Annotated in this window: 46 protein-coding genes, 1 tRNA gene and 1 pseudogene (1 of these 48 only partly in view); 37 read left to right on the forward strand and 11 right to left on the reverse strand. The window is 71.5% G+C overall.

From position 1 onward, the window contains the following. The 3 genes from HNR16_RS03275 to metE all read left to right on the forward strand — a co-directional run. Positions 1-3,190, forward strand: partial view of a thiamine pyrophosphate-dependent enzyme gene (locus HNR16_RS03275; RefSeq protein ID WP_179558080.1) — the 3' portion only. The gene continues 194 nt to the left of window position 1, outside the view; only the last 3,190 of its 3,384 coding nucleotides appear in the window; its start codon lies off the left edge, out of view; the stop codon is at positions 3,188-3,190. A 332-nt stretch (positions 3,191-3,522) separates the two neighbouring features. Beyond that, positions 3,523-4,545, forward strand: a complete 1,023-nt coding sequence (locus HNR16_RS03280; protein ID WP_158040123.1) for a methylenetetrahydrofolate reductase — start codon at positions 3,523-3,525, stop codon at positions 4,543-4,545. Between the two features lie 100 nt (positions 4,546-4,645). Beyond that, entirely contained in the window at positions 4,646-6,979 is a 2,334-nt protein-coding gene (gene metE / locus HNR16_RS03285) for a 5-methyltetrahydropteroyltriglutamate--homocysteine S-methyltransferase (protein ID WP_158040122.1), read from the forward strand. An 82-nt stretch (positions 6,980-7,061) separates the two neighbouring features. Here metE and gndA read toward each other — a convergent pair whose 3' ends face one another. Beyond that, a complete protein-coding gene (gene gndA, locus HNR16_RS03290) occupies positions 7,062-8,510 on the reverse strand; it encodes an NADP-dependent phosphogluconate dehydrogenase (protein ID WP_158040121.1) in 1,449 nt (482 codons plus the stop codon). A gap of 210 nt (positions 8,511-8,720) precedes the next feature. Between gndA and HNR16_RS03295 the strand changes: the two genes are divergently transcribed. The 13 genes from HNR16_RS03295 to HNR16_RS03355 all read left to right on the forward strand — a co-directional run bounded on the left by HNR16_RS03295 (position 8,721) and on the right by HNR16_RS03355 (position 21,551). After that, positions 8,721-9,605, forward strand: coding sequence for a hypothetical protein (locus tag HNR16_RS03295; RefSeq protein ID WP_158040120.1), 885 nt, complete (start codon positions 8,721-8,723; stop codon positions 9,603-9,605). A gap of 230 nt (positions 9,606-9,835) precedes the next feature. Next, the gene (locus tag HNR16_RS03300) at positions 9,836-10,438 is read left to right on the forward strand and encodes a 50S ribosomal protein L25/general stress protein Ctc (RefSeq protein ID WP_158040119.1); all 603 of its coding nucleotides are present in this window, start codon (positions 9,836-9,838) and stop codon (positions 10,436-10,438) included. Positions 10,439-10,543: 105 nt separating this feature from the next. Beyond that, positions 10,544-11,131, forward strand: a complete 588-nt coding sequence (gene pth / locus HNR16_RS03305) for an aminoacyl-tRNA hydrolase (protein ID WP_158040118.1) — start codon at positions 10,544-10,546, stop codon at positions 11,129-11,131. After that, complete coding sequence (gene dtd, locus HNR16_RS03310) at positions 11,131-11,568, forward strand: D-aminoacyl-tRNA deacylase (RefSeq protein ID WP_158040117.1); 438 nt, start codon at positions 11,131-11,133, stop codon at positions 11,566-11,568. The genes pth and dtd overlap by 1 nt, the downstream gene beginning before the upstream one ends. A 267-nt stretch (positions 11,569-11,835) precedes the next feature. Beyond that, the gene (locus HNR16_RS03315) at positions 11,836-13,209 is read left to right on the forward strand and encodes an MmgE/PrpD family protein (RefSeq protein WP_158040116.1); all 1,374 of its coding nucleotides are present in this window, start codon (positions 11,836-11,838) and stop codon (positions 13,207-13,209) included. A gap of 53 nt (positions 13,210-13,262) precedes the next feature. Beyond that, the gene (locus HNR16_RS03320; protein WP_158040115.1) at positions 13,263-14,099 is read left to right on the forward strand and encodes a phosphosulfolactate synthase; all 837 of its coding nucleotides are present in this window, start codon (positions 13,263-13,265) and stop codon (positions 14,097-14,099) included. A gap of 194 nt (positions 14,100-14,293) precedes the next feature. After that, positions 14,294-15,265: a mevalonate kinase gene (mvk, locus tag HNR16_RS03325; protein ID WP_158040114.1), complete on the forward strand. Its 972-nt coding sequence runs from the start codon at positions 14,294-14,296 to the stop codon at positions 15,263-15,265. Continuing rightward, entirely contained in the window at positions 15,262-16,230 is a 969-nt protein-coding gene (mvaD, locus tag HNR16_RS03330; RefSeq protein WP_158040113.1) for a diphosphomevalonate decarboxylase, read from the forward strand. The genes mvk and mvaD overlap by 4 nt, the downstream gene beginning before the upstream one ends. Beyond that, complete coding sequence (locus tag HNR16_RS03335; protein WP_158040112.1) at positions 16,227-17,318, forward strand: phosphomevalonate kinase; 1,092 nt, start codon at positions 16,227-16,229, stop codon at positions 17,316-17,318. Before mvaD ends, HNR16_RS03335 begins: the two co-directional genes overlap by 4 nt. Further along, positions 17,308-18,426: a type 2 isopentenyl-diphosphate Delta-isomerase gene (fni, locus tag HNR16_RS03340; RefSeq protein ID WP_158040111.1), complete on the forward strand. Its 1,119-nt coding sequence runs from the start codon at positions 17,308-17,310 to the stop codon at positions 18,424-18,426. The genes HNR16_RS03335 and fni overlap by 11 nt, the downstream gene beginning before the upstream one ends. After that, positions 18,423-19,481, forward strand: coding sequence for a hydroxymethylglutaryl-CoA reductase (locus tag HNR16_RS03345; protein ID WP_158040110.1), 1,059 nt, complete (start codon positions 18,423-18,425; stop codon positions 19,479-19,481). The genes fni and HNR16_RS03345 overlap by 4 nt, the downstream gene beginning before the upstream one ends. Further along, positions 19,478-20,683, forward strand: a complete 1,206-nt coding sequence (locus tag HNR16_RS03350; protein WP_158040109.1) for a hydroxymethylglutaryl-CoA synthase — start codon at positions 19,478-19,480, stop codon at positions 20,681-20,683. The genes HNR16_RS03345 and HNR16_RS03350 overlap by 4 nt, the downstream gene beginning before the upstream one ends. 94 nt (positions 20,684-20,777) lie before the next feature. Continuing rightward, positions 20,778-21,551, forward strand: a complete 774-nt coding sequence (locus HNR16_RS03355) for an L-threonylcarbamoyladenylate synthase (RefSeq protein ID WP_158040108.1) — start codon at positions 20,778-20,780, stop codon at positions 21,549-21,551. Positions 21,552-21,647: 96 nt separating this feature from the next. Here HNR16_RS03355 and HNR16_RS03360 read toward each other — a convergent pair whose 3' ends face one another. Beyond that, positions 21,648-24,575: an aminotransferase gene (locus tag HNR16_RS03360; protein ID WP_158040107.1), complete on the reverse strand. Its 2,928-nt coding sequence runs from the start codon at positions 24,573-24,575 to the stop codon at positions 21,648-21,650. A 557-nt stretch (positions 24,576-25,132) separates the two neighbouring features. Between HNR16_RS03360 and HNR16_RS03365 the strand changes: the two genes are divergently transcribed. The 4 genes from HNR16_RS03365 (at position 25,133) to HNR16_RS03380 (ending at position 32,743) form a co-directional block, all read left to right on the forward strand. Next, positions 25,133-27,154, forward strand: a complete 2,022-nt coding sequence (locus HNR16_RS03365; protein WP_158040106.1) for an ATP-dependent helicase — start codon at positions 25,133-25,135, stop codon at positions 27,152-27,154. A gap of 335 nt (positions 27,155-27,489) precedes the next feature. Next, positions 27,490-27,726: an addiction module protein gene (locus HNR16_RS03370; RefSeq protein WP_158040105.1), complete on the forward strand. Its 237-nt coding sequence runs from the start codon at positions 27,490-27,492 to the stop codon at positions 27,724-27,726. Positions 27,727-28,188: 462 nt separating this feature from the next. Continuing rightward, a complete protein-coding gene (gene mfd / locus HNR16_RS03375; protein ID WP_377700624.1) occupies positions 28,189-31,815 on the forward strand; it encodes a transcription-repair coupling factor in 3,627 nt (1,208 codons plus the stop codon). A gap of 202 nt (positions 31,816-32,017) precedes the next feature. Next, positions 32,018-32,743 (forward strand): MazG family protein, encoded by a 726-nt coding sequence (locus HNR16_RS03380; RefSeq protein WP_158040104.1) that lies wholly within the window; start codon positions 32,018-32,020, stop codon positions 32,741-32,743. 33 nt (positions 32,744-32,776) lie between these two features. Here HNR16_RS03380 and HNR16_RS03385 read toward each other — a convergent pair whose 3' ends face one another. Together HNR16_RS03385 and HNR16_RS03390 are read right to left on the reverse strand one after the other, a co-directional pair. Continuing rightward, positions 32,777-33,841 (reverse strand): ABC transporter permease, encoded by a 1,065-nt coding sequence (locus tag HNR16_RS03385; protein ID WP_158040103.1) that lies wholly within the window; start codon positions 33,839-33,841, stop codon positions 32,777-32,779. Beyond that, the gene (locus HNR16_RS03390; protein WP_158040102.1) at positions 33,838-35,031 is read right to left on the reverse strand and encodes an ABC transporter ATP-binding protein; all 1,194 of its coding nucleotides are present in this window, start codon (positions 35,029-35,031) and stop codon (positions 33,838-33,840) included. The genes HNR16_RS03385 and HNR16_RS03390 overlap by 4 nt, the downstream gene beginning before the upstream one ends. Before the next feature lie 227 nt (positions 35,032-35,258). Between HNR16_RS03390 and hisS the strand changes: the two genes are divergently transcribed. The 7 genes from hisS (at position 35,259) to HNR16_RS03425 (ending at position 41,541) form a co-directional block, all read left to right on the forward strand. Next, positions 35,259-36,587, forward strand: coding sequence for a histidine--tRNA ligase (gene hisS / locus HNR16_RS03395; protein WP_158040101.1), 1,329 nt, complete (start codon positions 35,259-35,261; stop codon positions 36,585-36,587). Then, positions 36,584-37,222 (forward strand): maltose acetyltransferase domain-containing protein, encoded by a 639-nt coding sequence (locus tag HNR16_RS03400; protein ID WP_225737817.1) that lies wholly within the window; start codon positions 36,584-36,586, stop codon positions 37,220-37,222. Before hisS ends, HNR16_RS03400 begins: the two co-directional genes overlap by 4 nt. 134 nt (positions 37,223-37,356) lie before the next feature. Beyond that, positions 37,357-38,643: a phosphopyruvate hydratase gene (gene eno, locus HNR16_RS03405; protein ID WP_158040100.1), complete on the forward strand. Its 1,287-nt coding sequence runs from the start codon at positions 37,357-37,359 to the stop codon at positions 38,641-38,643. A gap of 204 nt (positions 38,644-38,847) precedes the next feature. Beyond that, positions 38,848-39,333 (forward strand): FtsB family cell division protein, encoded by a 486-nt coding sequence (locus HNR16_RS03410; RefSeq protein WP_158040099.1) that lies wholly within the window; start codon positions 38,848-38,850, stop codon positions 39,331-39,333. Further along, on the forward strand, positions 39,330-39,845 hold the full coding sequence (locus HNR16_RS03415; RefSeq protein ID WP_158040098.1) for a DUF501 domain-containing protein: 516 nt from the start codon (positions 39,330-39,332) through the stop codon (positions 39,843-39,845). Before HNR16_RS03410 ends, HNR16_RS03415 begins: the two co-directional genes overlap by 4 nt. A 110-nt stretch (positions 39,846-39,955) precedes the next feature. Next, positions 39,956-41,404, forward strand: coding sequence for an NAD(P)/FAD-dependent oxidoreductase (locus tag HNR16_RS03420; RefSeq protein WP_158040097.1), 1,449 nt, complete (start codon positions 39,956-39,958; stop codon positions 41,402-41,404). A gap of 62 nt (positions 41,405-41,466) precedes the next feature. After that, positions 41,467-41,541: transfer RNA gene (locus tag HNR16_RS03425), tRNA-Leu, on the forward strand. Positions 41,542-41,608: 67 nt separating this feature from the next. On the opposite strand, the gene HNR16_RS03430 is transcribed toward HNR16_RS03425, so the two are convergent. Both HNR16_RS03430 and HNR16_RS03435 read right to left on the reverse strand, forming a co-directional pair. After that, positions 41,609-42,160, reverse strand: coding sequence for a tyrosine-type recombinase/integrase (locus HNR16_RS03430; RefSeq protein ID WP_158040096.1), 552 nt, complete (start codon positions 42,158-42,160; stop codon positions 41,609-41,611). Between the two features lie 105 nt (positions 42,161-42,265). Then, positions 42,266-42,904 (reverse strand): hypothetical protein, encoded by a 639-nt coding sequence (locus HNR16_RS03435; protein WP_158040095.1) that lies wholly within the window; start codon positions 42,902-42,904, stop codon positions 42,266-42,268. A 326-nt stretch (positions 42,905-43,230) separates the two neighbouring features. Here HNR16_RS03435 and HNR16_RS03440 point away from each other — a divergent pair, with 326 nt between their 5' ends. Next, a complete protein-coding gene (locus tag HNR16_RS03440) occupies positions 43,231-44,154 on the forward strand; it encodes an SDR family oxidoreductase (protein WP_158040094.1) in 924 nt (307 codons plus the stop codon). A 5-nt stretch (positions 44,155-44,159) separates the two neighbouring features. Continuing rightward, positions 44,160-44,684, forward strand: a complete 525-nt coding sequence (locus HNR16_RS03445; RefSeq protein WP_158040093.1) for a MerR family transcriptional regulator — start codon at positions 44,160-44,162, stop codon at positions 44,682-44,684. Positions 44,685-44,819: 135 nt separating this feature from the next. On the opposite strand, the gene HNR16_RS03450 is transcribed toward HNR16_RS03445, so the two are convergent. Both HNR16_RS03450 and HNR16_RS17775 read right to left on the reverse strand, forming a co-directional pair. Beyond that, entirely contained in the window at positions 44,820-45,974 is a 1,155-nt protein-coding gene (locus HNR16_RS03450; protein ID WP_158040092.1) for a pyridoxal-phosphate dependent enzyme, read from the reverse strand. Then, a pseudogene (locus HNR16_RS17775) lies at positions 45,971-47,422 on the reverse strand (M20 family metallo-hydrolase). Before HNR16_RS17775 ends, HNR16_RS03450 begins: the two are co-directional and overlap by 4 nt. Here HNR16_RS17775 and HNR16_RS03460 point away from each other — a divergent pair. The 4 genes from HNR16_RS03460 to ilvA all read left to right on the forward strand — a co-directional run bounded on the left by HNR16_RS03460 (position 47,379) and on the right by ilvA (position 51,552). Then, positions 47,379-48,320, forward strand: a complete 942-nt coding sequence (locus HNR16_RS03460; protein ID WP_218868372.1) for a LysR family transcriptional regulator — start codon at positions 47,379-47,381, stop codon at positions 48,318-48,320. The pseudogene HNR16_RS17775 and the gene HNR16_RS03460 overlap by 44 nt on opposite strands. Positions 48,321-48,401: 81 nt before the next feature. Then, positions 48,402-48,977 carry a LemA family protein gene (locus HNR16_RS03465; RefSeq protein WP_158040091.1) on the forward strand — a complete coding sequence of 192 codons (576 nt, stop codon included), beginning with the start codon at positions 48,402-48,404 and terminating at the stop codon, positions 48,975-48,977. Between the two features lie 87 nt (positions 48,978-49,064). Further along, entirely contained in the window at positions 49,065-50,324 is a 1,260-nt protein-coding gene (locus HNR16_RS03470; RefSeq protein WP_158040090.1) for an AI-2E family transporter, read from the forward strand. Next, entirely contained in the window at positions 50,305-51,552 is a 1,248-nt protein-coding gene (gene ilvA / locus HNR16_RS03475) for a threonine ammonia-lyase (RefSeq protein WP_158040089.1), read from the forward strand. The genes HNR16_RS03470 and ilvA overlap by 20 nt, the downstream gene beginning before the upstream one ends. 96 nt (positions 51,553-51,648) lie before the next feature. On the opposite strand, the gene greA is transcribed toward ilvA, so the two are convergent. After that, positions 51,649-52,137, reverse strand: a complete 489-nt coding sequence (gene greA, locus HNR16_RS03480; RefSeq protein ID WP_158040088.1) for a transcription elongation factor GreA — start codon at positions 52,135-52,137, stop codon at positions 51,649-51,651. Between the two features lie 119 nt (positions 52,138-52,256). Further along, positions 52,257-52,652: a DUF4307 domain-containing protein gene (locus HNR16_RS03485; RefSeq protein WP_158040087.1), complete on the reverse strand. Its 396-nt coding sequence runs from the start codon at positions 52,650-52,652 to the stop codon at positions 52,257-52,259. A gap of 74 nt (positions 52,653-52,726) precedes the next feature. Between HNR16_RS03485 and mca the strand changes: the two genes are divergently transcribed. Next, positions 52,727-53,602: a mycothiol conjugate amidase Mca gene (mca, locus tag HNR16_RS03490; protein WP_225737816.1), complete on the forward strand. Its 876-nt coding sequence runs from the start codon at positions 52,727-52,729 to the stop codon at positions 53,600-53,602. Beyond that, positions 53,599-53,934, forward strand: a complete 336-nt coding sequence (locus tag HNR16_RS03495; RefSeq protein ID WP_158040086.1) for a hypothetical protein — start codon at positions 53,599-53,601, stop codon at positions 53,932-53,934. Before mca ends, HNR16_RS03495 begins: the two co-directional genes overlap by 4 nt. A 100-nt stretch (positions 53,935-54,034) precedes the next feature. On the opposite strand, the gene trhA is transcribed toward HNR16_RS03495, so the two are convergent. Further along, positions 54,035-54,715, reverse strand: coding sequence for a PAQR family membrane homeostasis protein TrhA (gene trhA, locus HNR16_RS03500; RefSeq protein WP_158040209.1), 681 nt, complete (start codon positions 54,713-54,715; stop codon positions 54,035-54,037). 298 nt (positions 54,716-55,013) lie between these two features. Here trhA and HNR16_RS03505 point away from each other — a divergent pair, with 298 nt between their 5' ends. Both HNR16_RS03505 and HNR16_RS03510 read left to right on the forward strand, forming a co-directional pair. Further along, on the forward strand, positions 55,014-55,790 hold the full coding sequence (locus HNR16_RS03505) for an isoprenyl transferase (protein WP_158040208.1): 777 nt from the start codon (positions 55,014-55,016) through the stop codon (positions 55,788-55,790). Between the two features lie 445 nt (positions 55,791-56,235). Then, positions 56,236-57,600 carry a PhoH family protein gene (locus tag HNR16_RS03510; RefSeq protein WP_158040085.1) on the forward strand — a complete coding sequence of 455 codons (1,365 nt, stop codon included), beginning with the start codon at positions 56,236-56,238 and terminating at the stop codon, positions 57,598-57,600. Positions 57,601-57,671: the final 71 nt, after the last annotated feature.

The following is a 57,671-nucleotide window of genomic DNA, read 5'->3' on the forward strand; positions in this document are numbered from 1 at the left end:
CACCGCCGTCGGGGCCGAACCCCCGGAGCGCGTCCGGCCCGCCGCAGCGAGGCGGACGGTCGACGCGCACCACGACACCGCACCGCTCGGCGAACACCTCGTGGCGGCGGGCCGTGAACGCGTCGGCGGGCGCGACGAACCCGTCGCCGTCGGTGCCGCCGTCGCGCACGACGACGCCCGGCTGCAGACCGAGGCGGGGACGAATACCGGTACGCCGCCGGGAGGCCGTCGGGTCGCGGCTCCCGCGGAATCGTCGGGCGTCCCGCACACGTGGCAGGCTCCGTCGCGTCCGCGCTTCGGTGCGCCGGCGAGACGGCCCGATGCCGACACGGCGGCCCTCCCCACGTCGAGCGGCGTCGGCTTCCGGCCCGTCGATCCGCGTCACCGCACGGCTCCGGCGCCGTCGATCTGGGACGTCATGTCCGGGACGCGCCATGCGGGTCCGTCCGCGCCGCGCGGCGACGACCCGTTCGCTCGCGACGCCGCGTTCGCGCAGGACGACATCGATCGCCAGTGGTCGAGCGCGGAGGACGTCTGGCCCTCGATGCCGCCGTCGCCCGAGGCGGCCACGGATTCCGCGGAGGAGGAGCGCGGCGCGCCGGTCGACGTCGTCGAGGCCGATGTCGTCGAGGCCGAGTTCGTCGAGGACGAGTTCGTCGACGCAGAGCTCGTCGAGGTCGGGACGGTCGAGGTCGGGACGGTCGATGTGCCGCCGCCCGCGGCCGATGCGCTCGAGCGTGACGTCCGCTCCGCGTTCGCGGCCGGTGACCCGGCCGTCACGCAGCGCGGGGACACGTCACCGGTGGACGCACACCGGCCGTCCTCGTCCGCCGCACCCCGCCCGGACGCCGCGTCCGCCGTGGACACCGGCGCGGACGCGACGAGGGTGACCGACGACGTCTCGATCGATGCGGACACCGCCCCGATCGCGGTGAATCGCAGCGGCGTCGCATTCGTCGACGGCGCCGGGGTCGTCGGCGATCGCGCCCGCGCGGCCGTCATGCCCGAGCCGGACGTCGCGGACACGACCGAGGCGGAGACCGCCGCCCCGAAGCTCGAGTCCCGGACGCCCCACGAGTCGGCCGCTCTCGACCACGTGCCCGATGGGGGTCAGGCGGCCGACGGGGACGCGGTGACCGATGGCTCGGCGGACGTCGAGCCGGTGCCGACCGCGTTCGCCGCGGTCGAGCCGACGGCCCTCGAGCCGACGGCCCTCGAGCCGACGGCCCTCGAACCGACCAGGGACGAGCCGACGGCCGTCGAGCCGACCAGGGACGAGTCGACGATCGTCGAGCCGACGGCCGTGGATGGTGCCGACGACGAGCCGACGGCCTCCGGCGAGGCGGCCGATCCCCACGCGGAACCGGGCGCGTACGCGACGTCGGACGACCATCGCCCGGGACGGGCCGACGAGCGCCTCGCGGCGGCATTCGTGCGCCTCGGCATCGGTCAGGTCGTCACGACGGGCGGAGCGGGGGCGACCGAGCACGCGCTCTCGACGCGCGGCGTCGTCGTGACCTCGATCGAGCGCCCCGGCGCGGCGGTCGCCGCGGCCGACGTGGGGGTCCGCGTCTCCGGTCGGCTCGGCGTCGTGCTGCTCGACGACGCCGCCGCCGCTGCCGCGTCGATCGCGGAGGCGGCCGACGCGGGCAGTGGCCTCGTGGTGCTCGTCCGGCCAGGACGGACCACTCGCGACGCGGACGCGGACCTCGTCCGCGCGACGGGCGCGATCGTCCTCGCCGACGAGACCGATCGGCCGATCGACGAGCATCTCGAGCGCGCACTCCGGACCGCCGCGCTCGACGGCCGTCCCGTCGTGCTCCGCGTCCCCGAATCGGCGCCCGCCGGCGCGAGCGAGCACACGCCGCATCCGACGACGCGACGTTCGATCGTCGCCCACCCCGGGGACAGCCGCCGCATCCGCCCCGCGCCCGGGCAACTCGAAGGGTTGCAGTCCGCGCTGCTCGGTGCCGAACGCCCCGTCTTCGTGGCGGGCCCGGGCGCCTCGGACGCCGCTGGGGCGATCCTCGCGCTCGCCGACGAGTGCGGCGCCCTGCTCGCGACGGGGGACGCGAGTGTGGGCACCTTCCGGGAGTCCGGCGTGCGGTCACCCGCCGACATCGGCTCCGTCGGCGCGCACGCGACGCCGCTCGCACGGGAACTGTGCGAGGGGGCCGATCTCGTCGTCGCCTGGGGCGGCGCGGTGGCCGGGCCCACCACCCAGCTCGTCCGGATCGACGACGATCCGTCGGCGCTCGGCGCGCTCGATGTCGGGCAGATCGGCATCGTCGGCGATTGCACGCTCACCGCGGTCGACGCGCTCCAGGTGCTGCAGCGCGAACGGCTCCTGCGAGAGGCCGCCGAGGCGGGCCCCCGGCGCACGGGCCGCCGCGCCGCCCCGGCCGACGACCGGACCGTCGAACGCGAGGCGGCGGCACTGCTCGCCGACGACGGACAGGCGATCTTCGAGGAGCTCGACCCGCTCCCGCCGCTGACCGACGCGCCGCCCGCGCCCATGCGCGCCCGCTCCTCGTTCACACCCGCGACGGCGCGAGCCGCGACGGGGCCCGCCGCCGCGTCCGAGGAGGCGGCGCCACCACGGACCGGTTACCGCTCGCCCGACGTGCTCGCGCGGATCGCGGGGCAACGCGATTGGCGCGACGTGCCCTTCGAGGACGCGTCCGGCGCGACCGGCACGGGGTGGCGCATCGACGCCCGGCGCCTCGTCACCGAGCTCGGTGAGGCGCTGCCCGACGACCGGATCGTCGTCGTCGGTGCCGGGCGGCGAGCGACGGTGGCCGCGCGACGGCTGGCCGTGCGCGATGCGGCCGGGCACGTGCCCGCCGTCTCGCGCGACGCCGACGCGATCGCGAGCGCGATCGGTGCGGCGCGGTCGGCACCCGCGCGGCTCCCCGTGCTCGTGACGGACGACTCGGGGTTCCGCGGCGGGCTCGCCGAACTCGGGACGGCCGTGCGATCAGGGATCCCGCTCGTCGTGGTCGTGCTCGACGCGTCGCCCGCCGGAGCCGAGGACCTCGCCGCGGTCGCCGGTGCCCTGGGGGCACAGGAGATGCGCGTCCGCGAACCGGGCGATCTCGGTGCCGTGACACGTCAGCTCGCCGAGCGCTCGCCGGGCGCCTCGGCGCGGCCGCTCGTGATCGTCGCGAACGTGGTCGAACAGGCCGACTGACCACGGCCGGGCGGGTCGGCGGGCCCGGTCCGCGCCGAGGACGACACACCGGCATCACGACGCCGCGTTCGGTCGCGTCCCGGGCATCGAGCTGCCGCGACGACGGCACGCACTCGTCACAAAGCGCAACGTCGAACGCACGCATCTTGGAGCGACGGCCCGCACGCCGGTATGGTGAACCCACGTTCCACCGGTTCGATCGGTGGAGTTCGAGCTCACCGGGAAGCCTCCCGAGCACCGCCGCCGGTTCACGCCGTGCGACGGACCGCCCTTCGCCACACACGCGAATCCGGTCGAGGCGATGCCCGGCCGGATCGACTCCGGAGCCCGACATGACCCCGCCGTACGCAGGTGCAGCCGCACGCGTCGACCCCGACGGTGCGCAGCGCATTCCGTTCTCGTTCGAGTTGTTCCCGCCACGGAACGCCGACGTGGCGGCGCGCATGCCCGACATCGTCGCGCGGCTCGCGGCACTCCGGCCCGAGTTCATCTCCGTCACCTTCGGTGCCGGCGGCTCGTCCCGTTCGACCTCGCTCGATCTGCTGCGCCGCATCCGCACGACGACCGACATCACACCGCTCGCGCACCTCACGTGCGTCGGGTCGTCGTACGCCGAGGCGACCGGCATCATCCGCGAGTTCCTCGACGAGGGCATCACGAACTTCCTCGCGCTCCGCGGCGACCCGCCCGCGGGTCTCGGCGAGGACGACGAGTTCCTCGGCGACCTGCGGACGGGCGCCGAACTCGTCCAGCTCATCCACCGCGTCCGCCGTGAGCACGTGTCGGTCACGCCGAGCCTCGCGGCAGGCCACGAGGAACCCCGCTGGCGCGTGGGCGGCCGCCCCGGCGCGACGGTCTGCGTCGCCGCCTACCCGAACGGGCACCCGCGCTCGCGGAGCATCCGGCAGGACTACGACGCACTGCTCGCGAAGGAGGCCGCGGGCGCGAACCTCGCGTTCACGCAGCTCTTCTTCCACGCCGACGACTACCTGCGCTTCGTCGAGGGGGCGCGCACCGCGGGCGTCACGATGCCCATCGTGCCGGGCCTGCTCGCCGTCACGTCCACGGCGAGACTGCGACGCATGGCCGAGCTCGCGGGCGAGCCGATCCCCGTCGGCCTGTACCGCTCGCTCGAGCGCGCCCGATCGGTCGGTGCACGACGCGAGGTCGGCATCGCGCACGCGACCGCGCTCGCCCTCGACCTGCTCGACGGCGGCGCACCCGGCATCCACCTCTACACGCAGAACCGCATCGACGAACCCACCGAACTGCTCGCCCGTATCGGGGCGATCGAGCGAGGTGGTGCCGGCCTCCACGCCGACCGAATGCCCGCGGGGACGCTCAGCCGAGCCTGAGCGGACTCCGCCCCGACGACCCACGATCACCCGACCGCGACGGGAACCCCCGGTCCCCGTCGACCGCCCGACCGAACGATCCATCCCGCAAGGAGACACGATGACGACAACGACCTTCCCGACCGGCACCATCCTCGGCTACCCGCGCATCGGCCGCCGCCGCGAGCTCAAGCAGGCGCTCGAGTCGTACTGGCGCGGCGCGAGCGAGCGGGCCGCGTTCGAGGAGGCCGCCGCGGGCGTGCGCCGCGCGACCCGCGAGCGACTCGCGGCGCTCGGACTCGGCCGCGACGACTCGTCGATCCCCGAATCGAGTGCGCACTACGACCAGGTGCTCGACACGGCGCTCGCGGTCGGTGCGGTCCCCGCCCGGTTCGCGGACGTGCTCGACGCCGACGGCCGCGTCGACCTCGACGGCGAGTTCACGCTCGCCCGCGGTGACGCCGAGCGCGCGCCGCTCGAGATGACGAAGTGGTTCGACACGAACTACCACTACCTCGTGCCCGAGATCGGTCCCGAAACGGCGTTCCACGTGGCCGACTCCCGCATCGCCGCTCGCGTCGCCGAGGCGCGCGCCGAGGGCTTCACGACGCGTCCCGTGCTCGTCGGCCCCGTCACGCTCCTGCTGCTCTCGAAGGCCGAGGACGGCGCGCCCGCCGAGTTCTCGCCGCTCGACCGCCTCGCTGACCTCGTGCCCGTGTACGTCGAGGTGCTTCGCGAGCTGCGTGAGGCCGGCGCCGAGTGGGTGCAGCTCGACGAGTCGGGCCTCGTGTCGGAGACGCTCGGCGTCGACGCCGACACGGTGCTCGAGGCGACGCGCGCCGCGTACGCGCAGCTCCACTCGGCCACCGACCGCCCCGAGCTGTTCGTCGCGACCGCCTACGCCGACCTCGGCGACGAGGCGTTCCGCACGCTCGCCGACTCGGGCGTCGCCGCGATCGGTGTCGACCTCGTGCGCGGCTCGGCCCCCTCGGCCGAGGCCGTCGCCGCCGCGGGCGACGTGACGATCGCCGCGGGCGTCATCGACGGCCACAACATCTGGCGCGGTGACCTCGCCGCCGCGTTCGCGACGCTCGAGGAACTACGCGCCCAGGGCGCGACCGTCGCCGCGTCGACCTCCACGTCGCTCCAGCACGTGCCCCACGACGTCGCCGACGAGCCGCAGCTCGACGCGCGCCTCGCCTCGTGGCTCGCGTTCGCCGACCAGAAGGTCGGCCAGATCGTGACCCTCGCGCGCGGCCTCACGGAGGGCCGCGACGCGATCGCGGCCGAGCTCGACGCGGCGACCGCCGCGGCCGAGGACCGCGCGGGCGCCCCCGGCGTCCGCGACGAGAAGGTCCGCGCCCGGACCGCGGCGCTCGGCGAGAAGGACTTCTCGCGCGAGGACGCCGAGGTGCGCGAGGCGGCGCAGCAGACGGCGCTCGGTCTGCCCGTGCTCCCGACGACGACGATCGGCTCGTTCCCGCAGACGCGCGAGATCCGCGTGGAGCGTCAGCGCTTCGCGAAGGGCGAGATCGACCGCGAGACCTACGACGGCTTCCTGCGCGAGGAGATCGCACGCGTCGTCGCGCTCCAGGAGGAGCTCGGCCTCGACGTCATCGTGCACGGCGAGCCCGAGCGCAACGACATGGTGCAGTACTTCGCCGAGAACTTCGACGGCTTCGACGTGACCGTCAACGGCTGGGTGCAGTCGTACGGCTCGCGCTGCACGCGCCCGTCGATCCTCTGGGGCGACGTCTCGCGCCCCGAGGCGTTCACGGTGCCCTGGTCGTCGTACGCCCAGTCGCTCACCTCGAAGCCCGTCAAGGGCATGCTGACCGGCCCCGTCACGATCCTCGCGTGGTCGTTCGTGCGCGACGACCAGCCGCTCGGTGAGACCGCGAACCAGGTCGCGCTCGCGCTGCGCGACGAGATCGAGGACCTCGAGACCGCCGGCATCGGCATCATCCAGGTCGACGAGCCCGCCCTGCGCGAGCTGCTGCCGCTCAAGCAGGCGGACCAGGCCGACTACCTCGACTGGTCGGTCGCCTCGTTCCGTCTCGCGACGTCGGGCGCCGCCGAGCGCACCCAGATCCACACGCACCTCTGCTACTCGGAGTTCGGGCAGATCATCGACGCGATCGACGGCCTCGACGCCGACGTGACCTCGATCGAGGCGGCGCGTTCGCGCATGGAGGTCGTCGAGGACCTGGAGAAGCACCACTACGCGCGCGGCATCGGCCCCGGCGTGTACGACATCCACTCGCCGCGCGTGCCGAGCACCGAGGAGATCGAGCAGCTGCTCGAGACGGCCCTCGAGGGCATCGACTCGCGCCTGCTGTGGGTGAACCCCGACTGCGGCCTCAAGACCCGCGGCTACGAGGAGACCGAGGCGTCACTGCGGAACCTCGTCGAGGCGGCGAAGACCGCGCGTGAGCAGCTCGCACAGAACGCGTAGCGCGCACGTCGCACGAAACGGGTCGGCCCTCCGGAATCACTCCGGAGGGCCGACCCGTTTCGTGTCGCCGCGCGACGTGGGCTCAGTCGGAGACCTTCGTCTCGGAGCGGTCGCCCGACCACTCGGTGTGGAAGACGCCCGGCAGGTCGACGCGACGGTACGTGTGCGCACCGAAGAAGTCGCGCTGGCCCTGGATGAGGGCCGCAGGCAGCCGGTCGACCGAGAGCGAGTCGTAGTAGGCGAGCGACGCCGAGAACGCGGGTGCGGGAACGCCCGAGAGCGCGGCGGTCGCGACGACCCGGCGCCACGCGTCGGACCCCTCGGCGACGGCCTTCGCGAAGAAGTCGTCCGCGAGGAGCGACACGAGGTCGGGCTGCCGCTCGTAGGCGTCCGCGATGAGGTTGAGGAAGCGCGCGCGGATGATGCAGCCCGCCCGCCAGATCTTCGCGATCGCACCCGGGTCGAGCTGCCAGCCGTACTCGCGGCCGCCCGCGAGGATCTCGTCGAAGCCCTGCGCGTAGGCGACCACCTTCGACGAGTAGAGCGCGCGGCGCACGTCCTCGACGAACGTGTCGGGCACGACCTGCGGCTGGGGGCGCGAGGTGATCGTCGCGCCGACCGCCGAGCGCTGCTCGGGGTGGCTCGAGACACCGCGCGCGAAGACGGCCTCGGCGATGCCCGAGACGGGTGTGCCGAGCGCGAGCGCCTGCTGCACCGTCCACGTGCCCGTGCCCTTCTGGCCCGCCTGGTCGACGACGACGTCGACGAACGGTGCACCGGTGACGGGATCGACGTGGCGGAGCACCTCGGCCGTGATCTCGATGAGGTACGACTCGAGCTCGCCCGTGTTCCACTCGGCGAAGATGTCGGCGATCTGCGCGGGCGTGTAGCCGCCCACGTTGCGCAGCAGGTCGTAGGCCTCGGCGATGAGCTGCATGTCGGCGTACTCGATGCCGTTGTGCACCATCTTCACGAAGTGCCCGGCACCGTCGGTGCCGATGTGCGTGACGCACGGCGCGCCGTCCTCGGGGGCGCGGGCCGCGATGGACTCGAGGATCGGGCCCAGCGTCTCGTACGACTCGGCCGTCCCGCCGGGCATGATGCTCGGGCCGTTGAGCGCCCCCTCCTCACCACCGGAGATGCCGGTGCCGACGAAGTGGATGCCCGTGGGGCGGATGTCCGCCTCGCGCCGGATCGTGTCGGTGAACAGTGCGTTGCCGCCGTCGACGATGATGTCGCCCGGCTCGAACGCCTCGACGAGCTGCGAGATGACGGCGTCCGTCGCCGCGCCGGCCTGCACCATGATGATGGCGGTGCGTGGGCGGCTGAGCGACGCGGCGAAGTCGGCGACCGATTCCGACGGCACGAAGCCGGCCTCGGGGTGCTCGGCGACGAGATCGCGCGTGCGGCCGGGGGAGCGGTTGTAGACGGCGACGGTGTTGCCCTCGCGGCTCGCGAGGTTGCGCGCGAGGTTCGACCCCATGACGGCGAGTCCGACGACGCCGATGTTCGCGGTGGGAGTGTCAGGCATATCCGGTTGGCCCTTTCGACGATGACGGCGAGTCCGACGACGCACCGCTCACAACCGTAGGGCACGGGGCCAGGATACGACGGGGTCGCACCTGTGCTCCGGGTTCGTGTGACGCTCGGCGGTTACGCTGTCGCGACCGGGCCACGGCAGGATCGGCCGGACGGGACGCCGCGCCGGTCATCGAGAGCGGACGAGAGCATTGGACGGGGCATGGACCAGGACGAGCCGACTCGCGCATACGACTTCGGGGCGCGCGACGCGCAGCAACGCGACACCGACGAACTCGACCTGGGGGCGCGCGGTGGGAACAGCCCGACCGTCGCGTTCCCGGCGGTGGGGCCGACCACGTCGACCACCGACCGGCCACGGGACGACGTGTCGTCGTGGGGGAGCGGTGTCGAGGACGATCGCACGGCCGTGTTCGACGCGCCGCGCTCGACGACGGGCGACGCATGGAACGCGCCCGCCGCGACGCGACCCGCCCACACCGAGGCGCGCGCCACGCACGGCTCCTCGGGTGCGGACGCCGTCATGTTCCGCCCGGCGCCGGAGCCGGCCCGCGAGCTCCACGGGGCGCAGCCGCGGCCGCCGGGGCCCCACGCGGGGCTGCGCGTCCTCGCCGTCGTGCTCGCGCTGCCGCTCACGGCGCTCGGCGTCGCCGGCTTCGTCAGCGTCACGACCGTCGCGATCGCGAGTGCCGTGGGCACGTTCACGGGCGACGACGCCGTGCCGGCGTGGTTGCTCCCGGTGGTGGCGTTCGCCGCGGCACTCCTGCTGTTCCTGACGGGCCTCACCGCACGACTTTCGGGCACGGGTGTGGTGGTCGCGGGGGTCGTCTCGTTCGTCGTCGGCGGCATCGCGCTCGCGGCGCCCGATCCCGTCGTCACGTTCCTGCGCGACTCCTCGGTCGTCGACGCTCTGCTGCAGACCGACGGCGTCGGGGCCGCACTCGCGCTCGCCGTCGATCCCGTGCTCCGACTGACGGCCGGCACGATCGGCGGGGTCTCGCTCGCGGTCGGCACGCTGCTCGTCGCGGTCGGCGTCGCCGTCCACGGCGCACGACGCGCGGGATGGGAGCGCGGCGCGGGGCGCTGACGCCGCCGGATCGGTGCGCACCCGCGCGCACCGGTGCGGGCGTCGAGTGTGTGCGGCGCGCACCGGATGCGGTAGAGTCGTCGATTGGACTTCGGCGAGGGGCCGCTCCGATCGACGAGATCGGATCGCCCGTTATCGACGCGGTGGATGTGCGATCGCACGTTTCCTCACGCTTCCGGCGTTCGAGACGACAACACGATGCGGGCACATCGCTCGCCAAGGAGAGACTCATGGTTGACCAGAACACGCTGTCCGTCGAGGTGCGCGAGCACTTCGGCAAGGGCGCCGCACGCAAGATCCGCGCGCTCGACAAGATCCCCGCGGTGCTCTACGGGCACGGCACCGACCCCCGTCACCTGACCCTCCCGGGGCACGAGACGATGCTCATCCTCCGCAAGGCGAACGCGGTCATCACGCTCGACATCGCGGGCGACGAGCAGCTCGCGCTCGTCAAGGACGTGCAGCGCGACCCGGTGCGTCGCATCATCGAGCACGTCGACCTCGTCGTCGTCCGCAAGGGCGAGCGCGTCGAGGTCGAGGTGCCCGTGCACCTCGAGGGCGAGTCGTTCGCCGGCACGATCGCGGTGCAGGACGCGACGAGCATCCTCGTCTCGGCCGAGGCGACGAACATCCCCGAGTCGGTCGTCGTGTCGATCGAGGGCCTCGAGGAGGGCACGAGCATCCACGCCACGCAGGTCGAGCTGCCCGCGGGCGTCGAGCTCGTCGGCGACGAGACCGAGATCATCATCGTCTCGATCCAGACGCCGCAGCTGGAGGAGGAGCTCGAGGAGTCCGAGGCCGAGGACGGGGCCGCCGAGGCCGACGCCGAGTAGTTCACGGCACACGCCGATCCGCACGAACGGGCCCCGTCGACGACGGGGCCCGTTCGTCGTCCCGCGCGCCGCTACGCTTGGACGGACCGTTCGGAGAGGGAGACGATGGCGACCGACACGTGGCTCGTGGTCGGCCTGGGCAACCCGGGCGACCGCTACGCGCGCAACCGACACAATGTGGGCCAGATGGTCGTCGACGAACTCGCCGCACGACTCGGCACGGGGTTCTCGCGGCACGCCCGCGCGAACGCGCGCGTCGCCGAGGGGCGCACGGCACCGGGCGGCCCGAAGCTCGTGCTCGCGAAGTCGAACGGCTACATGAACACCTCCGGCGGGCCGGTGTCGCAGCTCGCCGACTACTACGGGGTCGACGACGACCACGTGATCGTCGTGCACGACGAACTCGATCTGCCGTTCGACCGGCTCAAGCTCAAGCAGGGCGGCGGGCACGGCGGGCACAACGGCCTGCGGGACATCATCAGCGCGCTCGGCGGCGGCGATTTCCTGCGTGTGCGGGTGGGCATCGGGCGACCCCCGGGCCGGCAGGACCCCGCCGAGTTCGTCCTGCGCGACTTCGCCGCGGCCGAACGCGAGACGCTGCCGATCCTCGTGCAGGAGGCCGCGGACGCCGTCGAGCTCATCGCGACGGAGGGGCTCACCGCGGCCCAGTTGCGCGTGCACACGAGCGCCTGATGCGGGCGGTCGTCACTCGCGTGTCGAGCGCGTCCGTCGAGGTCGAGGGGACGATCGTCGGCGCGATCGACGAGCCGGGGCTGCTCGCGCTCGTCGGCGTCACGCACGCGGACGACGAGCGCGAGGCCGACAAGATCGCGCGCAAGCTCTGGGGGCTCCGCATCCTCGACGGCGAGGTGTCGGCATCGGACATCGGGGCGCCGCTCCTCGTCGTGAGTCAGTTCACGCTCTACGGCGATGCGCGCAAGGGGCGGCGGCCGTCGTGGTCGAACGCGGCCGGCCGCTCGCTCGCCGAGCCGCTCGTCGAGCACGTCGTGGCCCTGCTGCGCGCATGGGGCGCGCGCGTCGAGACCGGACGCTTCGGTGCCATGATGCGCGTCTCGTCGGTCAACGAGGGGCCGTTCACGGTGCTCCTCGATTCAGCCGACATCGCCTGAGCCGGCCGCGAGTCCGGGCGCCGATGCTCGGCTCGCGCCGCCGCCCCTCGGGTCCGCGACGTCCACCGTGCCGGGCGTCCTCGGCGTCGTGCGGCGCCCTGTCGTCGACCGTGCTGCAGGCCCCGCATCCCGACTCGGTGTCGGCTTCGTGCCGTCCGGACGAATCCCGTGAGCCGACGGATTTATCCTGACATCGAGATAAATCTGGCGTTTCCTCTTAGGTAAGGCTGCCCTAACAACGATCGGGTGGCTCGAGAGGGGAGACACATGACGGACGTACAGGACCTCGCCCGATTCGTTGCGGACGCGAACTTCGACGACCTCAGCGAACAGGCGGTCGAACAGCTCAAGATCCGCGTGCTCGACACGCTCGGGGTCGCCATCGGCGCACTCGACGCCGAGCCGATCGTCGCCATCCGCGGCCTCATCGACGACCTCGGTGGCGCACCGCAGTCGACGCTCATCGGGGGAGGCAGGACGGCGCCCGACCGCGCCGCCTTCTTCAACAGCGCACTCAGCCGGTACCTCGACTTCATGGACTCGGACCTCGCCAAGGGCGAGACGAACCACCCGTCCGACACCTTCGGTGCCGTGCTCGCCGCGAGCGAGTCGGTCGACGGCACGGGCCGCGAGCTGCTGACGGCTTTCGCGGTCGCCTACCAGGTGCACGCGCGCCTCTCGGACGTCGCGCCCGTGCGCGCCAAGGGCTTCGACCACACCTCGCAGGGCTCGTTCGCCGCCGCCGCGTCCGCCGCGAAGGCGCTGCGCCTGCCCGAGGAGCAGATCGCGAACGCGATCGCGATCTCCGGAACCGCGAACCACGCACTGCGCGTCACGCGCACGGGCAACCTGTCCCACTGGAAGGGGCTCGCCTACCCGCAGGTCTCGAAGGAGGGCATGTTCGCGGCGCTCCTCGCCTCGCGCGGCATCACCGGACCGGAAGAGGTCTTCGAGGGCAACAAGGGGTACCGCGAGTCGATCACGAAACCCTTCGAGCTCGATTGGCTCGCCGAGGACCTCGAGCGCGTCACGCGCTCGATCATCAAGAAGCACAACGCCGAGATCCACTCGCAGTCCGCGCTCGACGCGGCACAGGACGTGCGCGCCCAGGCGGGCTTCGCCCCGGCCGAGATCACGGGCGTCAAGCTGCGCACCTTCGACGTCGCCTACTCGATCATCGGCGGCGGCGAGGAGGGCGACAAGCGCTCCATCCGCACGAAGGAGGAGGCCGACCACTCGCTGCCCTGGATGCTCGCGGTCGTCCTGCTCGACGGGGAACTGAACCCGGCCCAGTACGAGCCCGAGCGCATCGTCGCCGACGACGTGCAGGAGCTCATGCGCACGGTCGAGATCACACCCGACGACGGATTCTCCGCCCGGTTCCCCGACGAGATGCCGGCCGAGCTCGAGGTCACGCTGCGCGACGGCACGGTGCTGCGCGCCGAGCGCTCCACGTACGAGGGCTTCCACACCGACCCGCTGAGCTGGGAGGGGGCGCGGCGCAAGTTCGACGCGCTCACGGCCCCGTTCACGAGCGAGGAGCAGCGCGACGCGATCGCGAAGGTCGTCCACCACCTCGAGGACGCGCACGTGCGCGAACTCACGGCCCTCCTGGCCGAGGTCCGCACAACGCGCGCCTGAGCAGCACACGACCGATACGACGGCCACGACGGCCACGAAGAAAGGAAACCATCATGAGCAACGCGGTCCCGCACGACGTCTCGTTCAACTTCGTTCCCCGCGCCTACCGGCCCGCCAAGCCGCGCACGTTCGGCGTCACCGAGATCCGGGCGCCCTACTACGCGACGTTCGGCACCCGGCACCTGCAGGACGTCTTCGACGTCGCCGGCCAGTGGGTCGACGGCATCAAGTGGGCGGGCGGCTCGTTCTCGCTCGTCCCGACCGAGCAGGTTCGCGCCTTCAGCGACATCGCCCACGAGAACGACGCCTACGTGTCGTCCGGTGGCTGGATCGAGACCGTGCTGCGCTACGGCGACGACGCGGTCGACCAGTACCTGAAGGAGGCGAAGGAGGTCGGGTTCGACGTCATCGAGATCTCGACGGGCTTCATCATGCTCACCACCTCGGGCCTCGAGCGGCTCGTCGAGAAGGTCGTCAAGGCCGGCCTCAAGGCGAAACCCGAACTCGGGATCCAGATCGGCTCGGGCGGCGACTCCTCGGAGGCCGAGCTCGCGGCCGAGAGCACGAAGGACGTGGGCGACCTCATCGACCGCGGCAAGCGTGCGCTCGACGCCGGCGCATCGATCATCATGATCGAGTCCGAGGGCATCACCGAGAACGTGGGGGAGTGGAACACGGGCGCCGCCGCATCGATCATCAACGGGCTCGGCCTCGAGAACGTCATGTTCGAGGCGGCCGACGGGCCCGTCTTCGAGTGGTACATCAAGAACTACGGCAACGAGGTCAACCTCTTCGTCGACCACTCGCAGATCCTGCAGCTCGAGGGGCTCCGGCAGAACGTGTGGGGCAACAAGTCGACGTGGGGCCGGGTCATCAACCCCGCCCCCTGATCGCCCGCCCACCGCGGCCGCCACTGTCCGCACGGACCGTGGCGGCCGCGGTGTCGTCCGCTCCGGGCGCCGGGGAACGGTGCAGCTTCGACGGCCCGATTCGGGGTAGACTTCCCGCTATCTCAACGGGTGAGGCGAGGCCCGGGTCGGGTCGATTCGAGCTGCCACCCCAACGCTTCGCCGGAGTCCACCACATGCACGCTTCCACCCCCTCGCCGTCGAGCGCGCCCGATCGGGCCGAGGCGAGCGGGACGGGCCGGGCGCACGCGAAATCCATCCTCATCGGCGAGCACGCGGCGGTCTACGGCGCACCCGCCGTCGCCATCCCCGTCCACGGGCTGCGCTCGCACGCGCACTTCGACGACGGACACGAGCCCTGGCTCCGGACGCCGCTCTACGACGGCCCCGTCTCGGGCGCTCCGGAGGCGCTCGCCCCCGTCATCACCGCGTGGCGGCACGCCGCCGAACGCTTCGGGCTCGCACCCGGCCGGCGCGTGCTCACCGTCGCGAGCGCGATCCCCATCCAGCGCGGTCTCGGCTCGAGCGCCGCGGTCGCCGCCGCCGTGATCGACGCCGTCGCCCGCGAGGCCGGACTCGACCCGCACACGAGCACGCGACACGAACTCATCCAGCGCGCCGAGACCGTCGCGCACGGCAACCCGAGCGGCATCGACGCGGCGACCGTCGCCGCCGACGGTCCCATCCTGTTCCAACGCGGCACCGCGACCCCCATCGCCACCGGCGCACCGCTGTCCTTCGTGATCGCCGACACCGGCGTGCAGGGCTCGACCGCCGTCGCGATCGGCCTCGTGCGCTCGCTGCGCGAATCGAACCCCCGCCACGTGGACGGCGCGATCGCCCGACTCACCGAGCTCGCGACCGACGTCGCCGCGCGACTCGAGGCCGGCTCCGCCCGCGAGACGGGCGACGCCATGAGCGAGGCACACGAGATCCTGCGCTCACTTGGCGTGAGCGCCGATCCAGTCGATACGCTGGTGCGGGCGGCCGGGGCCGCCGGCGCACTGGGCGCCAAACTCACCGGCGGAGGACTCGGCGGTTGCGTCATCGCCCTCTCGCCCACCGTCGACACGACGGAACTGCAGCTCGCCCTGCGCGCAGCAGGGGCGGCCGCGACCTGGACGACCACCGTGGAGGCCCGAGCATGACGAGAGCGACCGGCGTCGCGCACCCCAACATCGCACTGGTGAAGTACTGGGAGAAGCGCGACGAGCGACTCATCCTGCCGGTTGCCGGGAGCCTGTCGCTCACCCTCGACGCGTACCCGACGACCACGACGGTCGAGCTCGACGAAACGCTCGACGCCGACACGTTCACGCTCAACGGTGCCGCGGGCGACGAGACGCAGACCGGACGCGTCACCCGATTCCTCGACCTCGTGCGCGAGCTCGCGGAAACCGACACTCGCGCGCACGTCAGCTCCTCGAGCGACGTGCCGACCGGAGCGGGCCTCGCCTCTTCGGCCGCCGGCTTCGCGGCGCTCGCGGTCTCCGCCGCTGCGGCCTTCGGGCTGGACCTCGACGCGCCCGCGCTCAGCCGGCTCGCGCGACGCGGTTCCGGCTCGGCGTCGCGGTCGATCGTCTCCGGCTACGCCGTGTGGCACGCGGGCGACGACGAGGCGTCGTTCGCCGAGGGCGTCACGGGGCCGGACACCCGCATGGTCGTCGTCACGGTCGACCGCTCGACGAAGGCGGTCTCGAGCCGCGAGGCCATGAAGCGGACGGCACTCACCTCGCCGTACCACGATGCGTGGGCGTCGTCGACGGCCGAGATCCTGGAGGTCGCCCTCGAGGCGTGTCGCGACGACGACTACACACGGCTCGGACGCATCACGGAGCTGCATGCTCTGCGCATGCACGCGCACATCCAATCGGCCGATCCGCCGATCCGCTACCTCCGTGCCGCGAGCATCGCGGTCTTCGACGACGTCGAACGACTCCGCGCCGAGGGCATCGAGTGCTACGCCACGGCGGACGCCGGACCGAACGTCGTCGTCCTCACGCTGCCCGGCGATGCGGCGGCCGTCGCCGAGCGGCTCGCGGTGCACGGGACGACCACGGTGGTCGGCCCCGGCCCCGCCGCGTCCCTCGTTAGCGCTGGAGCGGAGCGTTGATCGTCGCGCGCACCCCGGGCAAGCTGTTCATCGCGGGGGAGTACGCCGTCGTCGAGCCCGGCGAACCGTCGGTCCTCGTCGCCGTCGACCGGTACCTCACCGTCCGACTCACCGAGAGCGCGGACGAGGGGCGCATCCACTCGGGTGAGTACGGGCACGCGCCGCTCGTCTGGACGCGCGGCGCCGACGGCGTCAGCGTCGTTCGCGAGCACGGTCCGGCCGACTACGTCCTGAGCGCGATCGCGACCGTCGAGCGCCTTCGCGGCGAGCGCGGTCTCGCCCCGCGCTACTTCGACCTCGACATCACGAGCGGCCTCGACGACTCGCAGGGCCGCAAGTTCGGCCTCGGTTCGTCGGCCGCCGTCACGGTCGCCGTCGTCGCCGCTCTCGACGAGTTCTACGGCCTCGCGCTCACCCGCACCGAGCGCTTCAAGCTCTCGCTGCTCGCGACGATCCAGATCGCCCCGAACGCCTCGGGCGGCGACCTCGCCGCGTGCACCTTCGGCGGGTGGGTGCGCTACACGGCACCGGATCGACTCGCGCTGCGCGCCTTCCTCGACACGCACACGATCGCCGAGACGCTCGACGCACCCGGCTGGGACTCGTACAGCACCACACGGCTGCCGCAGCCGGAGTCCGTCGAACTCCTCGTCGGCTGGACCGGCAGCCCGGCCTCCACCGAGCGGCTCGTCGACCGCGTCCGGCACCGTCGTGGCGACACGAGCGGCCCCTACGCGCGATTCCTGCAGAACAGCGGAGCGAACGTCGACGCGCTCGTGCACGCGATCGAACGGGACGACACGTCGGCCATGCTGGAGACCATCCACACCGCGCGGCACCTGCTGCAGGGGCTCGGCGACCGCAGCGACATCGGCATCGAGACGCCACTGCTCGCCGCCCTGTGCGACGCGGCCGAGCGGTACGGCGCAGCCGGGAAGCCCTCGGGCGCCGGCGGCGGCGACTGCGGCATCGTGCTCGCACCGCGCACCGCGCCCGTCCGACGACTCCTCGCCGACTGGGAGAGCCACGACGTGCGCCGGCTCGATCTCACGGTCCACCCGCCGGAAGGGGGGCCCGATGGGAACTGAACGAGCAGGGAACCACGAGTCCCGGAAGGACGAGCACCTCGCGCTCGCGGCCGAGCAGGCCCGCGAGGGCGCCCCGCGCAACGACTTCGACGAACTCGCGTTCGTGCACCACGCGCTCGACGGCGGCGACGCCGACGACGTGCGGCTCGACGTTCGCCTCGGCGAGCTCCGCTGGCCCGCGCCGCTCTACATCAACGGCATGACCGGCGGCACGGCGACGACGGCTCGCGTCAACCGTCAGCTCGCGATCGCCGCGCGCGAGACGGGCCTTCCCGTGGCCTCCGGATCGATGAGTATCGCGCTCGACCACCCGCAGACGGCACACGGGTTCCGCGTGCTGCGCGAGGAGAACCCCGACGGCTTCGTCATGGCCAACCTCGGCGCTGGTCGGAGCCCCGACGACGCGCTCCGCGCGGTCGAACTCGTCGACGCCGACGCCCTGCAGATCCACGTGAACGCGGTGCAGGAGACCGTCATGCCCGAGGGCGACCGCGACTTCTCTGGGTGGGCGCGCTCGATCGAGCGCATCGTCGCCGTCGTGCCCGTCCCCGTCATCGTCAAGGAGGTCGGCTTCGGACTCAGCGGACGCACGCAACGGACGCTGACCGAACTCGGCGTGCGCATCGCCGACGTGAGCGGCCGCGGCGGCACCGACTTCGTGCGGATCGAGAACGACCGGCGCCCACTGCGCGACTACGCGTCGCTCGTCGGCTTCGGCCAGTCGGCCGTCCAGAGCCTGCTCGACGCCCCCGCCGAGTCGCCCCTCGTGCTGCTCGCGTCCGGCGGCGTGCGCTCTCCGCTCGACGTCGCGAAGGCACTCGCCCTCGGGGCACGAGCCGTCGGCGTGGCGGGCGGGTTCCTCACGGCAGCGACCGAGGGCGGCGCACCCGAACTCGTCCCGCTCATCGAACGATGGCTCGAACAGCTGCGACAACTGTGCGCACTCCTCGGTGCCGACTCGCCGGAGGACCTGGCGCGCACCGACCTGCTCGTGCGCGGGCGCCTCCGCGAGGACTGCGAACTGCTCGGCATCGACCCCGCCGCCTACGCCCGCCGACGGGACGCGCGGCCCCGAACCATCCACGAACCCTCCGGGAGGACGCGATGACCCACGACGAGACCACGACGGTTACGGCGATCCCCACCCGGTGGGTGGGGCCGATCCGCGTGTCCGGGAACGCGGTCACCGGTGAGATCTCTGTCCCGCTCGCGACCTACGAGACACCGCTGTGGCCCTCCGTCGGCCGCGGCGCGAAGGTGTCGCGACTCGTCGAGGGCGGTATCGCCGTGACGATCCTCGGCGAGCGCATGACGCGCTCGGTGCTCTTCACGGCACCCGACGCGGCATCGGCGCACACGGCCGCGCTCGCGATCCACGAGCGCGAGGCCGAGCTGCACGAGGCCGTCGCGGGCACGAGCCGGTTCGCGAAACTCGTCGAGGTGCACCCCGAGATCGTCGGCAACCTCCTGTTCGTCCGCTTCGCGCTCCAGACGGGCGACGCATCCGGCCACAACATGGTCACCCGCGCCGCCGACGCGCTCATGGACCGCATCCTCTCGTGGGGGCTGCCCGTCGAGTACGGCTCGATCTCGGGCAACTACTGCTCGGACAAGAAGGCCACGGCCGTCAACGGCATCCTCGGTCGCGGCCGCAGCGCCGTCGCCGACATCCTCATCCCGCACGAGATCGTCGAGCGCGTGCTGCACACGAGCGCCGAGCGCATCGTCGACCTCGTCGTGCGCAAGAACCTCGTCGGCAGCACCATCGCCGGTGCCCTGCGCTCGGCGAACGCGCACTACGCGAACATGCTGCTCGCGTTCTACCTCGCCACGGGGCAGGACGCCGCGAACATCGTCGAGGGGTCACAGGGCATCACGTATGCCGAGACCCGCCCGGAGGGGCTCTACTTCTCGTGCACGCTGCCGCACCTCATCGTCGGCACCGTCGGCAACGGGAAGCACCTCGCACACACGCAGGAAGCGCTCGAACGACTCGGCTGCGAGGCCGAGCGCGAACCGGGCGCGAACGCACGCCGACTCGCCGCACTCATCGCGGCCTCGGTGCTCTGCGGCGAGCTGTCCCTGCTCGCCGCACAGACCAACCCGGGCGAGCTCATGGCCGCCCACGTCGCCTTCGAGCGCACGGGAACGGAGCAGTCATGACCCGCATCGGCATCCACGACCTCGCCGTCGCGACGACGCACCACGTCGTCGAGCTGGACGATCTCGCCGAGGCGGCCGGGGTCGACCCGGCCAAGTACCGCCTCGGGCTCGGGCAGGAGCGCATGAGCTTCCCCGCCCCCGACGACGACGTCGTCACGATCGGCGCCGCCGCGGCGGCACCGATCCTCGAACGACACGGTGCCGACGGCATCCGCACGGTGCTGTTCGCGACCGAGAGCGGCGTCGACCAGTCGAAGTCCGGTGGCGTGTTCGTGCACCGCCTCCTCGGGCTGCCGCCGACCGTGCGCACGGTCGAGCTCAAGCAGGCCTGCTACGGCGGCACCGCGGCGCTCCAGACCGCGCTCGGCATCGTCGCGCGCGACCCCCGCGAGCGCGTGCTCGTCATCTCGAGCGACATCGCGCGCTACGAGCTCGACTCGCCGGGCGAGCCCACGCAGGGCGCGGCGGCCGTCGCGATGCTCGTGAGCGCCGACCCCGACATCCTCGAGATCGAGCCGATCGCGGGCGTCAACACGACCGACGTCGACGACTTCTGGCGCCCGACCGACTCGACGACCGCGATCGTCGACGGCGCGCTCTCACTCGACGCGTACCTCCACTCGGTCACGGGCGCGTGGGACGACTACCGGGCCCAGGGCGGCCCCGACGTCGACGAGATCCACCGCTTCGTCTACCACCAGCCGTTCACGAAGATGGCGCGCAAGGCGCACGCCCACCTCGCCGCGCACACGGGTGTCGAACTCCCCGTCGAGACGCTCGAGACGTCGTTCCGATACAACCGTGTGCTCGGCAACAGCTACACGGCCTCGCTCTTCGTCGGCCTCGCCGCGGTGCTCGACCACGAGGACGACCTCGCGGGCACGCGCATCGGCCTGTTCAGCTACGGATCGGGCAGCGTGAGCGAGATCATCACGGGCATCGTGCAGGACGGCTACCGCGAGCACTCGCGCCGCGACGAGACCGCCGCCGCGCTCGCCGCACGCGTGCGCCTCCCGCTCGACGACTACCGTGCCCTGCACGCGGCGACGACGACGTCGAGCGCCGACGTCGAGACGCCCCATGTCACGACCCGCCCGTACCGCTTCGCGGGCGTGCGCGGGCGGGCACGCCACTACGAACCCACGACGACCCCGGCCACGGCCGAGCGGGAGACGGTCGAGCCGGCCTCGGCCGACCGATAGCGGATCGGCCGACACCCGCCGGCACGCGCCGGCGGGTGAGACGGCCGACGACGAGCGCGCCGCCCCGCGCGGGCGGCCGACGAAGGGGCAGCGCATGAGCACGCACCTCACCTGGAACGGCGGCGTCCAGCAGGAGGCCGTCGACCTCCTCCACGCCGGCGGCGGCATGGTGGTCAGCCCGACGAAGGTCGGCTACATCGTCGTCGTCACCGACCGGGCGGGGCTCGAGCGCAAATTCGAGGCGAAACAGCGCAAACGCAACAAACCCGCGGTCGTGCTGTGCGGCTCGCTCGAGGAGCTCCACGCGCTCGCCCGGACGAACGACGAGATCGACGAGTTCTACCGTCGCCACTGGGACGACGACATCCTGCTCGGCTGCATCCTGCCGTGGTCCGACGAGGGCCGTGCGCTCCTCGGTGACGACGAGGCGGAGCTCGCGACGGACGTGCGGGGCACGAGCTGCTTCGTCGTGCGCTTCGGTGCGCCCGGTGAGGCGATCGCGAAGGCCCTGTGGGACGAGGACCGCACGATCCTCTTCGCGAGCTCGGCGAACCCCTCGGGACGCGGTAACCGCGGGCTCGTGTCGGGCATCGGCGAGGCGATCGACGACGCCGCGGACCTCGTGATCGAGGCCGACGACTTCGTGCGCTCGGTGCAGCCCGACGCGTCACCCGAGACGCGCTACGAGCAGGGCGTCATGGTGTCGTTCGTCGACGAAGCGGGCGAGCTCGTTCCGGAGCAGCACGGCGAACGGCAGGTCTCGCCCGCGCCGATCGTCATCCGCGGCGGTCTCGACATCGACCGGATCATGAGCCAGCTCGCGCGCAGCTTCCCGAGCTGGGACTACCGCCACGGCCAGTACTACTGAGTTCCCCGCCCGTCGATCGTGATCGCCGGGCACTCGCGGGGCCCGGAGCGGGCGGACGACGATCGTCGTCCGCCCGCTCCGGCGTTCCGCTCGGCGTCAGGCGGTGCGTGACTCGAGCTCGTTCAGCACCGCGTCGAGCGCGTCGACGAAGAGGTCGGCGTGTGCTGCCGTGAGGGTGAGCGGCGGCTTCACCTTGAGCACGTTGCGCCGCTCGGAGGTCGACTGCATGATCACGCCGTGGTCGAGCAGGCGCTCGCACACCCACTCCGTCTCCTCGACGGCCGGCTCGAGCGTCACACGATCCCGCACGAACTCGACGCCCTGGTAGAGCCCCGTGCCGTGCACCGCGCCGACGATCGGGTGCCGCGTCGCGAGCTCGGCGAACCGTGCCGCGAGGTGGTCGCCGACGACCGCCGCGTTGTGCTGGAGGCCCTCGTCGCGCATGACGTCGAGCACCGCGAGCCCCGCGACGGCCGACGCGGTCGCGCCACCCGCCGACGAGAAGAACATGCCCTCGTGTTCGAGCGACGCCGCGATCTCGCGCGTCGTCAGGACCGCGCCGAGCGGGTACGCGTTCCCGAGCGCCTTCGCGACGACGAGGATGTCGGGCACGACGCCCTGCTGCTCGACGCCCCACATGACGTGCCCGAGGCGGCCGAGGCCGACCTGCACCTCGTCGGCGATGCACACGCCACCGCGGCGGCGGACCGACTCGTAGACGGCCGACAGGTAGCCGTCGGGGAGCACGATTCCACCGCCGTTCCCGAAGACGGGCTCGCACAGGAACGCACCGACCGGCCGACCCGCCTCGTCGAGGGCCGTCAGGAGCCGCTCGACGTCGGCCGCGTACGCCGCGCCGGAGTCCGGGCCGCGGTGCCGACCGCGGTACGGGTTGACGGCGTCCGCGACGTGCACCCACTCGGGGCGGGTGGCCGCGGCGTGCGGGTTGTCGTAGGCGCTCGTCGACACCGCGTCGCTCGCGATCGTCCAGCCGTGATAGGCCTCGCGGAGCGTCACGACGTCGTTGCGGCCCGTGTGCACGCGGGCGAGGTGCAGGGCGAGATCGACGGCCTCCGAGCCCGAGTTCACGAGCAACACCGCGTCGAGGGACGGGTCCGGGGCGAGGGCGACGAGCCGCTCGACGTAGTCGGCGAGCGCGCGGTACAGGAACCGCGAGTTCGTGTTGAGCGTGAGGAGCTGTTCGTGCACGGCGTCCGCCATGCGCGGGTGCCCGTGCCCGATACCGGCGACGTTGTTGACGAGGTCGAGATACGCCCGTCCGGTGCCGTCGAACAGCAGCTCGCGCCACCCGCGTTCGATCTGCGGGGCGACCTCGTAGTACCGCTCGGCGGCGCCGGCCATCGCCGACTCGTGACGGTGCCGTTCGGTGACCGCGTCGGGCAGCCAGTCCGCGGGTGACAGGCCGAGCAGTGGCGCCGGATCGGCGGTCAGCCGCTGCCACGCCGGCAGCTCGGGCGCCGTCACGAACGCCGGCGCTTCGATCGTTCCCGGACGCAGCCATCGCAGCACGAGCCGCGCGCCGCCGTCCGCGTGCCCGATCGTCGTGCCCGCCGCGACGGGGCCCGGCTCGTCCGCCGTGGCCCCCTGAAGCTCGATGCGCCCGAACGAGCCGTGCAGTGCGAGGGTGCCCAGCGCGTCGACCGCGAGTTCGGCGTCGAACGGGGCGACGACGTCGGTACCGGTCGCGGGGACGGCGATCTCGGTCGCGAGCGAGGCGGTGCGGGGGAGCGCAAGACCGGGCGGCAGCGTCCGCGTGAGCCGGTGCTCGCCGTACGCGAGGACGCCGAACGCTCCCGTCGCCGTCACATCCGCGAGGAGGCTGTCCTCGATGTCCGGGTCCTGCCAGGCCGCACGGTGCAGGTGCGGGCTCGCCGTGTCGAGGCGCACGGGCGTCGCGCCGGCCGTCCCGAGCGCGGGGAGCATCACGTGGCCCGGTTCCGGGGTCGGTGTCGCGGCCCTGCCGGTGGCCGCGCGGATCGCGGCGTCCGCCACGCCCGTGTCGAGTGCGTCGGCGGCCTCGAAGATGCGCCACTCGTGTTCCATGCGCTCGCGGGCGTAGTCGTTGCCGGCCTCGAGCGCGACCTGGTGCGCTCCCGAGACCACGAGGACCGCGCCGCGCAGCACGACGAGGGGCCAGAGCGCGGCGATCTCGGTATCGTCGAGCGCGACGCGTTCGGCGAACGCGCGGACCGTCTCGAACACGTCGAACGTGCGGTCCACCTGGTGGTGCAGGAGGGACGAGACGGTCACGGCGATCTCGGCGACCCGCCAGCCGGTCGAGAGGTCGCCGAAGTCGATGATGCTCGTGGGGACGACGCGACCGAGCGCGTCGCGGGTACCGACCACGTTGTCGTCGGTGAGGTCGCCGTGGATCACCTGCACGGGCAGGCGCTCGGCGACGTCGCTGACGGCGGCCCACGCATCGCGTGCGGCCCGCAGGACGCGCGCCCGTCGCTCGGGGTCGTCCACCTCGGGGGCATAGGCCTCGACGACGGCGAGCGCATTGCGCATGTCCCACTGCAGGTCGCGGTCGAGGCGCGGGTCGTCGATCGCCGCGAGTTCGGCGACGGTTCGGCCCGCGAGGCTGCCGAGCGCGGTGAGCACCCCGGTCGCGAGGTGGCCGTCGTCGACGAGCGAGTCGCCCTCGACGAACATGAGGAGGCGTGCCCGCAGGACGCGCCCGCCGGGGGTCTCGGCGCGGCCGATTCGGCCGCCGGCGAGCGCCGCGACGGGGGTGGGGACGGCGAGGCCGCGTTCGGCGAGCCGCACGAGGACGCTGTTCTGCGCGTCGAGGTCGTCGTCGGGGAACACGTCGTTGTCGAACTTGAGCAGGAACCGGCCGTCGGTGTCGTCGCTCGGTGTGAGCAGGTAGTTGCGGTCCTGATTGCTGCCGAGCTCGGTGACCGTGCCGGTGATCCCGAACGCGTCGAGCGCGAGGAGGACGGCGTCGTCGGCGGTGACATCGGGCCTGACGAGATCGGTCTCGACGGTGGGATCGAACATGGTGCTCCTCGATGACGACGAGTGACGGAGAGGACGAGGTGTGCGGGAGAGGACGAGGTGTGCGAGAGAGGACGAGGTGTGCGAGAGAGGACGGGTGTGACGGATGCGCGAGGCGTGCACCGCGCCGAATCCATCCGAGTTGTTGCTACCGGATCGCGGGCCCGGTAGCAACAACCCGGCCGGATTCGCGTGCGGTGGGTCCTTCGGTGCCCAGGCGATGATGGCTGTGGCGGGTGCGTGCTCGCCCCCGCCACACGCGGCGCGCCGGTGGCGATCGCGGTGCGCTGTTCGGCTGAGATTCCTCCCAAGCGCCGTGGCCGGGTCCGGCACGGTCAGGCATCGGAACATCCACCCAGCGGCCATGGGGTATCGGTCACAGCGATCGGGCGACCACGCGAGCGCACAGAAAGCCGGGTTGTTGCTACCGGGCCGCGGGCCGGGTAGCAACAACCCGGCTGGATACGGCAGAGGGTCGGTCTCGCAGTGTGGGGCTCGGGGCAGTCGTTCACGGGTGGGTGCTGTTCGTTCGCGGATCGAGAGCGGGTAGTCTCGAACGTATGTTCGATATCGATTGGCGCAGCGGGCTCGTCGAGGAGCAGCTCGCGGCCGCCGAGCACGACGCGCGCCCGCTCGTCGTCGCGGCGGGCGCGGGCACCGGCAAGACGCGCACGCTCACCGCCCGCGTCGCGCGGCTCGTCGAATCGGGCGTCGCTCCCGAGCGCATCCTGCTGCTCACGTTCACACGTCGGGCGGCCGCGTCGATGACGACGCGCGCCGCGGCGCTCTGCGGGGACCCGTCGATCGGTGCGCGTCTCTGGAGCGGCACGTTCCACGCGGTCGCCCACCGCGTCGTGGTCGAACACGCCCAGCACCTCGGCCTGCTCGACGTGACCGTGCTCGATCCGGGCGACGTCGTCGATCTCGTCGACCTCCTGCGCGAGGCCCACGGACTCACGGGCACCGGACGCCGCCTGCCGACCTCGCGCACGATCGCCGACATCGGGTCGCGGGCCGTCAACACCGCGACACCCTCGCGCGAGGTGATGGCCACGCACTTCCCGTGGGCGCTCGAGTTCGCCGACGAGATCAACGCGCTCCTGCGCGACTACGGGGCGCGCAAACGCGAGCGCGGACTCGTCGACTTCGACGATCTGCTGTTGACGTGGCGGGCACTGCTCGCGCACCCCGACACGGGCGCACGCATCCGCGCGCGGTGGGACCACGTGCTCGTCGACGAGTACCAGGACGTCAACAGCGTGCAGGTCGACATCGTCCGGCTCCTGCGTCCCGGTGGCGACGGGCTCACCGTCGTCGGAGACGACGCCCAGGCCGTCTACGGATTCCGCGGCGCGGACGCGGGGCACCTGCTCGCGTTGCACGACGAGCTGCCGGACGCGACGCTCGTGCGCCTCGAACGCAGCTTCCGCTCCACACAGGCCGTGCTCGACCTCGCGAACGTCGTGCGGCCCGGCGATCTGCCCATCCGTCTCACGGCCGCGCGCGAGGAGCAGGGCGCACGCCCACGAGTCGTGCACTGCACGAACGCGGACGACGAGGCCCGCGAGGTCGCCGAAGCGGTCCTCACGGCCCACCAGGACGGCACCGCCCTGCGTGAGCAGGCCGTGCTCATGCGCACCGGTTCCCACAGCGACGTGCTCGAGATCGAGCTGCGCGTCCGTGGCATCCCGTTCGTCAAGTACGGCGGCATCGGGTACCTCGACACCGCGCACGTGCGCGACCTGTTGGCGGCGTTCCGCGTCACGGTGAATCCCGCGGACGAGATCTCGTGGTTCCGTCTCCTCACGCGGCACCGTGCGATCGGCAAGGCGACCGCGAGGACACTCGCGGCCCGGCTCGCCGACATCGGCACGGGCTGGGACGAACGCGTCGAGGACCTCGTCGCGGAGGCGCCGCCGCGGGCACGGACGGCGCTCGCGGCGACGCTCGGGGAGCTCGCGCTCGCGGGCGCGAGCGACGCCGTGCCCGAGGCGGTCGAGGCGTGCCGACGAGCCGTCGTGCCGCTCCTGCGCGCGCACTACGCCGATTGGGCCCGACGGAGCGACGACATCGAGACGCTCGCCGGAGCGGCCGCGACGCAGCGCGACCTGCGTGCGTTCGTCGCCGATGCGACGCTCGATCCAGCGAGCGCGAGCTCCGAGCAGGCCTCGCGTCCGCACCTCGACGAGGACTACCTCGTCCTCTCCACGATCCACTCCGCGAAGGGGCTCGAGTGGGACGCCGTGCACCTGCTGCGCGCCGCGGACGGCGCCATGCCCTCGGACATGTCGCTCGGCACCGAGGACGGGCTCGCGGAGGAGCTGCGCCTGTTCTACGTCGCGCTCACCCGCGCCCGCGACGAGCTGCGCGTGTACGTGCCGGCACGGTTGCCGACGCATCCCACGAGCCTCCACGCACGTCACGTCATCGCGAAGCCGAGCCGCTTCCTCACACCCGACGCGCTCGCGACGGTCGACGAGGTGCACACGGACGCCGTGCGCAGCGCGGAACGTCGTCCCGCCGCACCGCGCCCGGTCGCGGCGCACGTCCCGCTCCCGTCGGTCGACGGACTGTTCACGTGAGCCGCTCGACGCGGACGGACGTGTGATCGGGGCGCAGGCACCGGCGTGAGTGCTCCAGCACGTGGACCCGTCGGTGAGGGGACTGCAGGTCGGCGAGTTCGGGGCGGCGTCGTCCGACGGTACTGGGGCCGGATCGAGTGCGCTCGACTTCCCGACCACGCTCACCGTCGAGCCGTGCTGCGTCGGGCCATCACCGCGGCGCTTCGTCGCGCCCAGAGGGAGCCCACGCGACGCAGGAGGCCGCGCACCGGGCGGGAGCGGATCGGGCCGCAGACCGTCCACGGGCGACGAGGGCGCACCGGGCCGTTTTCGACCTCCAGACGTACACTCGAGGAATGGCAACGGACACCTGGGCACTGATCCGCGACGCCCTCGCGCTCGACGCCGATCAGCGCGCCCTCGTCGCCGACGCACTGCTCGAGAGCCTCCGCGACGAAGGGGAGATGAGCGAGGTCGATGCTGCGTGGCAGGCCGAGGCCACACGCCGACTTGCCGACGCACGCGGAGGTACCGTCGAGCTGGTCGATGCCGACGAACACTACGCCCGGTTGCGTGCCGCTCTCATCGAGTGAATCCGGTACAGCGGGAACACCCCGAAGCCGTCGCCGAGTTCGATGCCGCAGTGCATTGGTACGAGGCGCAGGAGCGAGGGACCGGCATCGCGCTCATCGACCGAGCGCAATAGGCACGACAGCATATCGACCGTTGGCCGCACGCCGCACCACTCTTCGCCACCGCAGACAATGGGACGGTGATTCGCCGCAGGTCCGTCCGCGGATACCCGTACCGAATCGTGTATGCCGTCGAACCGCACAGCATCCTGATCCTCGCCTACGCTCACGAACGACGCGACCCCGGCTACTGGCAGCACAGACTGAGCGGCTGACCCCTTGGCGACCCGACGACGGTCGTGGGTGCGGTTGCGCGGGCAGCACCGATCGATAGCCGCCTGGCGGCATCCGCCCGTCGCACTGCTTTCTGCGGCCCGCGAACGCCCGTATCCGCGCCGTGACCGGCTCGCGTAGGATCCTCTGGTGACTCTGCACGCCTTCCTCCGGGCGCTCGACGGCACCGAAGACGTCCGCCGAGCCCTCGACAAATCCGATCGGGACGCCGATTTCTCCCTCGTCGACGGTATGCGGGCGCCGCTCATCGCGTCCCTCGTCGAGGAACGGGCGCGCACCGCGCCGCCCATGCTGTTCGCGATCACGGCCACGAGCCGCGAGGCCGAGCAGTTCGGCGCCGACCTCGGCGCGTTCCTGCCCGACGCGACGATCATCGAGTTCCCCGCGTGGGAGACGCTCCCGCACGAACGATTGAGCCCATCGGCGGAGACCGTCGGCCGACGACTCGCCGCGATGCGCGCGCTCGCGGAGTGGCGACGCGAGGACGGGCCGAAGCGGCCGTTCGTGCTGCTCGCGAGCGTCCGTGCAGCGCTGCAGCCACTCATGCCGCGCCTCGACGAGCCGGCCACGATCGATCTCGCGGTCGGCCAGCGCGGCGTCGATCTGCAGGCGGTCGCTTCGCGCCTCGTCGAACTCGCGTACACGCGCGTCGACATGGTGACGCGGCGAGGCGAGTTCGCCGTGCGCGGTGGTCTGCTCGACGTCTTCCCACCGGATGCCGACCACGCGCTGCGCATCGACTTCTTCGGTGACGAGGTCGACGAGATCCGTGCGTTCTCGGTCACCGACCAGCGCTCGCTCGAGGGCGAGGTCGGCGCCGCGAGGCTCACGCCGAGCCGCGAGCTGCTGCTCGACGAGGGCGTTCGGCAGCGCGCCGCCGAGATGCTGCACGAGTTCCCGAACCTGCAGCAGATCCTCGCGAAGGTCGCCGAGGGCATTCCCGTGGAGGGCATGGAGTCGCTCGCGCCCGCGCTGGTCGACGAGCTCGTGCCGATCACGACGTACCTGCCGGACGACGCGGCCGTCGCGGTGCTCTCGCCCGAGCGCGTCGCGACGCGTGCCGCGAACCTCGCCGAGACGAACCGAGAATTCCTCGAGGCCGCGTGGTCGGCCGCCGTCGCCGGCGCCGAGGCGCCCATCGACCTCGCGTCGGGCGACTACCTCACCGTCAACGCACTCCACGACGCGCGCGGCGATCGGCCGTGGTGGACGTTCTCGCCGTTCCAGACCCTCGACGTGCCCGTCGAGGAGCTCGGGATGGACGAACTGCTCGCGGTGAAGGTCGCCGGCGAGGCGGTGCCGAGCTTCGCGGGCAACGCCGAGGGCGCCGTGCAGCACACCGCCGACCGGGTGCACGACGGGTGGCGCGTCGTCGTCACGAGTCAGGGCGCGGGCCTCGTCGATCGCGCCGCGAGCGTGCTCGCCGAGCGCGAGATCGCGGCACGTCGCGTCGACGAGCTCCCGGAGGAGCTCGAACCCGGCATCGTGTACCTCGTGCGCTCCGAGCTGCAGCACGGCGTCGAGATCCCGGGGTCGAAGCTCGCGCTGCTCACCGAGACCGACTTCTACGGCCGTCAGGTCGGCTACGACTCGCGCCAGCCGAAGAAGCTCGCGCGTCGACGCGCGGGCTCGGTCGTCGACCCGCTGCAGCTCCAGGCGGGCGACATCGTCGTGCACGAGACGCACGGCATCGGCCGATTCGTCGAGCTCGTGTCGCGCGAGGTCAAGACGTCGTCGCGCACGAGGGCGACGACGACGCGCGAGTACCTCGTCATCGAGTACACGCCCTCGAAGCGTGGGCACCCGGGCGACAAGCTGTTCGTCCCGACCGATCAGCTCGATCAGCTCACGCGCTACGTCGGCGGCGAGAACCCCGCGCTCTCGAAGATGGGCGGCAGCGACTGGGCGGCCGCGAAGGGGAAGGCGCGCAAGGCCGTTCGCGATATCGCGGTCGAGCTCGTGAAGCTCTACTCGGCGAGGATGGCCTCGAAGGGCTACGCGTTCGGCGCGGACACCCCGTGGCAGCACGAGCTGGAGGAGGCGTTCCCGTACATCGAGACGCCCGACCAGCTGCAGACGATCGACGAGGTCAAGCGTGACATGGAGCGGCCGATCCCGATGGACCGCCTGCTGTCGGGCGATGTCGGCTTCGGCAAGACCGAGGTGGCGATTCGGGCCGCGTTCAAGGCGGTCCAGGACGGCAAGCAGGTCGTCGTGCTCGTGCCGACGACGTTGCTCGTGCGTCAGCACCTCGAGACGTTCTCGGAGCGCATGGCGGGATTCCCGATCACGATCCGGCCGCTCAGCCGATTCCAGACGAAGAAGGAGTCGGCCGAGACGATCCAGGGCCTCGCGGACGGCTCGGTCGACATCGTCATCGGCACCCACCGACTGCTGACCGACACGATCGGCTACAAGGACGTCGGGCTCGTCATCATCGACGAGGAGCAGCGCTTCGGTGTCGAGCACAAGGACGCGCTGAAGAAGCTCAAGACGAACGTGGACATCCTCGCGATGAGCGCGACGCCGATCCCGCGCACGCTCGAGATGGCCGTGACGGGCATCCGCGAGATGTCGACCCTTGCGACGCCGCCGGAGGACCGGCACCCGATCCTCACGTTCGTCGGGCCGCGCTCCGACCGGCAGGTCGCCGCGGCGATCCGCCGCGAGCTCCTGCGCGAGGGGCAGGTGTTCTACGTGCACAACCGTGTCGCGTCGATCAATCGTGTCGCGGCGGAGCTCGCCGAGCTCGTCCCCGAGGCCCGCATCGGGGTCGCGCACGGCAAGCTCTCGGAGTCGCGGCTCGAGCAGGTCATCGTCGACTTCTGGGAGCGGAAGTTCGATGTGCTCGTGACGACGACGATCGTCGAGACGGGCCTCGACATCCCGAACGCGAACACGCTCATCATCGACGACGCCGAGCGTTACGGCCTCTCGCAGCTGCACCAGCTTCGTGGGCGCGTGGGTCGTGGCCGGGAGCGCGCGTACGCGTACTTCCTCTACGACGGTTCGCGGCCGCTCACGGAGACGGCGACCGACCGGCTCGAGACGATCGCCGCGAACAACGAGCTCGGCAGTGGCATGCAGGTCGCGCTCAAGGACCTCGAACTGCGCGGCGCCGGGAACATGCTCGGCGGCGAGCAATCGGGCCACATCGCGGGCGTCGGCTTCGACCTGTATCTGCGCATGATCGGCGAGGCCGTCGGCCAGTTCCGCGGCGACGTCGCGGAAAGGCAGACGGAACTGCGGCTCGAACTCCCACTCGACGCACGCGTTCCCGAGGAGTACGTCGCGAGCGAGCGGCTGCGGCTGGAGGCGTACCAGAAGCTGTCGAGCGCGGCCGCGCCGAACGCGAAGCCCGACGCGATCGATCTCGTGCTCGACGAGTTGCGCGACCGGTACGGCGAGCCGCCGGAACCGGTTCGGACCCTCATCGACGTGTCGCGATTGCGACGGCTCGCGATGCGGGCGGGGCTGAGCGAGCTCGTGCTGTTCGGCAAGACGCTGCGCGTCTCGCCCGCGGAGCTGCCCGATTCGAAACAGATCCGCCTGCAGCGGATGTATCCGGGCGCCCGGTACGTGGAGGCGACGAAGTCGCTCGCGTTCCCGACGCTCGAGGAGCGCGACGGACGGGCTCCGAGCGACGAGGAGACGATCGCGTGGGTGCGGGGCATCCTGCGCGCGATCTTCGACATCGAGGACGAGAGCGAGCCGGAGCAGGCGGCCGGGCCGGGGGCCGGTGCGGCGACGGAGTAGCCGGCGTCCCGTGCCGGCGCCGGTCGAGGTGGGGACGCCCGGGCCCCGAGACCCGCGCCCTGGGGATGCCTGGGCCTCCAGACCCGCGCCCTGAGGTGCCCGGGTGCTCCCCGCCCGCGAAGAAAGCCGGGTTGTTGCTACCGGGCCCGGGGCCCGGTAGCAACAACCCGGCTTTCTTTCGTGCGTGGGGGAGAATCGGCGTATGGCTGATGGGCATCCCGAACTCGAACGGCTCCTCGACGTCGTCGCCCGGTTCCGCGGCGAGACCGGCTGCGCCTGGTTCGAGGCACAGACCCACGACTCGCTCGTGCCCTACCTCGTCGAGGAGTCGGCCGAGCTCGTCGACGCGATCGAGGACGGCGCGCCCGAGGACGTGCGCGAGGAGCTCGGCGACGTGCTCTTCCAAGTGCTGTTCCACGCATCGGTCGCGGGGCAACGCGACGACGGCACGGGGTTCGACCTGGAGGACGTCGCCCGTGATCAGGCCGACAAGCTCGTCCGACGCAATCCGCACGTCTTCGGTGAACGGCCCACGCGTGACATGGACGAGATCATCGCGATGTGGCGCGACGCGAAGGCCGTCGAGAAGGCGCGACGCACGAGTGTGCTCGACGGCGTGCCGCACAGCCTGCCCGCACTCGCGCGCGCCTCGAAACTGCTCGGGCGAGCGGCGGACGTCGGCATCGAGCCGCGTGCCGCGGAGGTCGTCGGCGATGCGTCACCCGAACGCCGCCGCGCGGCCGAGGACGCGCTCGGCGAGCGGCTGCTCGACGAGGTGCGTGAGGCCCGTGCGGCGGGCCTCGATCCCGAGCGCGCGCTGCGCGGTGCGCTCGGTGCGCTCGAAGCGCGCATCAGGGCCGCCGAGGCGCCGGTGGCGTCATCGGCCGACGCGACCGACGCGAAACCGCGGCATCGGTCTGCGCGTTGACGGGTGTCGGGCGATGGGTGACGACGGGCGACGCTAGGCGACGCGCGTTCCGGCGGACAGTTTCCCGGCCGGCGTCCGGAGTCGGAGCCCGGCGAGCGCGAGGAGGCCCGCGCCGAGGAACGTGTGGAGCGCGCCACCGATGAACCACGTCGGGACGGTCCGATCCAGGACCTCCTGCGTCGTGGGCGCGTCCGAGCCGTAGTCGGATGTGCAGTAGTCGATCACGTCGGGCATCTCCGGCGTGATCTGGGCCTGCCGGACCAGGATCTTGATGCCGCCGAGCATCGACGGCGCCTCGTCGTCGTGGGCGCTCACGGGCGTCACATCGGCGATCATGACGTACGGATTCAAGGCGAGCAGCGGGTAGACGAGGTCGGTGCGTGGGTAGGTCATGATCTCGATGCTGCTTTCGCACGTCGAGACCGAGGCGCCGTTCTGCACGGCCCCCACGGCATACGAGCGCACTTCAGTCTCCTTCTCCTGAAGGAAGAGGGTGGCGCCGGCCGCGAATCCGACGAGCGTGCCGACGGTCAGCACCGAGGCCGTGAGGTAGGTGAACATGATCGAGAACAGCGGCGAGCGGACGAGCCCCGAGAAACCGACGCCGAGCGCGCTCAGGAAGCCGAGTTCGAACACGAGCAGCAGGAGCGTCGGCACCACCGCCGCCCCGCCGCCGGGACCCGCGATGAGGGCGCCGGTGACGAGGAACGGTATCGCGACGACGGCGAATGCCAGGCTCGAGATCCAGGCGGCGAGGAACTTGCCGATCAGCAGTTCGGGCGTTCGCACGGCGGTCACCTGTACGGTCGCGAGGGTGCCCGCCGAGCGATCGGCGTTGATGGTGCCGCCCGCGAGCACGGGGGTGATGATCGTGGCGAGGAACAGGACGAGGTAGACGGACGCACCGTACGTCCAACCCGAGTCGCCGCGGAAGTCCGACGAGCGCGACGCGGCGGTGAACGTGATCGTGACGATGAGGCCGACCGTGGCGAGCAGCGTGAGGAAGAAGATGCAGAGCAGGATGTAGAACGTCCTGCTCACGACTCGCTGTCGGAGTTCGAGTTCGGTGACGGTCCAGATGCGTCGGAGGCCGTTCACGAGTCGCTCCTCGGGGTGTCGGTGCTCGTGTTCGCCGGACCGGCGTCGTTCACGTCCGTCGCGGCCGGCGGGCGGGGCTCGGCGCCCGATTCCGTGACCGCTGCGTCGTGCGGCCGGGGCGCGCCGTCGTGCGGGCGGGGGATTCCGCCGCTCGTCTCGGGTGGTCTGCCGGGAGCCGGTGGCGGTGCCTGCGGGACTCGCGGGAACGTGGTGACCGGCGCTCCCGCCCCGGGCCGGGCCGGTTCGTGGTGGGAGGGACCGCTCGGGGACGTCGAGGCCCGTCCGGTGGCGAGGTCGAGGAAGGCTTGTTCGAGTTCGCCGACGGCGGGTGCGAAGGCGGAGACGCGGATGCCGGCGCCGAGGATGCGCGCGAGTGCGTCGGCGGCTTGGGCTTCGGAGTCGAAGGGGATGACGAGTTCGCCGTCGCGTCGGAAGACGGCGTCGTAGGGGGCGACTCCGAGTTCGGGGAGCACGCGTTCGAGGGCGGTGGGGTCGAGGGCGCGGATGCGCCAGCCACGGCGTGCTGTGAGGGCGCGTGTGACCGACTCGGCGGGGGCGGTGCGGCCGTCCTGGACGAAGACGACGTCGGGGCGCATGGCCCCGAGTTCGTCGAGGTCGTGGCTCGAGACGAGTACGGTGCGTCCTTCGGCGGCGAGGGCGAGGAGGAAATGTCGGAGTTCGATCTGTGCGGCCGGGTCGAGGCCCGAGGCGGGCTCGTCGAGCAGGAGCACGGGTGGGTCGTTGATGAGCGCGCGGCAGAGGGAGAGGCGTTGTTTCTGGCCGCGGGACAGGACGCGTGTCGGCCGGTCGGCGAACGCGCCGAGGCCGTGCCGCTCGAGCAGTCCGGTTGCTCGTCGTGTCGCCTCGGTGGCGGGGAGGTCGTACATGCGGCCCGTGAGTGCGAGGGCGGTCCGGCAGGTGAGGCCCTCCCATGCGCCGAGGCTGTCGGGCATCCAGCCGAGCCGACGGCGGACGTCGGCCGTGTGGGTGGCGGGGTCGAAGCCGGCGACGGAGATGCGTCCGGTGTCGGGACGCAGGAGCGTCGCGAGCACGAGGAGCAGGGTCGTCTTCCCGGCGCCGTTCGGGCCGATGAGTGCGGTGACGCGTCCCGGCCGGGCTTCGAGGTCGACGTGTCGGACCGCGTCGACCCCGTCGAACGAGCGGCTCACACCCTCCGCGATGATCGTCATGGCGGAAGGCTAGGTGGGGGCCCGCGCCGCGCGCTGTGAGTCCCGATGTTCAGACTCCGGTGCATTCCGTACGGAGGACGACTCGTGTTAGAGGACTCGTGTCGGTCGTCGTGCGCTCACGATTCGACCACGTCGCGGAGCGAACACGTCAGGGACACGTTCGTGGTCGATGGCGGGCCGCGCGCGAGGCTCCGACGCGCACCCGCCGAACCTGGGAGGATGACGGGGTGTCTACCTCCATCAACCCGCCCCGCGGTATGCGTGATTTCCTGCCCGCCGACAAGCGCCGACGCGAGCGTGTGCTCGCGGTGATCCGCGAGACGTTCCGGGCCCACGGCTTCGACGAGATCGAGACGCCCGTGATGGAGGAGTCCGATCGGCTGCACTCGGGGCTCGGTGGCGACAACGAGAAGATGTCGTTCGGTGTGCTCAAGCGCCGCATCTCGCGCGAGGAGCTCGAGGCCGCCGCGGCGGCCGACGACGCCGCGGCGCTCAGCGACCTCGGACTGCGCTTCGACCTCACGGTGCCGCTCGCGCGGTTCTACGCGACCCACCGGGGGAGCCTGCCGACCGTGTTCCGCTCGATCCAGGTCGCGCCGGTTTGGCGCGGCGAGCGTCCCCAGAAGGGGCGCTACCGCCAGTTCGTCCAGTGCGACATCGATGTGCTCGGCGAGCCGGGGGAGCTCGCCGAGATCGAACTGCTCACGGCCGGCTCCGCGACGCTCCAGGCACTCGGCCTCGGGGCGTGCACGATCCGCATCAACGACCGGCGCCTGCTCGGCGCGCTGCTCGCGGGCTGCGGCTTCGCCGACGACGAGCAGGCGGCGGCGCTCATCTCCATCGACAAGCTCGACAAGATCGGCGCCGAGGGCGTCGTCGACGAGCTCCACGAGCGCGATGCGGACGCGGCGGCGCGGCTCGGTGAGGTGCTCGCCGGGTGGGAGCCGCGCATCGCGGCGGGCATCGCGCCGACACGTGAGGGGATCCTCGACGCGCTCCCGCCCGCACTCCGTGAGGCGCCCGGTGTCGACGACGCGGCCACCGCGCTCGATCGCATCTCGACGGCGGTCGCGGCATCCGGCGGCGTGCCGATCGTGTTCGACCCGACCCTCGTGCGCGGCATGGGCTACTACACGGGCACGATCTTCGAGGTCGCCCACCCCGAGTCGGGCTCGTCGGTCGGGGGTGGCGGCCGCTACGACGGCATGATCGGCCGATTCCTCGGACAGGACGTGCCCGCCTGCGGCTTCTCGCTCGGGTTCGAGCGCATCATCGATCTCGCGGTGCTCGACGACGACGCGTCGGTCGCTCGCGAGGTGGCGCTCCTCGTCGACCGGCGGCTGCCCGCCGCCGATGCGGTCGCCGTCAAGCGCGCGGTGCTCGCATCGGGCGACGCCGCACGCGTCCGTGTCGAGCGCAAGCCGAAGAACGTGCGCGCGCTCATCACGCAGCTCGAGCAGCAGGGGTTCACGCACGTCGCGCACCTCCGCGACGAGCACGTCGCCGATCCGGCGTCGCTGCGCTTCGAGGCCATCGGCGAGGAGGCCGACGCATGACCGACGAGCACGTGACCGCGGGCCCGCAGCCGGGCGGTGCTGGCGAGCCGGTGGGCCAGTACGCGCGCATGGTCGCCGGTCTGCCGTATCGCGGCGACGAGGGGACCGCGGCCGCGTCGCTGCGCGCGAGGCGCCTCGCCCGCCGCTTCGCTGACGTGCAACTCGAGGACCCCGCGGCATCGACCGAGGTGCTGCGCGAGCTGTGCGGACACGTGGGGGAGGACGTCGTCGTCGTCGCGCCGATCTTCGTCGACTACGGCACGCAGCTCTCGATCGGCGACCGGACGTTCGTCAACGCGGGGCTCGTCGCGCTCGACGTCGTGCCCATCACGATCGGTGCGGACGTGCAGATCGGCCCGAACGTGCAATTGCTCGCGCCCGTTCACCCGCTCGACCCCGAACTGCGCCGCACGGGCATCGAGAGCGGGGACCCGATCACGATCGAGGACGGCGTGTGGCTCGGTGGTGGCGTCGTCGTGACGCCCGGCGTGACGATCGGGCGCGACAGCGTCGTCGGTGCGGGCAGCGTCGTGACGAGGGACGTGCCGCCGCGGTCGATCGCCGTCGGTAATCCCGCGCGCGTGATCGCGGGCGTCGACGACCGCGCCGAGCGCGACGCGGCCCGCTGGCACTGATCGTCGCCCCTCGGCGCTGATCGTCGCCCGACAGGACGCCGAACGTGGGACCGCCGCCGAGTCGGCCTCGCTAGACTGACAGCGGCCGCACCGCGGCCGATCCCCGCGCAGACGATCTCCTGAGGAGCATGTACGTGGCAAACATCGATGCGGTCCACGCCCGCGAAATTCTCGACTCCCGAGGCAACCCCACCGTCGAGGTCGAGGTGCTGCTGGACGACGGTGTCGTCTCGCGCGCCGCGGTCCCCTCGGGCGCGTCGACCGGAGCCTTCGAGGCCTACGAGCTGCGTGACGGCGACCCGGAGCGCTACGGCGGCAAGGGCGTGCAGAAGGCCGTCGACTCGGTCGTCGACGAGATCGAGCCCGCGATCGAGTTCCTCGACGCGACCGACCAGCGCGTCATCGACCAGGAGATGATCCAGCTCGACGGCACCGAGAACAAGTCGCGTCTCGGCGCGAACGCGATCCTCGGCGTGAGCCTCGCGGTCGCGAAGGCCGCCGCGGAGTCGTCCGACCTGCCCCTCTACCGCTACGTCGGTGGCCCGAACGCGCACGTGCTGCCCGTGCCGATGATGAACATCATCAACGGTGGCGCGCACGCCGACACGGGCGTGGACGTGCAGGAGTTCATGGTGCTGCCGATCGGTGCGGAGACCTTCTCGGAGGCCCTCCGCTGGGGTGCCGAGGTCTACCACGCGCTGAAGTCGACGATCAAGTCGAAGGGCCTGTCGACGGGCCTCGGCGACGAGGGCGGCTTCGCTCCCGACGCCGCGAACACGCGCGCGGCGCTCGACCTGATCGTCGAGGCGATCGGCACGACGCCCTACGTCCTCGGCCGCGACATCGCGCTCGGCCTCGACGTCGCGTCGAGCGAGTTCTACGCGGACGGCGTGTACTCCTTCGAGGGCGCGAAGCACTCGGCGGAGGACATGGTCGCGTTCTACGAGCAGCTCATCGTCGACTACCCGATCGTCTCGATCGAGGACCCGCTCGACGAGGAGGACTGGGAGGGCTACACGAAGCTCACGGCCGCGATCGGCGACCGCGTGCAGATCGTGGGCGACGACCTGTTCGTCACGAACCCCGAGCGCCTGCAGCGCGGGATCGACGCGAAGGCCGCGAACTCCATCCTCGTGAAGGTCAACCAGATCGGCACGCTCACCGAGACGCTCGACGCCGTCTCGCTCGCGCAGCGTCACGGCTACACGGCCGTGCTGTCGCACCGTTCCGGCGAGACCGAGGACACGACGATCGCGCACCTCGCGGTCGCGACGAACTGCGGCCAGATCAAGACCGGTGCGCCGGCCCGCAGTGACCGTGTCGCGAAGTACAACGAGCTGCTCCGCATCGAGGAGGAGCTCGACGAGGCCGCGGAGTACGCGGGCCGCTCGGCCTTCCCGCGCTTCACGCCCACGGCGTAGCGCGTCCCGAACGGGACACAGGACGGGCCGGGTGCGAACCCGGCCCGTCCGGCGTTCGGCCCGGGCACCTGTGATCCCGCCGTGGCATCGCGACGAACGGCACGGCCTGCCGAGCACTGCGCGCCCGGACTGGCATGATGATGCGTCGACGACCCCGGCCCACCCCGACCGAGGGGACCGGATCGACGCGAGAGGAACGCGACCATGGCCCGACGCCCCACCACGACCGACCGTCGGCACCGCGCCGCGACGGCGGGCAGCGGCTCGGAGCGGCGCCCCGTGCCACGCCCGTCGAGTGCGACGATCCTCATGCTCGTCGCGGTGCTCCTCGGGGTCGCCGTGCTCGCCCCGACGGTCACCCAGCTCATCGAGCAACGGCAGCGCATCAGCGACCTCCAGCAGTCGCTCACCCAGACGCAGCAGAACATCGACGCACTCACCCTCGAGCAGGCGCGCTGGACGGATCCGGCGTACGTGCAGGCGCAGGCCCGTGGCCGGTTGCTGTTCGTGAAGCCGGGGGAGACGAACTACCTCGTGGTGGACTCGGCACCGACCGCGGCACCGACGCAGCCGACGAGCGTGAGTGTGGAACAGCACGAGACGGAGAGCAATTGGTTGCAGACGTTCACCCAGTCGGTCGTGGCGAGCGGCACGACGAACACGCCGGCCGACGAGGGCGAGGTGAAGTGAGCGCGTTCGATCCGGCGAGCGACGCCGACATCGCGGTCGTCTCCGCACAGCTCGGACGCACCGCGCGTGGTGTCGTGGGCATCGGCGCGCGCTGTCGGTGCGGGAATCCGACGGTCGTCGTGACGGCCCCGCGGCTCGACGACGGCACGCCGTTCCCGACGCTCTACTACCTCACGCACCCGGCCGCGACGATCGCGATGTCGCAGCTCGAGGCCGCGCAGCTCATGGTCGAGATGCAGGATCGCCTGGCGGAGGACGAGGAGCTCCGTGCCGCGTATCTCGCGGCCCACGAGCGGTACCTCGCCGAGCGGGAGTCGATCGAGGTCGTCGAACCGATCCGCGGCATCAGCGCGGGGGGCATGCCGACGCGCGTCAAGTGCCTGCACGCGCTCGCGGCGCACGCACTCGCGGCGGGGCCGGGTGTGAACCCGATCGGCGACTGGGCACTGCGCGAGTCGCGCTGGTCGCCGGACGTGTGCGAGTGCGCCGAACCGGGAGCCGCACGGGCCTGACCCGCCCGGGTTCGCCGTCACCTCCGTACGCACTCAGGTGCGCACTCGCGGAGGTCTAGTATGGACACCGAAGATTTCGCTGTGAACTGAACGGTCCCGGAGGGAAACGCGTGACGAAGATCCTCATCGTTGGAGGCGGATACGCGGGGTTCTACACCGCGTGGAGGCTGGAGAAGCTCCTCAACCCCGGCGAGGCCCAGGTGACCCTGGTCGACCCGCTGCCGTACATGACCTATCAGCCATTCCTGCCGGAGGTCATCGGCGGCTCGATCGAGCCCCGCCACGTGCTCGTGTCGCAGCGTCGGCACCTGCGCCGCACCCGTGTGGTGACGGCCGAGGTCGAGAAGGTCGACCACGCACGCAAGGTCGCGACGCTCAAGCCCGAGCACGGTGACGCGTACGAGTTCTCGTACGACGTCATCGTCGTGACGGCGGGTTCGGTGTCCCGCACCTTCCCGATCCCGGGTATCGCCGACAACGCGATCGGGCTCAAGGCGGCCGAGGAGGCCGCCTGGATCCGTGACACGATCATCGACAACTTCAACCGTGCATCGGCACTGCCCCCGGGGCCCGAGCGTCAGCGGCTGCTCACGTTCGTCGTCGTCGGTGGCGGATTCGCCGGTATCGAGGCGTTCGGCGAGATGCGTTCGCTCGCGACCGATCTGCTCGAGGACTACCCCTCGCTGCAGTTCGACGACGTGCAGTTCCACCTCATCGAGGCCGCCGGGCGCATCATGCCCGAGGTCACGGAGGACGGCGCGGTCGCGGTCATCAAGCAGCTCGCGGAGCGCGGCGCGAAGGTGCACCTGAACACGCAGGTCACGTCGGCGGTCGACGGGGTCGTGGAGACCTCGGCGGGCGACAAGTTCCCGACGGACGTCATCGTGTGGACGGCCGGCGTCATGGCCGCGCCGTTCGTGAAGTCGAACACCGACCTGCCGGTCGACGAGCGCGGTCGCATCCGCGCGCGTGCCGACCTGCGTGTCGAGGGCGACGACGGCGTGATCCGCGACGCGTGGACCGCCGGCGACGTCTCGGCCGTGCCGGACCTCTCGGGTGGCGGTGTCGGCGGCTTCTGCGTGCCGAACGCGCAGCACGCCGTGCGTCAGGGCAAGCAGCTCGCCGAGAACCTCGTCGCGACCCTCCGCGGGCGTGCGCCGAAGGACTACTACCACGAGAACCTCGGGGCGGTCGCCGGTCTCGGCCCCTGGAACGGCGCGTTCCGTTCGGGCAAGATCATGCTCGTCGGCCCGCTCGCGTGGCTCGCGCACCGTGGCTACCACGGCACCGCGATCCCGACGATCGAGCGCAAGGTGCGCGTGTTCACCGACTGGTTCAACACGTTCTTCCTCGGCCGCGACTTCGTGCCGTTCTCGGCGCGTCAGCACCCGCGGGCCTCGTTCGAGCGCTTCGCCTCGAAGCCCCGTCCGAAGCCCGCCGAGGAGCCGGCCCCCGCGTCGCCCGTGACGGACGCCCCGGTCGCCGACAAGGCGGACGCGAAGCCCGCCCAGGCGCCGAAGACGGTCAACCGTCCCACGGCCAAGGCGAACGCCGAGTAGGCACCCGAGCCACCGGTCGCGCGCCGTCGCATCAGCGAGATGCGGCGGCGCGCGGTCGTTCCGCCCCCGTGGCCCAACTGGCAGAGGCAGCGAACTTAAAATCCGCTACGGTTCGGGTTCGAATCCCGACGGGGGCACCGACTCGCCCACTCCCGACTGGGGACTCGATCCGGTCCGCGCGATCGACGTTGCGAGATGTACCGCTTAGTGTCCATTTAGTCCGGGACGTCCAAGGAACATCGACACGTCCGGCGTCGGCGCGGCCTCGATGTAGTGCCGCTCCGTCACGAACGACGACGCGTGCCCGGGCTGCATCTGCGCCGCCGCGGGTGACAACTTCCGGGCGAGTTCGGTCGCGACGGCCTTCCGCACGCTCTTCGGCGTGAGCCCCTCGAAGTCGCTGCCCTCGATCGCCGCGCGCCACCGGATCCGCAGATTCCCCTCCGACATGGGTGTGCCCGCGTGCGACGCGAAGACGAGATCGTGTGCCGCCTCCACGCGCCGCCTCGTGAGCACGTCGACGCCGTACCGGGGCAGCGTGAGTGTCCGCATGCCCGCGCGCGATTTCGTGTGCTCCTGCCGTACTGAGCGCCCGTCGAGGTCGACGGTGACTGTCGCGAAGATCTGCACCGTGCCTGCGTCGAGGTCGACACCGTCCCACCGGAGCGCGAGCGCCTCACCGATGCGGAGGGGCGGTAGGCGTGGTGCCGCGTGCTCGCGACGTCGTCGAGTGCGGCCGCGTGGGCTATGCAGCACGCTGCCGAATTCGCGCGGTCGAGACGATCGGTCGGACGGTCACGGATCCCCCGAGCAAAAGAACGCCCCTCCACTGGTGCGGCGGTGCGGCGTTTCGTCGTTGAGTCAGAGAGGCAGCTCGAAGCCGAATCCCGTCGGCATGCCCTGCGCGGATCCGCCCGAGAACGTGATGATCAGTGCACCGCCGCCGTCGCCAGGAATGCCGATCAGTTCCTTCCCGTGAATCTTCTCGCCCATATTGATCCAGGTGGGGAAGTCGCCGTACTCGTCAGGGAGCCCCTGCGCGATGTGAACGACGCCGTTGTTCACCTTGACGCCGTCGGCATCGATACCCGAGAACACGAAGCTCATCTTGGCTTGTAGGTCGGATGTTGCGTTGGCGCTGATCTCGACCGCGTAGTACGTCAGTGACGTGTCGTACTCGAAGTAGGGCTTGCTTGTGTCGGGGTTCGTTTCGGTCTGGAGCGCGTTCGGGTCGATCTGCTCCACGCTGTTGACGGTCCACGTGCCGACGGGGAGGTCGGCGTCCCAGAGCTGGTTCTCCTGGCCCACGGCGATGATCTGATGTCCGCGTTCGGAGACTCCGCCGGCCTCGGTTGCTGAGATGGTCTCGGCCGCCTCGGCGGCGGGCGTGGTTGCTGCTGGGGTGGAGATCTCGGACACCTCCGTGGTTGAGGATGCGCCGGCGCATCCGGTCAGGAGAAGGAGCGCGGCTGCGGCCGCGGCGACGAGGGGGGTTCGCATGGGCATGACCGTAGTGGAACCGGGGGACACGTGGGGGCTCGAGCTGCCGCCTAGTGTCCATCGAGTCCGGGCTCGACCTGGAAGCGGGACGCGGTATCGAGCACCCAGGCACCCGCACGTACACACACGGGAACTGTGCGGATGCTGCGGGATATGCGAACCGTGACTCGTTGCGGATCGGGGTCGAATCCCGACGGGGCAGCAGACGCGCGAATACTACGAACGCACCACGCGCCCGTGGTTCGGGGTGTCGGCGAACTCGGGCTGTGCGCCCGCTGGGAACGATGTTTGCGTTCGAGTGCGCTCGAAGATCTACCGTTCAACGCATGAACGAAGCAACGGGTATCCACACCGGCAACGACCCGTCGAGTGGTGAGGTCGGAACCCCCGACCGCTCGCTCGGCTGGGTCGTCACGGGCGCATCGCAGGGGTTCGGGCGAGCGCTCGTCGAGGCCCTCCTCGCCCGCGGCGACTCCGCCGTCGCGACCGTCAGGGACGAGTCGTCCATCGCGGACCTCCTCGACGCGTACCCACAGCGATTGACCGTCGTCACGGCCGACTTCCGGGAGCGCGATGCCGCCGACCGCGTCGCCGCCGCCGCGCTCGAGCGTCTCGGCACGCCGGACGTGCTCGTCAACAACGCGGGGCGAGCGATCGTCGGAGCGGCCGAGGAGGTCGAGCCGGACGCCCTGCGGGAACTGATGGACGTCAACTTCTTCGCCGCGACGACCCTCACGCGGGCGCTTCTGCCCGCCATGCGTCGCCGGGGCGGCGGCACGATCATGCAGTTCTCGAGCCAGGGCGGACGCCTCTCGTTCCCCGGCGTCGGCGCCTATTCCGCGAGCAAGTTCGCACTCGAGGGCTGGAGCGAGGCGCTCGCCGCGGAGGTCGCGCCGTTCGGGATCCGGGTCGTGTGCGTCGAACCGTCCCGGTTCCGCACCGGCTTCAACACCGGCCACTCGCTCGGCATGAGCACCGAACTCGACGCCTACGCGCCGGTCGTCGGCGCGGTGCGCGCCGAACTCGCCGGCGCCGACGGCATCCAGGAGGGCGACCCGGCGCGTGCCGCCGAGATCCTCGTCGACCTCGCCCACGGCGACCGGGTACCGCTCCGGCTCCCGCTCGGTGCGGAGGCCGTCGATCGGCTGACCGACGCCTACACGGATGCACTCGCGAACGTGCGCTCGCTCGCCGACCTCGCGCGGAGCGCCGATTTCGCCGACGCCGCGCCGTCGAGCCGGGTGGTGTGACGACGATGCCGACCGATCACGTGATGGCGCGCGTCCTGACCGAACTCGGCGAGACGACCGAGATCGACGGGACACTCCCGATCGAGGTCATCCATCGGATGGTCGACGTCGGCGATGCGGGCGAGCCGATGAGCATCGCCGAACTCGCACCCCTCCTCGGGCTCTCGCCGCACACCCTGCGGTACTACGAGCAGGCCGGCCTCGTGCATGTCGGGAGGGACGACGCCGGGCGTCGCGTGTACGACGCCGAGGCCCAACGACGGCTCGTGTTCATCACGCGCATGCGGCTGTCCGGCATGCCCATGCGCGACCTGCAGCACTACGTCGAACTCGTCGAAGCGGGGAGCGAGACCGAACCCGAGAGGCTCGACATCCTCGTCGAGCATCGCGACACGATCCGGCGACAGATCCGCGAGCTGCAGCTCTCGCTCGTCGCGACGGAGTACAAGATCGCCGTCTACGGCGGTGCCACGGGGAGCGCCGGCCGTGACGGAACCGATGCGGACGCCGGGCGGGGCACCGGGGCCTGAGCGGCACCGGATCGGGGCACGGCGTGCGGTACGGGGGAGGGCAGCATCCCGAGTCGACGGCCGACGATCGCACCGTCGCGGGCCGCCCCGTGCGGTGGTCCTGGCACCCGCGACGGGGCGAGCGACGACCGGTCGTCAGCTCCGGCGCTCCCTCGTCGCGTCGGGCTGCTGCGGGTCGTCGCCGGGCACCTCCGCGAGCTGCGGGTTCGCACCGCGGCCCTCGGTGCTGAGCAGGACGACGACGTCGTCCGCCCCGAGCGGGCGCAGGGCGGCGAGCGCGCGGACGCCCGCGAGCGTCGCCGCGCCGCACGGAGCGGCATCGACGCCGAGCGCTTCGAGGTCGAGCACGGCCCTGGTCGCCTCGGCATCCGTCACGGTGAGCGCGAGATCGACACCAGGCGCGAGATCGGGCCACGCGGTCGACGAGGGCGTCCCGCAATTGAGTCCCGCCATGATCGTCTCGCCCGTCGCCACGCTCACCGTACGCCCGGCTCGCAGCGACTCGAGCAGCGCGGGCGCCGCGTCGGGCTCGACCGACAGCACGCTCGGCGCGTGCGGTGACGAGCGCGCGAAGCGGACCGCGGCGTGCGCGAACGAGCCGACCCCGACGGGGACCGCGAGGAGCGAGACACGAGCGACACCGCACGCCGCGAGCTGTTCGTCGATCTCGCCGAACATCGTCGCGTGGCCGTCGACGATCCACCGCGGAACCCGCTCGTACCCTTCCCATGCCGTGTCCTGCACGAGGAGTCCGTGCTCGCCGAGCTCGTCCGCGGCGCGGGCCGCCGCCGACACGACCTCGTCGTACGGCGCCGCGAGCTCCACGACCGCCGCGCCCTCCGCGGCGATCGCCGCCTTCGCCGCCTCGCTGATGCTGCTCGGCACGAGTACGTGCGCGTCGAGGTCGAGCAGGCGCGCGGTGTGCGCGACCGCGCGACCGTGGTTGCCGTCGGTCGCCGCGACGAGCGTCACCGGCTCGGCGGCGGCGTGCGCCCGGAGCGCAGCGAGCCTCGGCGGCTCCGCGAGATGCAGGCGCTCCGCGAGGGCCCGCGCGATCGCGTACGAGGCACCGAGGATCTTGAAGGCGGGCAGCCCGAGCCGCTCCGACTCCTCCTTCACGAACACGCGCGCGACCCCGAGCTCGTCCGCGAGGGACGGGACGTCGACGAGCCGTGTCGCCCGGTAGCCCGGGAGCGTGCGATGGAAGTCGCGTGCCCCGCCACCGCGGCTCGTCGCCCACGCGCGCGCGGCGGGGTGCTCGTAGAGCACCCGCTCGACCGCGCCGCTCACGGCCGCCGCTCCGCGAGACGCACGAGGGTGTTCGCGAGGACCTCGACGCCCGCCGCGCAGTCCTCCGGCGTCGAGTACTCGCGCGGGTTGTGGCTGATGCCGTCGTGCTGACCGCGCACGAACACCATCGCGGTCGGGGCGATCGCCGCCACCTCCTGCGCATCGTGCCCGGCGCCCGACATGATGCGGGTCGTCTGGTGCCCGAGCTCGGCCGCCACCTCGGCGATCGTGTCCTGCACCGCCGCATCGAACGGCACGCAATTCGTTTTCGCCATCCGATGCGTCGCGACGCGGAGGCCCGGTTGCCGTTCGGGCAGCGTCGCGAGGAACGCATCGAGCTCGGCATCGGCCGCCGCCATCGCCTCGTCGTCCGGATTGCGCAGATCGACCGTGAGCTCGGCGCGATCCGGGACGACGCTCGGCAGGCCCGGCGAGGTCGCGATGTGGCCGACCGTCGCGCGCAGGCGCCCGTATCGGCCGGAGTCGACCATCTCACGCACGTGGACGACGATCTGCGCGGCTGCGAGCCCCGCGTCGACGCGCAACTCGGTCGGCGTCGTCCCCGCGTGGGCCGCCCGGCCGTGCAGCGTCACGCGCTGCCACGAGATCGCCTGCACGCCCGTCACGACGCCGACCGCGAGTCCCGCGCGGAGCAGGACCGGCCCCTGCTCGATGTGACACTCCACGTAGGCGTGGGGCGGGTCGAGGCGAACGGGCCGCTCGCCGCGGTAGCCGATGCGAACGAGCTCGTCGCCGAAGCGGAGCCCGGCGGCATCCGTGAGCGCGTAGGCGTCCTTGAGGGCGATACGCCCGGCGGCGACGGCCTAACCGAGCATGTCGGTGCCGAATCGCACCCCCTCCTCCTCGGTCCACGACGCGATCACGATCGGCCGGCGGGTCCGGATGCCCTGTTCGTCGAGCGAGCGCACGACCTCAAGGGCACCGACGACGCCGAGGCAGCCGTCGAAGGCACCGGCCGTGCCCACCGAATCGATGTGCGAGCCGGCCACGACCGGCGCGAGGGCGGGTTCCGTTCCCTCACGGCGGCCGAAGATCGTCCCCATCTCGTCGATCGTCACCTCGAGTCCCGCGTCGCGCAGCCACGACACGAGCAGGTCTCGCCCCGCGGCGTCCTCGTCCGTGAGCGATCGGCGGTTCACGCCGACGAGCGTCGACTCCTCGTCGTCGTATGCGCCGATGCGCGCGAGATCCATGAGGGACGCCCACAGGCGGTCCGTGTCGATGCGCACGCGCTCGGACGTGCCCCGTGTGGTCGTCGTGTCGGACGTCATGCTGCCTCCAGGGTGAGTGTTTCTCGCGCTCGATCGGCGCCGATTCCACGGTAGGCAGCGATGAATGATCGATCGATACGATGAATCAGATCGGTAGCGGTGAAGGCGATCGATGATTGGAGGTGGCGACGTGTACGACGTGCATCGTCTGCGCATCCTGCGTGAAGTGCGGCTCCGCGGCACGCTGGCCGCCGTCGCGAGCGCGCTCGGCTACAGCCCGTCCGCGATCTCCCACCAGCTGTCGATCCTCGAACTCGAGACCGGTGCGACGCTCCTCGAGTCCGTCGGACGTGGTGTGCGCCTCACGCCGACCGCGCTCGCCCTCGTCACCCATGCCGAGAACGTCCTCCGCGAGTTGGTGCGTGCGGAGGCGACGGTCGCCGCCCACCGGACCGACGTCGTCGGGACCGTTCGTGTCGCGACGTTCCAGACGGCGGCCTGGGCTCTCGTGCCCGCCGCCGTCCGTTCGCTCGCCGAGCGGCACCCCGGGCTCGAACTCGCCTTCACTCACGTCGCGGCGGAGACCGCGGTCGCGGGCCTGCTCGCCCGCGACGTCGACATCGCACTCACCGAGCGCTTCCCGGGGGAGGTTCCACTGCGACACGACGGCGTGACGGTGACGCCGCTCCTCGACGATCCGCTCGTGCTCGCGACACCGGCATCGTGGCGGCCGGCGGAGCCCGTCGCCCCCGCCGTGCTCGCCGGGCGGCCGTGGGCGATGGAGCACGAGGGCACCGGCGCGCGCACCTGGACGGAGCGCGTGTGCCACGACGCGGGATTCGTGCCGCGGATCGTCGCGGAGACCGATGACGTGCGGCTCCACGTGCATCTCGTCCGCAGCGGAATCGTCGCGGCGTTCGTCCCTGCGCTCGGGCTCGTCACCGAGGACGGCATCGTCACGACACCCACGGGGGAGCACCGGTCCATCGGGCTCGCGGTCCGCAGCGGCGGCGAACGGGCCCCGGCCGTGGTCGCTGCGTGCGACGCGCTCGCGGCGTCGGTTCGGCACGTGAGCGAGGTCCGATCGGGTCGGAGGTCGCGAACGACGCGGTGACGCGCGTGGTGTGCCGGGCGCAGGACGGCCTCGTCGCAGTTCTCCGGCCGGAACGTCGGGTGAAGTCGTTAGCATCGGGGCATGGAACTTCTCCCGCTCTGGATCGCCCTCGCGGTCGTGATCGTGATCGTGGCCGTGATCGCGCTCGTCTGGATCTCGCAGCGACGACGCCTCGTCCGACTCGGTGACAACGCCGACCGGGCGTGGGGCGAGGTGCGCGGCGGCATCGAGCGCCGCGCCGAACTCGTGCCCCGGCTGCTCGAGGCCGTGCGCACACCCGCCTCGCACGAGAACCGCGCGTTCGAGCAGGCCGAAACGGCCATCGCCGACTCCCTCTCGGCCGCGAGTCCCGCCGACGCGTCGGCGGTCGAGAACCGCGTCCAGGGCGCCATCAGGGGCCTCTTCTCCGTCGCCGAGGGGTACCCCGCGCTGCAGACGGACGCCGACTTCCTCGCGCTGCAGAAGCAGCTCGTCGACGAGGAGAACGCGATCCAGAGTGCCCGCCGCTTCTACAACGGCGCCGCCCGTGAACTCGGCACCGCGGTGCGGACGTTCCCCAGCAACGTCGTCGCGCGGTCGATGGGGGAGCACGAGCGCGAGTTCTTCGAGGTCGCCGACCGGGCCGCGATCGCGGAGCCCCCGCGCGTGCAGTTCTGACGTGCACGGACGACGTACACGACGCCCTGCGCGAACGAGGCAGGACGCGAGGCTTCCGCACGTGTGCCCACTCCTAGGATCGAGCGCATGACCACGAGTACCCCCGACGGCGCGCGAACGGGATCCACGCGCGCCTCCCATCCCGACGACGGCATCGGTCCGTCGACGGGCGAAGCGGCACTCGTGCCGCGAGGCATGCGGATCGCGGGCGCCTACTCGTGGCGCTTCGTCGCGATCGTCCTCGCCCTCGTCCCCATCGGATGGCTCATCGCCCAGGCGAAGATCATCGTCATCCCCGTCCTCGTCGCGGCACTGCTCGCGTCCCTCCTGTCACCGCTCATGAAGTGGCTCATGCACCGAGCGCGCTTCCCCAAGTGGGCCGCGCTCGTCGTGACGCTGCTCGTGCTGTTCACGGCCGTGTCGGTACTCATCTACCTCGTCATCACGCAGTTCGCGAGCGGTCTGCGCTTCGACGTCGACGCGATCCAGACGCAGTACCAGGACTTCCTCGCGCTGCTCGAGAACTCGTGGCTCCACGTCACGCAGGAGCAGATCACCCAGGCGACGAGCCAGGCGATCTCGTGGTTCCAGTCGAACGTGACGAACCTGCTCTCGAGCGCCGTGAGCGCGGGCTCCACCGCCGTCGCGATCGCGACCGGTGCGCTCGTGACGCTCTTCACGCTCATCTTCTACCTGCTCGACGGCCGCGTCATCTGGCTCTTCATCGTCACGCTGTTCCCGCGTGCCGCCCGGGCGGCGGTCGACGGTGCGGGCCTTCGCGGCTGGGAATCGATCGGTCACTACGTCCGCGTGCAGATCGTCGTGGCGCTCATCAACGCCGTCGGCATCGGTATCGGGGCGGCCGTCCTCCAGGTGCCGTTCGCGATCCCCATAGCGATCATCGTCTTCCTCGCGTCGTTCGTGCCGTTCGTCGGCGCGTTCGCGTCGGGCACGCTCGCGGTGGTCATCGCCCTCGGCGCGAACGGACTCGTCAACGCGCTCATCATGCTCGTCATCGTCGTCGGCGTCATGCAGCTCGAATCGCACGTGCTGCAGCCGCTCATCATGGGCAACGCGGTCAAGGTGCACCCCCTCGGCGTCCTGCTCGCGGTGAGTGCCGGGTCCATCTTCGGCGGCATCGCGGGCGCCGTGTTCGCGGTACCGTTGGTCGCGAGCGCCAAGGTCGTGGTGCAGTACATCGCGAGCGGCGAGTGGCACGGGCTCCCCGACCCGACCAAGGTGGGCAGACCCCCGGAGCCCAAGCCGAACCGCATCGTCGCGCGCGTCCGCGAGACGCGCGGGACCGACAGAAAGGCCGACCCTCGGCATGACGAGCACGATTCCTGAACTCGAACTGATCGAAGCGGCACGAGAGATCGTCAACCGGGTCATCACCTCGACCCCGATGGACTCGGCGCGCTTCCTCACCGACGAGCTCGGTTCTCCCGTCTTCCTCAAGTGCGAGAACATGCAGCGCACCGGTTCGTACAAGATCCGTGGAGCCACCTACCGGCTCTCGCGCCTGAGCGACGAGCAGCGCGAGCGCGGTGTCGTCGCGGCGTCGGCCGGGAACCATGCGCAGGGCGTCGCGTTCGCGGCGCGTGAGCTCGGCATCGCCGCGACGATCTTCATGCCCGTCGGGGTGCCGCTCCCGAAGCTGCAGGCGACGCGCGGGTACGGGGCGGACGTCGTCCTCACGGGGAACAACGTCGCCGAGGCGCTCGAGGCGGCGAAGCGGTTCGCGGCCGAGACGGGTGCGGAGTTCATCCACCCCTACGACCACATCGACGTCATCACGGGACAGGCGACCCTCGCCCTCGACGTGTTCGACCAGTTGCCCGACGTCGACACGATCATCGTGCCGATCGGCGGTGGCGGACTCATCTCGGGTGTCGCGTCCGCGGCGATCCGACACGAGGAGGCCACGGGTCACCACGTTCGCGTCATCGGCGTGCAGGCGGCCAATTCGGCGCCGTTCCCGATCTCGGTCGAGGCGGGGCGACCGGTCAAGATCTCGGCCGATCCGACGATCGCCGACGGTATCGCGGTCGATCGCCCGGGGGACCTGACGTTCGAGTACGTGCGCGACCTCGTCGACGACATCGTCACGGTCAGCGAGGACGACATCTCGCGAGCGATCCTGCTGCTCATCGAGCGCGCGAAGCTCGTCGTCGAGCCGGCGGGTGCGACGGGCGTCGCGGCGATCCTCGCGGGCCGTGTCGTCGCGGCGGGGAAGACGGTCGTCGTCCTGTCGGGCGGCAACATCGACCCGCTCATGCTCGAGAAGGTGATCTCGACGGGCCTGACCGCGTCCGACCGCTATATGAAGATGGTCATCGGCCTGCCCGATGTGCCCGGGCAGCTCGCGACGATCTCGCGCATCCTCGCCGAGGTGAACGCGAATGTCATCGAGGTGCTGCACACGCGGCACAACAAGGGCCTGCAGGTGACCGAGGTCGAGCTCGAGGTGTCGGTCGAGACGCGCGGCACCGAGCACGCTCGACTCGTGATCGAGGCGCTGCGCGCGGCCGGGTACGAGCCGAAACTGCGCCGCGGCGAGACGTTCGTGCCCTGACGCCGGGACGGCGGACGACGACGGGCCCCGTCGACGCATGGCGTCGACGGGGCCCGTCGTCCGTGAGCGGGAGCATGGCGCCCGGCACGGTGGGGCTCAGGGGGTGAACGTCTCGACGTTCAGCACCTTGACCGTCATGTCCTTGCCGTTGGGGGCCTCGAAGCTCGTCGTGTCGCCCTGCTTGAGGCCGAGGATCGCGGCGCCGAGCGGGCTCTCGGCCGAGTACACGCGCAGCTCGGTCTGCGAGGCCATCTCGCGCGAACCGAGCAGGAACTTCGACTCGCGCCCCGCGAGTTCGGCGGTGACGACCGTGCCGGTCTCGACGACGCCCGAGGCCTCGGGCGCCTCGCCCACGACCGCGTTCTTCAGCATGGCTTCGAGCTCGCGGATCCGGGCCTCGATCTTGCCCTGCTCGTCCTTCGCGGCGTGGTACCCGGCGTTCTCCTTCAGATCGCCGTCCTCGCGCGCCTCCTCGATCCGCTTCGCGATCTCCTCGCGGCCGGTGGTCGAGAGCGTGTCGAGCTCGTCCTTCAGACGGTCGAACGTCGCGGGGGTGAGCCAGGTCTCGGTGGAGGATGCTGACATGGTTGGACTCCTAGTACGAACAAGAGGTGTGCGGGGCGGGAGTCTCCCGCCGACCGCGGCGCGTTCGCGCCGGACATAAGCCAAAGCTCCGACGTGGTGCCGGAGCTTGATCGCATACCCTATCGTACCCGGCAGTCCTCCACCACAACGGTGGTCGCCGTCTGCACGGTCGAGACGACCTCCGTGTACGCCTGCGTCGAGAGCTGCGCCGCGGGAAGCTCGACCACGACCCACCCGACCACCGCGCTCTGCGCGCTCGTCGCCTCGATCGTGCACGCGAGCGCCGTCCCCGGCTGGGCGGTCACGACGTAGTCGACCTCGATGGCCTCGCCGTCGTCCGCGACGCGGAAGTTGACGACGCTCGTGGACACCTGTGCCTCGGCATCCGGACCGAAGGTCGTGAACGCCCAGAAGCCGATGACGACGACGAGCAGAACGGCACCGACGAGGTAGCCCCAGCGGTCGCGGCGGGTGGACTGTCGCGTGCCGTAGCGTTCGTCGAGAGCGGACGTCACCGTGCTCCTTCCGAGCGCCGCCGCCGATCTGGCGCGTTAGGCTCGATCCCAGGCTAACGTCTCCGAGGAGCACAGTGACACTTCGACTCATGGCGGTGCACGCGCACCCCGACGACGAATCCAGCAAGGGTGCCGCGACGTACGCGGCGTACGCGGATCGTGGGGTGGAGGTCATGGTCGTCAGCTGCACCGGCGGCGAGGCGGGCGACATCCTCAACCCCGGCATCGAGTCGATGCACCATGCGAAGCGTGACCTCGCCGGCCTCCGGCGCGTCGAGATGGCCGCCGCACAGCGCATCCTCGGCGTCGAGCACCGCTGGCTCGGCTACGTCGACTCCGGTATGGCACGCGAGGACGGCTCGCTGCCGCCCGCGAGCTTCGCCGCGATCCCCGTCGAGATCTCGGCCCGACCACTCATCCGTCTCGTTCGTGAGTTCCGTCCTCACGTGCTCATCACGTACGACGAGAACGGCGGCTACCCGCACCCCGACCACATCCGGTGCCACGAGGTCTCGATGCGTGCATGGATGCAGGCGGGCACGAACGACGACCCCGAGCTCGGCGAGCCGTGGACCGTCTCGAAGCTCTACTACGACCGCACCATGAACGCCGAGCGCGCCGAGTCGATGTTCGAGCTCGTCCAGCGCACCGATCCGGATTCGCCGCTCGCCGAGAAGATGGCGGAGATGGTGTCGTGGATGAGCCGCAAGCCGACGACGATCACGACGCGTGTGAGCGTCGGCGAGTTCTTCCCGCGGCGCGACGACGCACTTCGTGCCCACGCGAGCCAGGTCGCGCCCGACAGCGGCTTCTTCTTCGCCGTTCCCCGCGCGCTCGAGCTCGAGGCGTACCCGTACGAGGACTACCAGCTCGTCGACAGCCGGGTCGCGGTTACGACGCCCGAGAGCGACCTGTTCGAGGGCGTCGTCGACGAGGGCGGCGCTGCGTGAGCGCGTCGCTCGCCCTGCTCGGGGAACTCGTCCTCCAGGTCCCGACGCCGACGGACCCGCCGTTCGACCCGGACGACGTCACGCCCGGCGTCGTGGGCTTCGCGGCGATCTTCGTCCTCTTCCTGATGGTGTCGGCCATCGCGTTCGACCTCATCCGCCGGGTGCGTCGCGTCAAGTACCGCGAGGTCGTGCGGGAGAAGCTCGAGCGCGAGGTCGCCGAACGCGACGCGAACGCGGCCCGCGACGACGAGCCGTCGGCTGACGGCGGCGGCGTCACCGGGGCACGGGAGGCAACGGACCCTCCGGGTTCGGGCGGCGATCAGGCACGCTGACGCTCGCGCGGACGCCCGTCCATCGGGCCCGCGGACCCGTCGGGTGGCGCGAGCGCCCGAGCGGCGCGCCTCGCACGCCACCGCTCACGAGCCCGGCTCGTCAGGCGAACGTCGGCGGTGACAGGCAGATGAGCAGGATGCCCGTCCACTGGCAGAGGAACGCGAGCACCGTGAACACGTGGAAGATCTCGTGGAATCCGAAGCGGCCGGGCCACGGGTTCGGGCGCTTGAGGCCGTAGAACACCGCGCCGATCGTGTAGAGCACACCGCCCACGATGACGAGCACCATGAGCGCGACGCTCACGCGCAACAGATCGCCGAGGTACATGACCGCGGCCCAGCCGAGCGCGATGTAGAGGGCGACGTAGAGCCAGCGGGGCGCCGTCACCCAGAACACGCGGAACCCGATGCCGAGGAGCGCGGCACCCCACACGATGCCGAACAGCAGCCAGCCCTTGTCCGGGGGCAGCGCGACGAGCGAGATCGGCGTGTAGGTGCCGGCGATGAGCAGGAAGATGTTCGCGTGGTCGAAGCGCTTGAGCGCGACCTTCGTCCGCGGCGACCAGTCGAAGCGGTGGTAGAGCGCCGAGATGCCGAACAGCAGCCACGAGCACACGGCGAAGATCGAGGCGGCGAACTTCGCGAGGCCGCCGTCGGCGAGCACGATGAGGACGATGCCCGCGGCGATCGCGAGCGGCAGCGTGCCCGCGTGGATCCACCCGCGCCACGTCGGACGTGCCTCGGCCGCGTCCTGGCGCCGGGCCCGGTCGTCCGCCTCCATGATGGGCAGGTGCAGCGTCGGCTCTCGGCCGACGTCGAGGGAGTCGCCCGGCTCGGCGTCACCGGCGGTGGCGTCGCCGTTCGAGCGGGGGGTGGACGGGCCGCCGTGTGAGACGTCGGGGTCCACGTCGCGTGTCGCGCCGTCGTGGTCGTCGCGTGCGGGTTGGAGCTCGTGCTCGGCGTGTGGAGTCACACCTGCAGGGTACGCGCCGCTGTCTGGGGGCAGGTGGAGACCGGGCCGCTCGGGTACGCGGCGCAGTTCGGAGCCTGCGCGCGCTAGGTTGGTGCTCGTGGCACGGATGCGAATGAACGACGGGCGAGGACCGCTCTATCGTCTCTACCTGCGTCGCCTGCGGCACCAGATCGAGGGGCGTCCGAAGCCGAGACACGTCGCGATGATCATCGACGGGAACCGGCGGTGGGCGAAGCAGCTCGGGCATCCTGACGCCGCGCACGGCCACCGAGCGGGTGCCGCGAAGATGGTCGAGTTCATGAACTGGTGCGATCGCGACGGCATCGAGGTCGTCACGCTCTACCTCCTGTCGAACGACAACCTGCGGAGCCGGGGCAGCGAGGAGCTCGAGGCGCTCGTCGACATCATCTCGACGCTCGCCCGCGATCTCGCGGAGAACGAGCGCTGGCGCATCCAGCACGTGGGGGCGGTCGAAGGGCTCTCCGACACCCTTCGGGAGACGCTGCAGGAGGTGCAGGAGACGACCGCCGGGCGATCGGGAATGCACATCAATCTCGCGGTCGGTTACGGCGGCCGCAACGAGATCGTGGAGGCCGTCCGCGCCATCCTCCGCGAGGGCGCCGCCGACGGCCGGGATCCAGCGCAGATCGCGGACGCGATCACGGCGACCGAGATCGCGGAACACCTCTACACGGGCGGGCAGCCTGATCCCGATCTCGTCGTGCGCACATCCGGCGAGCAGCGGTTGAGCGACTTCATGCTGTGGCAGTCCGCGCACTCGGAGTTCTACTTCGTCGAGGCGCTCGGCCCCGATCTGCGCGAGGTGGACTTCGTCCGTGCGTTGCGCGACTACGCGGGACGTCAGCGTCGCTACGGCCAGTGAGCGTGCGGCTCCGGTGGTGTGGCCGTGTGATTCCGGCTGTGAGCGTGCGACTCCGGCCGTGACCGTGCGACTCCGGCCGTCGGCGCCTCCGCCGGGTCGGCGCATCCGCTGGACGGGACGCGCACGACACGCCGTGACCGGCCCGTCAGGACACGCCGCAGCACGTTCGACGTGTCCGTGTTCGTCGTCGACCATCGCCACATGGTCATCAGCGGTCACTCCGGTGCGCATCCGTCACGCCGTCGGTGAGCATTTGCCTCACGGGCGGTGAATTCTCGGCAGCCGGGGCCTCAATGAGCGTTCACCCGGCGGCGGCCGCGTACGGTGTGGTCATCAGGTACGGAGCCTGATCGAGACGGCCTCAATCGTTCGGCTCGACCCCTTCGACCACGGCCGCCTCGGTGAACACCGACGAGCCCGACGGCTCGGCGAAGGAGCACCCGACGTGTCCAACACCGCACCGCACCACGACGACCAGGCCGCCGGCGCGACCGCCGCCCACGAGCAGACCGCGACGACACTACGCACCTACGTCCTCGACACCTCGGTGCTCCTGAGCGATCCGCGCGCCCTGTTCCGCTTCGCCGAGCACGCCGTCGTGATCCCCGTCGTCGTCATCAGCGAGCTCGAGAAGAAGCGCGACGACCCCGAGATCGGGTACTTCGCACGCCAGGCGCTCCGCTACCTCGACCGCCTCCGCGACGAGCACGAACGCCTCGACTTCCCGATCAGCATCGGCGACGCGGGTGGCACGCTGCGCGTCGAGCTCAACCACTCGTCCGTCGCCTCGCTCCCGAGCGGCCTCCAGCTCGGCGACAACGACACGCGCATCCTCGCCGTCGCCCAGAACCTCGCCGACGAGGGACTCGCGGTCACGGTCGTGTCGAAGGACCTGCCGATGCGCGTCAAGGCGTCCGCGATCGGCCTCGCCGCCGAGGAGTACCGCGCCGAGCTCGCGCGCGACACGGGGTACACGGGGATCGCGTCGATCGATCTCGCGGCGAGCGAGGTGAGCGACCTCTACGAGTCGGAGCGCATCGAGACGGCGGCCGTCGACGAGCTGCCCGTGAACACGAGCCTCGTCATCCACTCGGAGCGCGGCTCGGCGCTCGGACGTGTGACGGGGCCGGGCAGCCTCCGACTCGTGCGCGGTGACCGCGAGGTCTTCGGCGTGCACGGCCGCTCCGCCGAGCAGCGGCTCGCGATCGACCTGCTCCTCGACCCCGACATCGGGATCGTCTCGCTCGGTGGTCGGGCGGGCACGGGCAAGAGCGCGCTCGCGCTCGCGGCGGGCCTCGAGTCCGTGCTCGAACGCGGTGCACAGCGGAAGATCATGGTGTTCCGTCCGCTCTACGCCGTGGGCGGGCAGGAGCTCGGCTACCTACCGGGCGACGCCGACGAGAAGATGAACCCCTGGGGTCAGGCGGTGTACGACACGCTGTCGGCGATCGTCTCCGACAACGTCATCGACGAGGTCGTCGCGCGCGGCATGCTCGAGATCCTGCCGCTCACCCACATCCGCGGGCGTTCGCTGCACGACGCGTTCGTGATCGTCGACGAGGCGCAGTCGCTCGAGCGCGGCGTGCTGTTGACGATGCTCTCGCGCATCGGGCAGGGCTCGCGCGTGATCCTCACCCACGACGTGGCGCAGCGCGACAATCTCCGCGTCGGACGCCACGACGGCATCGCTTCGGTCATCGAGAGCCTCAAGGGTCACGGACTGTTCGGGCACATCACGCTCACGCGGTCGGAGCGCAGCGAGATCGCGGCGCTCGTGACCGAGCTGCTCGAGGACTACGAGATCCGCTGACTCCGGACGGAGCGGACGACGGCGCCCCCGTTTCGCGGGGGCGCCGTCGTATCCGTCGGGTGTCGCGGGAC

It is taken from the genome of Pseudoclavibacter chungangensis (genome assembly GCF_013410545.1).
Classification (GTDB): domain Bacteria; phylum Actinomycetota; class Actinomycetes; order Actinomycetales; family Microbacteriaceae; genus Pseudoclavibacter; species Pseudoclavibacter chungangensis.

What these genes read in the sequence shown, in the direction of transcription:
- HNR16_RS03280 (WP_158040123.1), top strand. Translation starts at nt 3,523, where the DNA reads ATGACCCCGCCGTACGCAGGTGCAGCCGCACGCGTCGACCCCGACGGT.
- metE (WP_158040122.1), top strand. Translation starts at nt 4,646, where the DNA reads ATGACGACAACGACCTTCCCGACCGGCACCATCCTCGGCTACCCGCGC.
- gndA (WP_158040121.1), bottom strand. Translation starts at nt 8,510, where the DNA reads ATGCCTGACACTCCCACCGCGAACATCGGCGTCGTCGGACTCGCCGTC.
- HNR16_RS03295 (WP_158040120.1), top strand. Translation starts at nt 8,721, where the DNA reads ATGGACCAGGACGAGCCGACTCGCGCATACGACTTCGGGGCGCGCGAC.
- HNR16_RS03300 (WP_158040119.1), top strand. Translation starts at nt 9,836, where the DNA reads ATGGTTGACCAGAACACGCTGTCCGTCGAGGTGCGCGAGCACTTCGGC.
- pth (WP_158040118.1), top strand. Translation starts at nt 10,544, where the DNA reads ATGGCGACCGACACGTGGCTCGTGGTCGGCCTGGGCAACCCGGGCGAC.
- dtd (WP_158040117.1), top strand. Translation starts at nt 11,131, where the DNA reads ATGCGGGCGGTCGTCACTCGCGTGTCGAGCGCGTCCGTCGAGGTCGAG.
- HNR16_RS03315 (WP_158040116.1), top strand. Translation starts at nt 11,836, where the DNA reads ATGACGGACGTACAGGACCTCGCCCGATTCGTTGCGGACGCGAACTTC.
- HNR16_RS03320 (WP_158040115.1), top strand. Translation starts at nt 13,263, where the DNA reads ATGAGCAACGCGGTCCCGCACGACGTCTCGTTCAACTTCGTTCCCCGC.
- mvk (WP_158040114.1), top strand. Translation starts at nt 14,294, where the DNA reads ATGCACGCTTCCACCCCCTCGCCGTCGAGCGCGCCCGATCGGGCCGAG.
- mvaD (WP_158040113.1), top strand. Translation starts at nt 15,262, where the DNA reads ATGACGAGAGCGACCGGCGTCGCGCACCCCAACATCGCACTGGTGAAG.
- fni (WP_158040111.1), top strand. Translation starts at nt 17,308, where the DNA reads ATGGGAACTGAACGAGCAGGGAACCACGAGTCCCGGAAGGACGAGCAC.
- HNR16_RS03345 (WP_158040110.1), top strand. Translation starts at nt 18,423, where the DNA reads ATGACCCACGACGAGACCACGACGGTTACGGCGATCCCCACCCGGTGG.
- HNR16_RS03350 (WP_158040109.1), top strand. Translation starts at nt 19,478, where the DNA reads ATGACCCGCATCGGCATCCACGACCTCGCCGTCGCGACGACGCACCAC.
- HNR16_RS03355 (WP_158040108.1), top strand. Translation starts at nt 20,778, where the DNA reads ATGAGCACGCACCTCACCTGGAACGGCGGCGTCCAGCAGGAGGCCGTC.
- HNR16_RS03360 (WP_158040107.1), bottom strand. Translation starts at nt 24,575, where the DNA reads ATGTTCGATCCCACCGTCGAGACCGATCTCGTCAGGCCCGATGTCACC.
- HNR16_RS03365 (WP_158040106.1), top strand. Translation starts at nt 25,133, where the DNA reads ATGTTCGATATCGATTGGCGCAGCGGGCTCGTCGAGGAGCAGCTCGCG.
- HNR16_RS03370 (WP_158040105.1), top strand. Translation starts at nt 27,490, where the DNA reads ATGGCAACGGACACCTGGGCACTGATCCGCGACGCCCTCGCGCTCGAC.
- HNR16_RS03380 (WP_158040104.1), top strand. Translation starts at nt 32,018, where the DNA reads ATGGCTGATGGGCATCCCGAACTCGAACGGCTCCTCGACGTCGTCGCC.
- HNR16_RS03390 (WP_158040102.1), bottom strand. Translation starts at nt 35,031, where the DNA reads ATGACGATCATCGCGGAGGGTGTGAGCCGCTCGTTCGACGGGGTCGAC.
- HNR16_RS03400 (WP_225737817.1), top strand. Translation starts at nt 36,584, where the DNA reads ATGACCGACGAGCACGTGACCGCGGGCCCGCAGCCGGGCGGTGCTGGC.
- HNR16_RS03410 (WP_158040099.1), top strand. Translation starts at nt 38,848, where the DNA reads ATGGCCCGACGCCCCACCACGACCGACCGTCGGCACCGCGCCGCGACG.
- HNR16_RS03435 (WP_158040095.1), bottom strand. Translation starts at nt 42,904, where the DNA reads ATGCGAACCCCCCTCGTCGCCGCGGCCGCAGCCGCGCTCCTTCTCCTG.
- HNR16_RS03440 (WP_158040094.1), top strand. Translation starts at nt 43,231, where the DNA reads ATGAACGAAGCAACGGGTATCCACACCGGCAACGACCCGTCGAGTGGT.
- HNR16_RS03445 (WP_158040093.1), top strand. Translation starts at nt 44,160, where the DNA reads ATGCCGACCGATCACGTGATGGCGCGCGTCCTGACCGAACTCGGCGAG.
- HNR16_RS03460 (WP_218868372.1), top strand. Translation starts at nt 47,379, where the DNA reads ATGATTGGAGGTGGCGACGTGTACGACGTGCATCGTCTGCGCATCCTG.
- HNR16_RS03465 (WP_158040091.1), top strand. Translation starts at nt 48,402, where the DNA reads ATGGAACTTCTCCCGCTCTGGATCGCCCTCGCGGTCGTGATCGTGATC.
- HNR16_RS03470 (WP_158040090.1), top strand. Translation starts at nt 49,065, where the DNA reads ATGACCACGAGTACCCCCGACGGCGCGCGAACGGGATCCACGCGCGCC.
- ilvA (WP_158040089.1), top strand. Translation starts at nt 50,305, where the DNA reads ATGACGAGCACGATTCCTGAACTCGAACTGATCGAAGCGGCACGAGAG.
- greA (WP_158040088.1), bottom strand. Translation starts at nt 52,137, where the DNA reads ATGTCAGCATCCTCCACCGAGACCTGGCTCACCCCCGCGACGTTCGAC.
- trhA (WP_158040209.1), bottom strand. Translation starts at nt 54,715, where the DNA reads ATGGAGGCGGACGACCGGGCCCGGCGCCAGGACGCGGCCGAGGCACGT.
- HNR16_RS03505 (WP_158040208.1), top strand. Translation starts at nt 55,014, where the DNA reads ATGCGAATGAACGACGGGCGAGGACCGCTCTATCGTCTCTACCTGCGT.